Genomic DNA, 57,360 nt, shown 5'->3' on the forward strand with positions numbered 1-57,360 from the left:
TCCCGTCGGTGAGTCCGTGCTTCTTCCTGTGTGGCCATGGCCTCGCTCCTTCGCGTATTCATGCGCTCTTCCGGGTCAACGACAAGGAAAACGCTCGGAGTCGAAGGTCTCCACGGCATCGATGCGTCACTCTTGAGGCAGATCCGGGCGCAGGCGCGGGAGCGGCGAAGTCGTGGGAAGGAGGGGCGACATGGGACTGGCGAAACGGCGCCGGACCCTGGGCTACAGTCAGGAGAAGTTGGCCCAGTTGCTCGGTGTGGACCGCACAACGGTCGGGCGCTGGGAGTGCGGCAGGATCGATCCGCAGCCGGTGCAGCGGCGAGGCCTGGCCAGAGTCCTCGAAGTCAGTCTCGAAGAGTTGGACGCCCTCCTGGCGCCGTCGCGAGCCGAAGGCCGGGAGAGCGACGGGCACCTGCCCGGCGAGCCCTCGAAGGCGGGAGACCCCGACGAAATGATCCGCCGCGAATTCCTCCGCATACTGACCATCAGCGGGGCGTTGACCGTTCTCCCGGCCGAGGAGGCCGAGGCCCTTGTCGAGGGAGTCCACAGGGGAACGCCGGCCGACTTCGCACGCATGAACAGCCATCTCTGGCAGGTCTACCGACTGGCCCGCTCCAAGGGTTCCGTCCACCCGGTCGTCCGGGATCAGCTGACGACGCTCAATGACGCTCTGGCAGGTAACGGTGGCGGCCCCCGCCCTCTGCTGAACGCGGCGGCTGACCTCTTCCAGCTGGCCGGTGAGGTGGCCTTCGACGGCAGCCGGTACGCGGACGCCGCAGCTTCGTACTCGCTTGCCGCATCGGTCAGCAAGGACGCCGAGGCCTACGACCTGTGGGCCTGCGCCCTCGTTCGTCATGCCTACGTCGACATGTCCGAGCGACGCTACGGCCAGGCCACGCAGATGCTCGGAGCAGCCGCACGACTGGCCGACCGTGGCGACAGCGACCTCCCGACCCGGCAGTGGGTTGCCTCGGTCCGGGCCGAGGCGTACGCGGGCCTCGGTGACCTGGACGCGTGCGAACGCGCGATGGAGCAGGCGGAGTCCGTCCTCGGCCTCGACGGGGGCACCGCCAACGGTGGCTGGCTTCGGTTCGACGGGGCGCGTCTGACCGAGGAACGGGGATCTCGCTATGTGCAGCTCGGCCGCCTCGACCTGGCGGAGCGGGCTTTGCGAGGGGCGCTGGAGCAGTCGGCCCTGGCACCCGGGCAGTCCTACCGCCGACGCGGAGCTGTGCTCACCGACCTGGCGGCCATCGGCGCGAAGCGGCGGGACGCCGAGCAGGTCGTGTCGTACGGCCACGAGGCCATCGGCCTCGCCCGAGCCTCATCGTCCGGGTACGTCGCCCGTAGACTCCGAGCCCTGTGCGAGGAGTTCGGTCCCTTGAACCGCGACCACCGTGTGGCGGAGCTGAGGGCGGAGATCGCCACGCTGAGCACGCTCTGACGAGAGGGGCACGCATGCCGCGGACCGAAGGTGCACGACTCTTCCGGGAGACCTGGATCGCCGGAGTGCACAAGCACTTTCCAGGGGAGCCGAAGGCGGGGTACGTGACTCCGTGGGCCGACACGCCGCAGTGGGAGCGTGAGGCCGCAGGATCGGTCTACGACCAGGTGCGGCAGTTCGTCGAAGTCAGTGGCGGCGCTGCGTCGCGTCTTTCCCGCGAGCAGAAGAGCCGATTCGTCGCGACCTGCTGGACGGCCCAGATGTTCAAGCACTTCGGTGACCCGAAACCCGGGTACGTAGCGGACTGGCCCGACCTGCCTTCCTGGCAGCAGGAGACCGACGCCGACATCTTCGAGGCCATCGAGACGGCGCTCGCCTGACCCCGCCGGAGACCGGTGCTGCCGGTGCCGTGCGGGATACGTGTGAAGGGCTGACGGCCACCGCGACCGTCAGCCCTTTTCGCGTCCGGGCCCGCCCCCCGCTTGCGGAGCCCGCTGTTCCGCTGGACCGCACCTGTCCGATCACTGACAATGGTTGCCAGGGCAGCAGTGGGCGGGGGAACGGGGAGCCATGGCTGAGATATTCGTACTGTTCGGTGCACTGTTCACGGTGATCGTTTTTCTGATCGTGAAGCTGATGCTGAAGGAGCGGCGCCGCCCCACGGACAACTTCGACGGCCAGGAGATCGAGCGGCTGCACAGCGCCGAGGCGCGGCATACCCGAGCGGCCAACACGTCGGTCGCCGTGCACAACCGGTTCTTCGACGGCGGCAACGACTGGCGGCCCGGACGGCGCTGATCCGGCCCGCCCGGAGGGTCCGCATGAGCGGGTCCGCGCTGGGGTAGGGTGACGTGCCCCGCACGGGGACGTAGTGAGTTCCCTCTACGGGGACGTACCGAAATCCCCGCACGGGGACGCAGCAAAGGTTCCCGCACGGGGACGTACCGGAGGAGGTGGGACCCATCACCGCTGTATCAGGCTGGGTGCTCGCCCCTCGTCAACGCGTGGTCGACCGGACATAACCGGCCGCGGAGCACCCATCGGCGTTTTCCCGAAAGGCTCCGCTCCATGCCGGTCCCGCTGTCACCGCTCGACCTCTCCGCCGTCATCACCACACTCCGCACCGCCGGCTGCGTATTCGCCGAGGACGAGGCGGAGCTCATCGCCTCCACCGCCGGGGACCCCGCCGCGCTCGCCGCCATGGTGGAGCGCCGCGCCGCCGGTCTGCCCCTGGAACACGTCCTGGGCTGGGCCGAGTTCAGCGGGCTCCGGATCGCCGTGGACCCCGGGGTCTTCGTCCCCCGTCGCCGCACCGAGTTCCTGATCCGCCAGGCCGTGGAACTCGCCCCGAGACCCGCCGTCGTGGTCGACCTCTGCTGCGGCACGGGCGCGCTCGGCGCCGCGCTCGCCGCAGCTCTGGAGGACGTCGAACTCCACGCCTCCGACGTCGAACCCGCCGCCGTGCGCTGCGCCCGGCGCAACGTCGGCGAGCTGGGCCGGGTCTACGAGGGCGACCTCTTCGCACCGCTGCCCGGCTCGCTGCGCGGGCGCGTCGACGTACTGCTCGCCAACGTGCCGTACGTACCGAGCGGGGACGTCGCCCTGCTCCCCGCGGAGGCGCGCGTGCACGAGCCGCTGGTGGCGCTCGACGGCGGCGGCGACGGCCTCGACGTCATGCGGCGGGTGGCCGCCGAGGCGCCGAGGTGGCTGGCGCCCGGCGGCAGCCTGCTCGTCGAGGCGAGCGAACGGCAGGCCGCCCTCGCTGAGGAGACCCTCGGCGGCAGCGGGCTGATCCCGCGGGTGGTCAGCTGCGACGAGCTGTACGCCACCGTCGTGATCGGGACCATGCCCGCCCGACCCCGGTAGCAGAGCCCCCCGACGGCTCAGGCGAAACGCCACCGGGTCTGGCTGAACCGCTCGCCCTTGCCGAAGCCGAAGACCGTGCGCGGAGGGACCGCGAACACCTCGGCCCGGTTGCCCTGGGAGCCCACGAACATGCCGTCCGCGACATCGAAGTGCCAGAACTCCCCGTACTTCGCCTCCCAGGCCTGGGCGAGAGCGGTCAGCAGGGCCGTGTCCGTCACCCGGTCCGCCCTGCCCTCCACCACCACGTCGAAGCCCTCGGTCCAGGCGTTGTTGCCGGTCGTGAGGACCACTTCGGGGTTGGCCGCCAGATTGCGGCCCTTGCGTTCCTCGGCGCCGGTGGAGAAGTACAGCGCACCCTGCCACCAGACCCCGATCAGCGGTGTGACGTGCGGGCGGCCGTCGGGGCGGACCGTCGTCAGCCAGTACAGCTCGGCGCCGGACAGCAGCTCCCGCGCGTCGGCCCAGCGGGCGGGCTCGGCGCCGGAGCTGCTGTAGCGGGGATCCAGCTCGGCGTGCGGTTCGGCTGCGGACATGATCGGGCCTCCAGGAGAGCGCTGAACGGGACGTGCCGGTGAAGTACAGACTGTGCGACGGCCCCGTACTCATCGGTGCGGGACCAGGGCCCGTCAGGCGAATCATGGCCGGGGTCACGGTGTCTGGCACGGCACGGCACCTCGCCGCGTTGCCGAAACATCCGAATCGCTCCGCGATGAGGACATTTCGGCGCCTTGCGATGCACCGCACCAGACACCGCGCCCTTCCCGGCCCTGATCCGCCGGACAGGCCCTAGGCTCGTCATGCTGGAACGTGATCGGGCGGCGAGCAGGAGAGAGCGCGGAATGACGACGTTGCCGGGGCGCAGGAGCAGTACGTTCACCCGATTGCTGCGGCACGGATTCACCGACCCGTCCGCCGCCGAACGGCTGCTCGACCTGCCGGACCTCTCCTCCGTACGCTCCGACCCCGTCCTCCTCGAAGCGCTCGGCGCCACCGCCGACCCCGATCTCGCGCTGCGCGGCGTCGTACGGCTCGTGGAGGCCGAGGAGGAGGACGAGCGGCAGATCCTGCTGGACACCCTCGTCACCGCCAAGCCGCTGCGGGACCGGCTGCTCGGGGTGCTCGGGGCGTCCGAGGCGCTCGGTGACCACCTGGCCCGCCACCCGCGCGACTGGCAGGCACTCGTCACGTACGAGGCCACCGATCTGCATCCCGGGGTGGCCGAGTTCGAGCACGAGCTGGCCGGGGCCGACGACCAGGACGCCCTGCGTGTCGCCTACCGCCGGTGCCTGCTGTCGATAGCGGCCCGGGACGTGTGCGGTACGACGGACGTGGCCCAGACCGCCGCCGAGCTCGCCGACCTGGCCACGGCCACCCTGCGGGCCGCGCTCGCCATCGCCCGTACGGCGGCGCCCGAGGACGCCGCGCAGTGCCGCCTCGCCGTCATCGCGATGGGCAAGTGCGGCGGCCACGAACTGAACTACGTCTCCGACGTCGACGTCATCTTCGTGGCGGAACCCGCCGACGGCGCCGAGGAGAGCGCCGCGATCCCCGCCGCCACCCGGCTGGCCGCACACATGATGCGGATCTGCTCCGACACGACCGTCGAGGGCACCATCTGGCCCGTCGACGCCAACCTCCGCCCGGAGGGGCGCAACGGGCCCCTGGTGCGCACCCTGTCCTCGCACCTCGCCTACTACCAGCGCTGGGCCAAGACCTGGGAGTTCCAGGCGCTCCTCAAGGCCCGGCCGGTGGCCGGTGACCCCGCGCTGGGCGCCGAGTACGTCGAGGCCGTCTCGCCGCTCGTCTGGCAGGCCGCCGACCGCGAGAACTTCGTCCCCGACGTGCAGAAGATGCGCCGCCGCGTCATCGACACGATCCCCGTCGACCGGGTCGACCGCGAGATCAAGCTCGGGCCCGGCGGACTGCGGGACGTCGAGTTCGCCGTACAGCTGCTCCAGCTCGTGCACGGCCGCAACGACGCCGCCCTGCGCAGCGGCTCCACCCTGGAGGCCCTGGGCGCGCTCGCCCGGGGCGGCTATGTGGGCCGGGTGGACGCCGCACAGCTGGACGACGCCTACCGCTTCCTGCGCACGATGGAGCACCGCATCCAGCTCTACCGGCTGCGCCGCACCCACCTCGTGCCGGAGGACGAACCGGACCTGCGGCGCCTCGCCCGCTCCCTCGGCATGCGCACCGACCCCGTCACCGAGCTCAACCAGGCCTGGAAGCGGCACGCCTCCGTGGTGCGCCGACTGCACGAGAAGCTGTTCTACCGGCCGCTGCTCGACGCCGTCGCCCAGCTCGCCCCCGGCGAGTCCCGGCTCAGCACGAAGGCCGCCGCGCACCGGCTCGAAGCCCTCGGCTACGAGGACCCGGCGGCCGCGCTGCGGCATCTGGAGGCGCTGTCGTCCGGGGTCTCGCGCAAGGCCGCCATCCAGCGCACCCTGCTGCCGGTGCTGCTCGGCTGGTTCGCGGACTCCGCCGACCCGGACGCCGGACTGCTCGGGTTCCGCAAGGTGTCCGACGCGCTGGGCAAGACCCCGTGGTACCTGCGCCTCCTGCGCGACGAGGGCGCGGCGGCGGAGAACCTCGCCCGGGTCCTGTCGGCCGGCCGGCTCGCCCCGGACCTGCTGCTGCGCGCCCCGGAGGCGGTGGCGATCCTCGGCGACCCGCAGGGGCTCAAGCCACGCGGCAGGGACGCCCTGGAGCAGGAGGTGCTGGCCGCGGTCGGGCGCTCGGAGGGCGCCGAATCGGCGGTGGCGGTGGTGCGCGGCGTGCGGCGGCGCGAACTGTTCCGGACCACGTCCGCCGACCTCATCGGCTCCTACGGCACCGAGGACAGCCCTGCGGAAGAGGACCCGGGCGCGCTCGTCGACCGCGTCGGCACCGCGGTCACCGACCTCAACGCCGTCACCATCGCCGGAGCGCTGCGCGCCGCCGTACGCGCCGAGTGGGGCGACACGCTCCCCACCCGGTTCGCGGTCATCGGCATGGGCCGCTTCGGCGGACAGGAGCTCGCCTACGGCTCCGACGCGGACGTCCTGTTCGTCCACGCGCCGCGCGAGGGCGTCGACGAGCAGGAGGCGGCCCGTGCCGCGAACCGGGTGGTGGCCGAGATGCGCAGGCTGCTCCAGCTGCCGACCGCGGACCCGCCGCTGCTCATCGACGCCGATCTGCGCCCCGAGGGCAAGAGCGGGCCCCTGGTCCGCACCCTGAAGTCGTACGAGGCGTACTACCGGCGCTGGTCGCTGGTCTGGGAGAGCCAGGCACTGCTGCGCGCCCAGCCGATGGCCGGCGACGCGGACCTGGGCAGCGACTTCATCGAGCTGATCGATCCGCTGCGCTATCCGGCGGAGGGGCTGGGGGAGGACGCCGTCCGCGAGATCCGGCGGCTGAAGGCGCGCATGGAGTCCGAGCGGCTGCCGCGCGGGGCGGACCCGACGCTCCACACCAAGCTGGGCCGGGGCGGGCTGAGCGACGTCGAGTGGACGGTCCAGCTGATGCAGATGCAGCACGGCTGGGAGGTGCCGGGGCTGCGGACCACCCGGACCCGCGAGGCGCTGGCGGCGGCCTGTGCGGCGGAGCTGATCTCCGCCGAGGACGCCCAGACGCTGGACGAGGCGTGGGTGCTGGCCACCCGGGTCCGCAACGCGGTGATGCTGGTGCGGGGGAGGCCGGGCGACACCTTCCCGTCCGGGCCCCGGGAGCTGACGGCGGTGGGGCGGTACCTGGGGTACGAGCCAGGACACGTCGGCGACATGCTGGACGACTACCGGCGGATCACCCGGCGCGCGCGGGCGGTGGTGGACGAGCTGTTCTACGGGGCGGCGGTGTGAGGCGTGGCGCCGGTGCGGTGCCGGATGCCGTCGCGGCGGGGTTTCCGGGGCTCCGCGCCGGACCCCGCTTCTCAGTCGCGGCGGGGGCCTGACGTCGCCCCGGTCCGTCAGTTCCGGCCCACCGCGGCCTTCGCCCGGTGCACCGAGAGCGCGGACAGGCGTGGGCGCCGGGCCGTCTTCCGGGGGATCTGCCTCGGCAGATGGTGCGGGAGCGCTCCGTACCAGGCGTACGACACCGCGTAGCCGAAGGCCAGGCAGGCCATGCCGCCCACCGCGTCCAGCCAGAAGTGGTTCGCGGTCGACACGATCACGATCAGCGTGACCGCCGGGTAGAGCAGGCCCAGGATCTTCGCCCAGGGCGCGGAGGCCAGGGCGAAGACGGTCAGGCCGCACCACAGTGACCAGCCGATGTGCATCGACGGCATCGCCGCGTACTGGTTCGACATTTCCTTGAAGTTGCCCGAGGCCATCGAACCCCAGGTCTGGTGGACCATGACCGTGTCGATGAACTTGCTGCCGTTCATCAGGCGGGGTGGTGCCAGCGGGAAGAGGTAGTAGCCGGCCAGCGCGGCCGCCGTGGTCGCGAACAGGGTCAGACGGGCCGCCGCGTAGCGTCCTGGGTGGCGGCGGAACAGCCACACGAGCACACCGATGGTGACGACGAAGTGCAGTGTCGCGTAGTAGTAGTTCATCGACACGATCAGCCATGTCACGGAGTTGACCGCGTGGTTGACCGACTGTTCGACGGCGATGCCCATGAACCGCTCGACCGACCAGATCCAGTCGGCGTTGGCCAGGGCCGCCGCCTTCTGCTCGGGGACGGCGTTCCGTACCAGCGAGTACAGCCAGTAACTGACCGCGATCAGCAGGATTTCGAACCAGAGACGTGGCCGTCTGGGGGACCGCGGGGCACGCAGCCCTGCCAGGCTGCGGTCGCGCAGTCTGCGCAGCCGGTTCACGTTGCCGGCCTGCTTCGTGTTCGCCTCGGGAGCCGCCTCGTTCACGATGGGTGACGGGGTGGCCTCCGTGCGGCCTTCCTGTGGTTTCACGCTCAATTCACCCATAGGCACAGAGTCTGCCAGATTTGCCCCCTCCGCCTGATGATCCTCCGGTCGGAAGGTGCGTGCACGTCCTGCGGACGGCGCGAAGGGCTTGTGGGGCCCAGCCGCTCGCACGTCCTGCGGGCTGCGGGTGCGCGTGGGATTATTGGACGGTCGGGGCAGGTGCCGTGTCCGGGCCGGGGCCCGCGGCCGTCGAACCGCGCACGACGAGCTCGGGCATGAAGACGAACTCGCTGTGCGGGGCGGGAGTGCCGCCGATCTCCTCCAGGAGCGTGCGCACCGCGGCCTGGCCCATCGCCGTCACCGGCTGCCGGATCGTGGTCAGCGGCGGATCGGTGAACGCTATGAGCGGCGAGTCGTCGTAACCGACCACCGAAAGATCGCGCGGTACGTCCCTGGAGAGCCTGCGAGCAGCACGGATGGCACCCAGCGCCATCATGTCGCTCGCGCACACCACCGCCGTGCAACCCCGCTCCATCAGCGCCGAGGCGGCCGCCTGGCCGCCCTCCAGCGTGTACAGGGAGTGCTGGATCAGCTCCTCCACCTCGTCCGGGGTGAGGTTCAACTGCTCCCGCATCGTGGCGTGGAAGCCCTCGATCTTGCGGACCACGGGGACGAACCGCTTGGGGCCGACGGCCAGTCCGATCCGGGTATGGCCCAGCGACACCAGATGCGTCACCGCCAGCCGCATCGCGGCCCGGTCGTCCGGTGAGATGAACGGCGCCTGCACCTTGGGCGAGAAACCGTTAACCAGTACGAAGGGGACCCCCTGGGCGCGCAGTTGCTCGTAGCGCTGCATGTCGGCCGAGGTGTCGGCGTGCAGCCCGGAGACGAAGATGATCCCCGAGACGCCGCGGTCCACCAGCATCTCGGTCAGCTCGTCCTCGGTGGAGCCACCGGGCGTCTGGGTCGCCAGTACCGGGGTGTAGCCCTGCCGGGTCAGCGCCTGCCCGATGACCTGGGCGAGCGCCGGGAAGATGGGGTTCTCCAGCTCGGGCGTGATCAGACCGACCAGACCCGCGCTGCGCCTGCGCAGCCGTACGGGCCGTTCGTAGCCCAGGACGTCGAGCGCGGCGAGGACGGATTCGCGGGTGGCAGCGGCAACCCCGGGCTTGCCGTTCAGCACACGGCTGACCGTCGCTTCGCTGACCCCCGCCTGAGTTGCGATATCGGCAAGCCGTGCGGTCATGGGACTGGACTGTACCGGGAGCGGGTCGGATTGCCCACCATGCGCAGGAATCGGGCCCCGGCGGCTGCGGGGTCGGCCCGGGGCGCCTCCCGTTGCTCCGGCCGTGAAGGTCTTCCGGAGGTCTTCCGAAGGGCTTCGGCAATATCTTGCAAGACCTTGCGAAGCCGGTTCGCCGGCTGCGATCAGATCGTCGCACTGCGGAATCATGGGCGGTGGCCTGCCCCTGCCAGGGTTCAGGGGCCCGCGTCAAGGGGCTTGACGGCAACCTTGAGGACACGCGAATGTAACGATCACCGGAGCTTGCAGAAATCTTCCGCAAACTCTTTCGGCCTTCTTTCATCCTTGTTACGTTCACGTCGACCCGGCGCCGCGACGGAGCGGTACGGCAGTTGAAGGAGTTCAGATGCGACGTGGCATAACGGCCACCGCCCTGGTCGCGGCCCTGGCGCTCGCGGCGACCGCCTGCGGCAGCGATGACGACGATTCCAACGGCACCTCCAAGAGCTCGGGCGAGCTCTCGGGCACCGTGACGTGGTGGGACACCTCCACCGCGGGCAGCGAGGACAAGGTCTTCAAGAAGATCGCCGAGGGCTTCGAGAAGGAACACCCGAAGGTCGACGTCAAGTACGTCAACGTGCCCTTCGGTGACGCGCAGAACAAGTTCAAGAACGCCGCGCAGTCCGGCTCCGGTGCCCCCGACGTGATCCGCTCCGAGGTCGCCTGGACGCCCGAGTTCGCCGACCTCGGCTATCTCGCCCCGCTGGACGGCACCCCCGCCCTCCAGAAGGCGGACGACTTTCTGAAGCAGGCCGCCGCGTCCACCAAGTACAAGGACAAGACGTACGCGGTGCCGCAGGTCATCGACTCCATGGGCATCTTCTACAACAAGAAGATCTTCAAGGACGCCGGCGTCGAGGTCCCCAAGACCGTCGACGAGCTGAAGACCGTATCCAAGAAGATCAAGGACAAGACCGGCAAGACCGGTCTCTACCTGCGCGGCGACGACGCGTACTGGTTCCTGTCCTTCCTGTACGGCGAGGGCGGCGACATGGTCGACGCCTCCAGCAAGTCCGTCACCATCGACAACCCGGCCGGCGTCAAGGCGATGAAGGTCGTCAAGGACCTCGTCGACTCCGGCGCCGCCAAGACCGACGCGACGGACGGCTGGGAGAACATGCAGTCGTCCTTCAAGGACGGCAAGGTCGCGATGATGATCAACGGCCCGTGGGCCGTCGCCGACACCTACACCGGCAAGGAGTTCAAGGACAAGGCCAACCTGGGCGTCGCCCCGGTCCCGGCCGGCTCCGCCGCACAGGGCGCCCCGCAGGGCGGCCACAACCTCGCCGTCTACGCCGGTTCCAAGAACCTCGACGCCTCCTACGCCTTCGTCGACTACATGACCTCCGTCAAGACCCAGGCCCAGGTCACCAAGGAGCTCAACCTGCTGCCGACCCGCACCTCGGCCTACGCGCAGGAGAGCGTCGTCGACAACGAGATCGTCGGCTTCTTCAAGCCCGTCGTCGAGAGCGCCGTCGAGCGCCCGTGGATCCCGGAGACCGGCAGCCTCTTCGCTCCGCTCGTCACCGAGTACACGAAGGTCCTCACCGGACAGACCTCCCCGGAGAAGGCCGTCAAGACGACCGGCGACTCCTACCGCAAGCTCCTCAAGGGCTGGAAGTAACCCAGGAAGGCAGGCCGGCTGATGGCTGTCCACACCAGCCAGTCGGTGGCGAAGGCCGCGGGCGACGAAACCGTCGCCCGCGGCCGGAGCCGCGGTACTGGCAACCCCACGCCCCCGGGCCGGATCCGGCGGGCGCTGTCGACCCACTGGTACGCCTGGACCATGGTCGCCCCGGTCGTCGCCGTGATCGGCGTGATCATCGGGTATCCGCTGGTCCGCGGCATCTACCTGTCGCTGACCGACGCCAACGAGCGCAACGTCGAACGGTCCATCGGTGTCAACCACCTGCCCGCCACGTACAAGTTCGTGGGCCTGGACAACTACACCGAGGCGCTCACCGGCGATCAGTTCCTCGGCACGCTCGGCTGGACCCTGGTGTGGACGGTCTCCTGCGTGGCCATCACCTTCTCCCTGGGGATGGCGCTCGCCAACATCCTCAACCGGCGGATCGCGGGGCGCTCCGCCTACCGGATGGCGTTGATCCTGCCCTGGGCCATCCCGGGCTTCGTCTCCGTCTTCGCCTGGCGCTTCCTCTACAACGAGGACCGCGGGCTGCTCAACAAGATCCTTTCCGGGGCCGGCTTCGACGGCATACCGTGGCTGAACGACCCGACCTGGGCGAAGGTCGCCGTCATCGCCGTCAACGTCTGGCTCGGTGTGCCGTTCATGATGGTCGCCCTGCTCGGCGGCCTGCAGTCCATCCCCAGCGAGCACTACGAGGCCGCCGAGATGGACGGCGCCACCGCCTGGCAGCGCTTCCGGCACATCACGCTGCCGGGACTGCGTCCCGTCTCCACGACGGTGATCCTGCTCTCCACGATCTGGACCTTCAACATGTTCCCGGTCATCTACCTGCTGACCCGGGGCGGACCCGGTGACGCCACCCAGATCCTGGTGACGCAGGCGTACAAGTTCTCCTTTGAGATCAGCCCGCGCGACTTCGCGCAGTCCTCCACATGGGGTGTGCTGATCCTCGTACTCCTGCTGATCTTCGCCGCCATCTACCGGCGAGTCCTGCGCACCCAGGGAGACGACTGGTGACCACCATCCCCACCCCCACCGCGCGGCACTCCGCGCCCAAGGTCCGGCTGCGCGGCGAGCGTTCACCGCTGGCCTCCACCGCCCTGCACCTGACGCTCGTCGTCGCCTCGGTGATCGCCGTGTTCCCCGTGCTGTGGGTGCTGCTCACCTCGCTGAAGCCCGCCCAGTTCGCGACGACGACGGACTTCTTCAGAGAGACGACCTTCGAGAACTACTCGAACCTGATCCAGAACACGAAGTTCCTCACGTGGTTCGGCAACTCGGTGCTCGTCGCCGGGTTCACCACACTCCTCGGCGTGATCGTCTCCGCCTCGACCGGCTACGCCGTCAGCCGCTTCCGCTTCCCCGGCAAGCGCGGACTGATGTGGACGCTGCTCGTCACCCAGATGTTCCCGGTCGCGGTCCTCATCGTGCCGATCTACAACATCATGGCGGGCATGGGGCTGCTCAATAAGCCCGCCGGTCTCGTCATCACCTACCTCACCATCTCGGTGCCCTTCTGCGCCTGGATGATGAAGGGCTTCTTCGACACCATCCCGCGCGAGATCGACGAGTCGGGGCAGGTCGACGGCCTCACCCCGTTCGGCACGTTCTGGCGGCTCATCCTGCCGCTGGCCAAGCCCGGCCTCGCCGTCACCGCCTTCTACTCCTTCATCACCGCCTGGGGCGAGGTGGCCTACGCCTCCGCCTTCATGGTCGGCGAGGACAACCTCACCCTCGCGGGCGGCCTCCAGCTGTTCGTCAACCAGTACGGGGCCCAGTGGGGTCCGATGACGGCCGCGTCCGTGCTGATCGCGATACCCGCGGCCCTGGTCTTCCTGTTCGCGCAGAAGCACCTCGTCACCGGCATGTCCGCCGGAGCCGTCAAGGGCTGAGCGTCCCCAACGGCAGCAGCACGACCCGCACGCACCAAGTCACGGTGGCGCCGGCATCCCGACCCGGTTCCGGCGCCGCCCCCCACCCAGACACCCCAGGGACGACATGACCCAGCACCTCGCTGCCCCCTCCACCGGCACGTCCACCGACGCCCCGGGCCACCGCACCGGCTGGTGGCAGGACGCGGTGATCTACCAGGTCTATCCGCGCAGTTTCGCCGACGGCAACGGCGACGGCATGGGCGATCTCGCAGGCGTCACCGCCCGGCTCCCGTACCTCAAGGACCTCGGCGTCGACGCGGTGTGGCTCAGCCCCTTCTACGCCTCCCCGCAGGCCGACGCGGGTTACGACGTCGCCGACTACCGGGCCATCGACCCGATGTTCGGCACCCTGCTGGACGCCGACGCGCTGATCCGGGACGCCCACGACCTGGGCCTGCGGATCATCGTCGACCTGGTGCCCAACCACTCGTCCGACCAGCACGAGTGGTTCAAGCGCGCGCTCGCCGATGGCCCCGGCTCCGCCCTGCGCGACCGCTACCACTTCCGCCCCGGAAAGGGCACGGACGGCGAACTCCCGCCCAACGACTGGGAGTCCATCTTCGGCGGACCGGCCTGGACCCGGACCACCGACCCGGACGGCACGCCCGGCGACTGGTACCTCCACCTCTTCGCGCCCGAACAGCCCGACTTCAACTGGGAGCACCCGGCCGTCGCGGACGAGTTCCGCTCGATCCTGCGCTTCTGGCTCGACATGGGCGTCGACGGCTTCCGGGTCGACGTGGCGCACGGCCTCGTCAAGGCCGAGGGGCTGCCCGACCTGGGCACGCACGACCAGCTGAAGCTGCTCGGAAACGATGTCATGCCCTTCTTCGACCAGGACGGCGTACACGAGGTCTACCGCAGCTGGCGCACCATCCTCGACGAGTACCCCGATGCAATGGGGCCCGAAGGGCCTTCGTCAGAGGGGCGGCGGCGGGCGACGGGCGGGCGGATCCTGGTGGCCGAGGCCTGGACCCCGACCGTCGAGCGCACCGCCAACTACGTGCGCCCCGACGAGATGCACCAGGCCTTCAACTTCCAGTACCTGGCCACCGCCTGGGACGCCGCCGAGCTGCGCGCCGTCATCGACACCTCGCTGAACGCGATGCGCCCGGTCGGCGCCCCCACCACCTGGGTGCTCTCCAACCACGACGTCACCCGGCACGCCACCCGGTTCGCCAACCCGCCGGGGCTCGGCACCCAGATCCGTACCGCGGGCGACCGCGAGCTGGGCCTGCGCCGGGCCCGCGCGGCCAGCCTGCTGATGCTGGCGCTGCCCGGCTCCGCCTACGTCTACCAGGGCGAGGAGCTCGGCCTGCCCGACGTCACCGACCTCCCCGACGAGGCCCGCCAGGACCCCTCGTTCTTCCGGGCAGAGGGCCAGGACGGCTTCCGCGACGGCTGCCGGGTGCCGATCCCGTGGACCCGCGAGGGCAGCTCGTGCGGCTTCGGCGACGGCGGCAGCTGGCTCCCGCAGCCCACCGGCTGGGGCGAGCTGAGCATCGAGGCCCAGGCCGGCGCGGCCGGCTCCACCCTGGAGCTGTACCGGGCCGCGATCGCCGCCCGCCGGGTGCACCCGGGGCTCGGTGCCGGAACGGCGGTGGAGTGGCTGGAGGCCCCCGAGGGCCTGCTGATCTTCGCCCGCCCCGGCTTCGTCTGCACCGTCAACACCACGGACGCCCCGGTCCGCATCCCCGTACGCGGAACCGTCCTGCTGTCCAGCGCCCCGGTCACCACCGACGGCGCCGAGATCGAGCTCCCGGCCGACACCACGGTGTGGTGGACGGTGTGACGGTCCCCCCGCCCAGGGCCGGCAGCGCGCTGAGGCTCTCCGACATCGCCGGACAGGCCTCGGTCAGCGAGGCGACCGTCAGCCGGGTGCTCAACGGCAAGCCGGGCGTCGCGGACACCACGCGTCAGCGGGTGCTCGCGGCGCTCGACATCCTCGGCTACGAGCGCCCGGTACGGCTGCGGCAGCGCAGCGCCGGACTGATCGGGCTGGTGACGCCCGAACTCACCAACCCGATCTTCCCGGCGTTCGCGCAGTCCGTGGAACAGGTCCTGGCGGGCCACGGCTACACGCCGGTCCTCTGCACCCAGCTGCCCGGCGGCGCCACCGAGGACGAACTCGTCGAGCAGCTCGTCGAACGCGGCGTCGGCGGCATCGTGTTCCTCTCCGGGCTGCACGCCGACACCTCGGCCGACCCGGCGCGCTACGCCGCGCTCACCGACCGGGGCGTGCCGTTCGTCCTGATCAACGGCTACAACGAACGGATCAGCGCCCCCTTCGTATCGCCCGACGACACCGCCGCCGTCCGGATGGCCGTGGGCCACCTCGCCGAACTCGGCCACCGCAAGGTCGGCCTGGCGATCGGCCCGCAGCGCTACGTCCCCTCCCGCCGCAAACGCGACGGCTTCGTGGACGCGGCGGTGTCGCTGCTGGGGATGGACCGCTCCGAGGCCGAACTCATGGTGTGCTCGACGCTGTTCAGCGTCGAGGGCGGCCAGGTGGCGGCGGGCGCCCTGCTCGACCGGGGCTGCACGGGCATCGTCTGCGGCAGCGACCTGATGGCCCTGGGCGTGGTCCGCGCCGCCCGGGACCGGGGCCTCGCGGTGCCGCGCGAGGTGTCCGTGGTCGGCTTCGACGATTCCCAGCTCATCGCGTTCACCGACCCGCCGCTGACCACGGTCCGCCAGCCCGTCCAGGCGATGGCTGCGGCGGCGGTCGGCGCCCTGCTGGAGGAGATAGCCGGCAGCCCCGTCCAGCGCACGGAGTACGTGTTCCAGCCGGAACTGGTGGTACGGGGATCGACGGCGGCGGTGCGGGGCGTCTGAGGACGTGTGTGCACGGGGCCGGGTCCGGAGGGGGACCCGGCCCCGTCGCGTGCCCACGAGGGCTGTCGGGGTCTCGCAGAGAAGTGCACCCTTCGATGCCCTCGGAAGCCGGGCCCGTCCCGTCCCTGAGGGCTGAGCCGTGATCCCTGGCGGGCACACGAGGACGGCTACCCTTTCCCGGGTGCGGAGTTGCCGTCCGGTGGTCAGGGGACAAGGATCCCGGTGCCGCGTCAGGTCAGCAGTGCGCGGGCGTGCTCACGTGCCTCGCGCAGCCAGGACGCACGGGTCTCGTCGGAGGAGTCGGCGACCGTCCGGAAGACGACCCGGCGTACGTCGGTGACTCCCACGTACGGCAGGACGCAGGCCGACCAAATGCTGTGGAGCGGATCCCCGAACTCGCTCGCCTCCCGTTCGGCGGGAGTGTCGGAGGTATTCAGGACCAGGGCCCGGCCGGCCTTCAGCAGCCCCAGCGGCTCCCCGTCCGAGGTGCCCAGCTTGTAGGCGACGCCGGGCACCATCACGCGCTGAACCCACCCCGTGAGGACGGCGGGCGGCATGCCCCACCAATTGGGGTGGATGAACACCATGGCGTCGAGGGTGGCCACTTCCGCCCGGTGGGCCGCCAGTTGTGCGTCCGGGGTGTCCGCGGCGAACCGCACCGTCTCCGTCTCGTCGGCGGTCAGCCCGGCTGCGAATCCCTCCGCGCAGAGATCGTGCGCCAGTACTTCGGAACCGCGGTCGCGGAGCTCCTGCGCCACGGCGTCGAACACCGCGTGGTTGAAACTCCCGGGCCGCGGATGTGCGAGGTAGACCCCGGTGCGCACCATGACATTCCCCCAAAGACGTCGAACGCGGTCATCGGCCGGGGTGTGAAGCAGCCCCGCCCGGCGCCCATCATGGCCGGTGATGTGCCGCTGGGAGAAGCCGGCGACCGCAGTCGGCCCCCGCGTGCAGGAGGGGCACCCGGAGTCGGCCCGGGGTGGGCCGGCGGGGAGTGTGACTCCGGGTGCCCCTCTTGTCCGTGACCGGCCCGGCCGGACGGGCGCGTGGGGCCCGGGGTAACGGGACCCCCGGCCGACCGGACCGGAGTCGGGAGAAACGTAACAGGGCTGCAATGTCTTGCGTAAGAGCTTGCAGAAAGAATTCTGCGGCATTTCGTGGGTGTGAGCAGGATGTGAGCAGGTCGTGTCCAAAGGGTTGACCGGGACCTGGCGGGCTCGTACGGTCTCCCCGCAGCAAGGTTTGCATTCTTGCAGCAAGAACCTTCAGGGGCCTTGAGGGCAGGGTGCGTTGCCGTATGAGGCCGAGACAACCCGACAGCCGTCACTCGCATTTCCCCCACCGCAGGAGGAATGACATGGCACGCAGACCCCTGTCTGCAGCGCTCGCCCTGATGGCGGGCGCCGCCGCTCTCGTGGTCCCCGGCACGAGCGCCCAGGCCGCCGCGCCGGGCACCAAGGACGTCACCGCAGTTCTCTTCGAGTGGAAGTTCGACTCCGTAGCCAAGGCGTGCACGGAGTCCCTCGGCCCGGCCGGTTACGGGTACGTGCAGGTCTCGCCGCCCCAGGAGCACATCCAGGGCGGGCAGTGGTGGACCTCCTACCAGCCGGTGAGCTACAGGATCGCCGGACGGCTCGGCGACCGGACCTCGTTCGCCAACATGGTCGCCACCTGCCACGGCGCGGGCGTCAAGGTCGTCGCGGACTCCGTCATCAACCACATGTCGGCGGGCTCCGGCACCGGTACCGGCGGGTCCTCGTACACGAAGTACAACTACCCCGGGCTGTACTCCGCGCCCGACATGGACGACTGCACCGCGCAGATCAGCAACTACCAGGACCGCTACAACGTCCAGCACTGCGAACTCGTCGGCCTGGCCGATCTGGACACCGGTGAGGAGTACGTACGCGGCCGCGTCGCCGGATACCTCAACGACCTGCTCTCGCTCGGCGTCGACGGATTCCGCATCGACGGGGCGAAGCACATCCCCGAGGACGACCTGGCCGACATCAAGTCCCGGCTGAGCAACCCCGGCGCGTACTGGAAGCAGGAGGCGATCTACGGAGCCGGTGAGGCCGTCTCGCCCGACGAATACGCCGGCACCGGGGACGTCCAGGAATTCCGGTACGCCCGCAGCCTCAAGCAGGTCTTCAACAACGAGAACCTCGCCAACCTGAAGAACTTCGGCGAGGGCTGGGGCTTCATGGCCTCCTCGAAGGCCGCGGTCTTCGTGGACAACCACGACACCGAGCGCGGCGGCGACACGCTGAGCTACAAGGACGGTGCCACCTACATGCTTGCCAGCGTGTTCATGCTGGCCTGGCCCTACGGTTCGCCCGACGTCCACTCCGGCTACGAGTGGTCCGACAGGGACGCCGGCCCGCCCAACGGCGGTACGGTCAACGCCTGCTACAGCGACGGCTGGAAGTGCCAGCACGCCTGGCGCGAGATCGCCTCCATGGTCGGCTTCCGCAACACCGCCCGCGGCGAGGCCGTCACGAACTGGTGGGACAACGGCGGCGATCAGATCGCCTTCGGCCGGGGCTCCAAGGCGTACGTCGCGATCAACCACGAGGGCTCCTCGCTGTCCCGCACGTTCCAGACCTCGCTGCCCGCCGGCGCCTACTGCGACATCCAGTCGGGCAAGGGCGTCACCGTGGACGGCTCGGGCCGGTTCACCGCCACCCTCGGCGCCAACACCGCCCTCGCCCTCCAGGCGAACGCCCGCACCTGCGCCGGTGGCCCCACCGACCCGACGGACCCGACCGGCCCGGGGACCGGTACCTCCGGCGCCTCGTTCGGGGTCAACGCCACCACTCAGCCCGGCCAGAACATCTACGTCACCGGCAACCAGTCCGCCCTCGGCAACTGGAACCCCGGCGCCGCACCGAAGCTGGACCCGGCCACGTACCCCGTCTGGAAGCTCGACGTGAGTCTGCCCGCCGGTACGTCGTTCGAGTACAAGTACGTCCGCAAGGACGCGAGCGGCAACGTCACCTGGGAGAACGGTGCCAACCGCACGGCCACCGTGCCCTCCTCCGGCAAGGTCGCGCTGACCGGTGACGTCTGGCGGAGCTGACCTCCCCGGCCGGCCCCGCCCGCCGGACGGGCCCGGCCTGCCCGTCCGGCCCGTACCCGTACAACCCCTTCGAGGAGAACCCGAGTGATACGTCCGTACCCGCGCGTGCCCGCGCGAAGAGCGGCGCCCGCCGCCGTCGTCGCGGCCGCCCTGTGCGCGGCCCTCGTGCCCGCGCTGCCCGCCGCCGCGGCCAGGCCGCCCGCCGCGCCCTCGGACGCGAAGCTGGCCGCCGAGCCTGCCCGGCACGACCTGACCCGTGAACAGTTCTACTTCGTGATGCCCGACCGGTTCGCCAACGGCGACACCCGCAACGACAAGGGCGGGCTGACCGGTTCGCGCCTGGAGACCGGGTACGACCCCACCGACAAGGGCTTCTACCAGGGCGGCGACCTCAAGGGGCTGACCAGCAGGCTCGACTACATCAAGGGGCTCGGCACCACCGCCATCTGGCTCGCCCCGATCTTCAGGAACCGGCCCGTCCAGGGCACCGGCAAGGACGCCTCGGCCGGGTACCACGGCTACTGGATCACCGACTTCACCCAGGTCGACCCGCACTTCGGCACCAACGCCGACCTGACGAAGCTGATCGACAAGGCCCACGGCAAGGGCATGAAGGTCTTCTTCGACGTCATCACCAACCACACCGCCGACACCGTCGACTACGCCGAGAAGACCTACGGCTACAAGCCCAAGGGCGCCTACCCCTACCTCGACCGCGACGGCCGCCCCTTCGACGACGCCTCGGGCATGGCGAAGGTGGACGCCGACTCCTTCCCGTACAAGCCGGTCACCACCGGCGGCAAGACGCCGGCCTGGCTCAACGACCCGACGATGTACCACAACCGCGGCGACTCGACCTATGCCGGCGAGTCCACCACGTACGGCGACTTCTCCGGGCTCGACGACCTGTGGAGCGAGCGGCCCGAGGTCGTCTCCGGGATGGAGAAGATCTACGAGAAGTGGGTCCGCGACTTCGATATCGACGGCTTCCGGATCGATACCGTCAAACACGTCGACCTGGACTTCTGGACCCAGTGGGCGACCGCGCTCGACACCTACGCGGCCAGGCACGGGCGCAAGGACTTCTTCATGTTCGGCGAGGTCTACTCCGCCGACACCGCGATCACCTCGCCCTACGTCACGCAGGGACGGCTCGACGCGACGCTCGACTTCCCGTTCCAGGAAGCGGCCCGCCAGTACGCCTCGCAGGGCGCCCCGGCCTCGAAGCTCGCCGCCGTCTTCGGCGACGACTACCTGTACACCACCGACAAGGCCAACGCCTACGAGCAGGTGACCTTCCTCGGCAACCACGACATGGGCCGCATCGGGACGTTCCTGAAGCAGGACAACCCGCAGGCCGATGACGCGGAACTGGTGAAGCGGGCCCGGCTGGCCAACGAGGTGATGTTCCTCAGCCGCGGCAACCCCGTCGTGTACTACGGCGACGAGCAGGGCTTCACCGGCGCCGGTGGCGACAAGGACGCCCGCCAGACCATGTTCGCCTCGAAGACCGCCGACTACCTCGACGACGACGAGCTGGGCACCGACCGCACGCACGCCTCCGACGCCTACGACCCGGGCCACCCGCTCTACCGGTCGATCGCCGCCCTGTCCGAGCTGACCGCCCGGAACCCGGCGCTGCGCGACGGCGTGCAGAGCGAGCGGTACGCCGAGGGCTCCGTCTACGCCTTCTCCCGTACGGAACCGGCGCGCGGCGACGAGTACGTCGTCGCCACCAACAACGGCACGGCCGCGAAGACCGTCGAGCTGCCGACCGAGTCCGCGCGGATGGACTTCCGTACCCTGTACGGCGGTTCCGGTACCGTCCGCAGCGGCTCCGACAAGAAGATCACCGTCACCGTCCCGGCGCTGTCCAGCATTGTGCTGCGCGCCGCGAAGCCCCTGGCCGCCCCTGCCGCCAAGCCCTCGGTCACGCTGAAGGCACCGGCCGCCGGAGCCACCGGCACCGTCGAGCTCACCGCCGATGTGAACGGCGGCTCCCTCGACCGGGTCGTCTTCGCCGCCCAGACCGGCAACGGCAAGTGGACCACCCTCGGCACCGCCGACCACGCCCCGTACAAGGTCACCCAGACCATCGGCGCACACACGGCCGCCGGAACGCCCCTGCGCTACAAGGCCGTTGTCGTCGACCGCGCCGGGCGCACCGCGAGCGCGCTCGCCGCGTCCACCGCCGGACAGGCGCCCGCCCCGGCCAAGCCCGTCGCCGTGGAGCGCGACTACGCCGTCGTCCACTACAAGCGCGCGGACGGCGACTACGAGGGCCGGCGGATCCGGTCCGGCGACACCACCGCCGCGTTCACCGGGCGGGACGCCTACGGCGCCTTCGCCTGGATCAAGGTGCCGGAGGGCGCCTCCTCGGTCCCGTACACCGTCGAGAAGGACGGTGTCGCGGACGGGCCCGAGCGCACCGTCGACCTCGCGAGGACCGGGCAGGTGTGGATCGCGCAGGGCGAGGACGGCCAGGCCGACACCGCCCCCGAAGGCGCCTACCCGCCGCAGGACACCGGCAAGGCCGTCCTGCACTACTACCGGGCCGACGGCGACTACGACGGCTGGGGGCTGCACACCTGGACCGGCGCCAAGGAACCCACCGACTGGGCCAAGCCGCTGCAGCCGGTGAAGAAGGACGCCTCGGGCCTCACCTTCGAGGTCCCGCTTACCGACGGGGCCACCTCGCTCAGCTACATCCTGCACCGAGGCGACGAGAAGGACCTGACCGGCGACCAGTCGCTCGATATCGCGAGCTACGGCCACGAGGTCTGGATGCTCGGCGGCAGCGCCGGCTACCTGCTCCCGCAGACCGGCGGTGTGCCCGCCCCCGACCTCACCAAGGCCGAGGCGCAGTGGATCGACGCCGACACCGTCGTCTGGAAGGTGAAGGCCACCGACGCCACCAGCCAGCAGCTCGTCTACGCACCGGGCGGCGGGATCTCCGTCGTCGACGGCGCGCTCTCCGACGAGGGCCAGTGGCTGCGGCTCGGCCCGGCCGCGCTGACCGACGCCCAGAAGGCGAAGTACCCGCACCTCAAGGACTACCCGGCGTTCACCGTGGACGCCCGCGACCGCGACCGGGTCCGCGAGGCCCTGCGCGGCCAGCTGATCGCCACCCAGCGCGCGGCCAACGGCGCCCTGCTCGCCGCCACCGGGGTGCAGAGCGCCGGAGTGCTCGACGACCTCTACGGGAAGCGGGCGAGTGGCGCCTCGCTCGGCCCGGTCTTCCACCGGGGCACACCCACCCTGTCCGTCTGGGCGCCCACCGCCCGTACCGTCTCCCTCGAACTCGACGGCAGGCCCGTGCCGATGCGGCGCGACGACCGCACCGGCGTCTGGTCGGTCACCGGGAAGAAGAGCTGGAACGGCAAGCCCTACCGGTACGTGGTGAAGGTCTGGGCACCCACCGTCCAAAAGCTCGTCACCAACAAGGTCACCGACCCCTACTCCACCGCCCTGACCACCGACTCCGCCCGCAGCCTCGTCGTCGACCTCGACGACGGAAAGCTCGCTCCCAAGGGCTGGAGCGGGCTGCGCAAGCCCGCCGCCGTGCCGCTGCGCGACGCACAGATCCAGGAACTCCAGATCCGCGACTTCTCGATCGCGGACCCCACCTCCAGGCACCCCGGCCAGTACCTCGCCTTCACCGACACCCGCTCCGACGGGATGAAGCACCTCAAGCAGCTCGCCGACTCCGGCACCGGCTACGTCCACCTGCTGCCCGCCTTCGACATCGGCACCGTCCCCGAGAAGAAGAGGGACCAGCACAAGCCCGCCTGCGACCTGTCCGTCTACGCCCCCGACTCCGCCGAGCAGCAGGCCTGCGTGGCGAAGACCGCCGCGAAGGACGCCTTCAACTGGGGCTACGACCCGCTGCACTACACCGTCCCGGAGGGCAGCTACGCCTCCGACCCCGACGGCACGCAGCGCACCGTCGAGTTCCGGCAGATGGTGCAGGGCCTCAACGGTGCCGGTCTGCGGACCGTCATGGACGTCGTCTACAACCACACGGTCGCCTCCGGCCAGGACGACAAGTCCGTCCTCGACCGGATCGTGCCGGGCTACTACCAGCGGCTGCTGGAGGACGGCACCGTCGCCACGTCCACCTGCTGCGCCAACACCGCGCCCGAGAACACCATGATGGGCAAGCTCGTCGTCGACTCGGTCGTCACCTGGGCCAGGGAGTACAAGGTCGACGGCTTCCGCTTCGACCTCATGGGCCACCACCCCAAGGCCAACATCCTGGCCGTCCGCAAGGCCCTGGACGCGCTGACCGTCGCCAGGGACGGCGTCGACGGCAAGAAGATCATCCTGTACGGGGAGGGCTGGAACTTCGGTGAGATCGCCGACGACGCCCGCTTCGTCCAGGCCACCCAGAAGAACATGGCCGGCACCGGCATCGCCACCTTCTCCGACCGGGCCCGCGACGCCGTGCGCGGCGGCTCACCGTTCGACGAGGACCCCGGCGTGCAGGGCTTCGCCACCGGCCTCTACACCGACCCCAACACCTCCACCCACAACGGAACGAAGGCCGAGCAGAAGGCCCGGCTGCTCCACTACCAGGACCTGATCAAGGTCGGGCTCACCGGCAGCCTCGCCGGGTACACCTTCACCGACAGCTCCGGCAGCACGGTCAAGGGCTCGGACATCGACTACAACGGGGCCCCGGCCGGATACGCCGACGCCCCCGGCGACGCCCTCGCCTACGCCGACGCCCACGACAACGAGACGCTCTACGACACCCTCGCCTTCAAGCTTCCGGCACACACCCCGGCGGCCGACCGGGCCCGCATGCAGGTCCTGGCCATGGCGACCGCCACCCTCTCGCAAGGGCCCTCGCTCTCCCAGGCGGGCACCGACCTGCTGCGCTCCAAGTCCCTGGACCGCAACTCCTTCGACAGCGGCGACTGGTTCAACGCCCTGCACTGGGACTGCCGCGCGGGCAACGGCTTCGGCCGAGGCCTTCCGCCCGCCGCCGACAACGAGGCCAAGTGGCCCTACGCCAGGCCACTGTTGGCCAATCCGGCGATCAGCCCCGGCTGCGCACAGATCAACGGCGCCTCAGCCGCGTACCGGGACCTGCTCACCGTCCGGGCCACCGAGAAGGACTTCGGCCTCGCCACCGCCGGGCAGGTGCAGTCCGCCCTGTCCTTCCCGCTCTCCGGCAAGGACGAGACCCCCGGAGTGATCACCATGCGGCTCGGGAAGCTGGTGGTCGTCCTCAACGCCACCCCGGACACCACCACCCAGAAGGTCGCCGCCCTGGCGGGCCGGAACTACACCCTGCACCCCGTCCAGGCGGCGGGCGCGGATAGTACCGTCAAGAGGTCTGTCTACGGACGGAGTTCGGGAAGTTTCACCGTTCCGGGACGCACAGTGGCGGTGTTCTCAGCACGCTGACCGCAACAGGTCTACCGTGAGGCCAGCCGCCGGGGAGAGCCGCAGCAACACACTCCCGGGCGCGCCCTCCCCACTCCACCCGGCCGGTCCCGGCCCCGATCCCCGTACGCACCGCCAGCCGCGCCGTCGGCCCGCCGGTGCCGTACCGGGCGCGGGGTCCGGGGCCCGGCCGCTCCACCTGTTCAGCGACGGTGACGATGGTGAGCTACATCCCCGAGGAGACCACGAGCTTCGTCGGTCGGAAGACGGAGCTGGGCCGGATCGAACATGCCCTTGCCACCCGTCGGCTGACCACGCTCACCGGCTCCGGCGGGGTCGGCAAGACCCGCCTCGCGGTCCGCGCGGCCGGCCGCGCGGAGCCCCGATACCGCGACGGTGTCTGGTGGGCCGACCTCGCCCCGCTGCACGACGACGGTCTCCTCCTCGCCACCGTCTCCGACGCGGTCGGGCTCAGCGACCACACCCTGCGGATGCCCATGGACGTGCTCTGCGAGTGGCTCGCCGACAAGGAGCTGCTCCTCGTCCTGGACTCCTGCGAACACCTGCGCCCCGCCTGCGCCCACCTCCTCGGGGAGATCCTCACCACCTCCCCCGGACTCACCGTCCTCGCCACCAGCAGGCAGCCCCTCGGCATCAAGGGCGAACAGCTGGTCGAGGTGGAGCCGCTGCCCGTCGACGGGGCGGCCGACGCCCTCGCCCTCTTCCGGGCCCGGGTCGCGACGGCCGCACCCGGCACCCTGTTCGACGAACCGGGCACCGCGGAGGCCGCCGCCGAGATCGTCCGGCGGCTGGAGGGCATCCCGCTCGCCATCGAACTCGCCGCCGCGGGCACCGGCCGGCAGACCGTCGAGCAGATCGCCCAGCGGATCGGCTCCCGCCTCGACCTGCTCGCCGACGAGTCCATCCGCCCGCAGCGCCACCGCACGCTGCGCACCACCATCGGCTGGAGCCACGAGCTGTGCACCCCGCTGGAACGGCTGCTCTGGGCCAGGGTGACCGTGCTGCGCGGCGACTTCGACGAGGCCACCGCCCGCGAGGTCTGCGCCGGAGGACCGCTCACCGGGGACGGAGTGGGCACCGCGCTGCGCGGCCTGGTGGCCAAATCGGTCGTCGTGCGCGACGGAGCGCGCCACCGGATGCTGGACACCATCCGCGATTACGGCCGGATGTGGCTGGCCGAGCTCGGGGAGGAACGGGCCGCGGCCGACCGGCACGCCGCCTGCTTCCTCCAGCTGGCCCGCAGCGCCCACGCGGGCTGGACCGGCGACGACCAGATCAGCTGGTACCACCGCATCGCCGACACACACGCCGACCTGTGCGCGGCCCTGGACCACCTGCTCACCCACGACACCGCCGCCGCCCAGGAGATGGCCGGCCGGATCGGCTTCTTCTGGTGCTGCTGCGGCCACCTGCCGCAGACCCGCGGCTACGCACAGCGCGCCCTGGACGTCGGCCCGGCACAGGGCCCCCACCGCACCCGCGCCCTGTGGGTGCTCGGCATCTGCGTGATGCTCCAGGGCGACTACCCGGCCGCCGAGCGGATCGGGGAGGAGTGCGTGAAGGCGGCCGCCGAGGACGGGGCCGACGAGGGCGTCCTCGCCGCCGCGTACCTGCGCGGCTTCACTCACCTGATGGTCGGCCGGCCGGAGCTGAGCCTGCGCGAGGTGGACCGCGTGCTGCGGAGCACCGAGGCCGGCACCCCGCTCGAATCGACCTACCGGCTGCGCTGCCACCTGATCACCGTCTTCGCCCTGACCGGCCTCGGCCGGCTGGACGAGGCGGCCGAGGCAGCGGCCGTCCTGCGCGCGGCCTGCGAGGCCATGGACGAGTGCTGGACCCGCAGTTACGTCGACTACCAGCTCGCCCTGATCGCCCTGCTCCAGGGCCGCGCCGACGCGGCCGCCACCCATGCCCGGTCCATGCTCACCGGCAAGCACCGGCTCCGCGACAGCTTCGGTATCGCGCTCGGCCTGGACATCCTGGCCGCCGCCGTCGCCGCCCAGGGCGAGGGCGCCCACGCCGCCCGGGTGTACGGCACCGGGCAGCTCTACTGGCGGATGGTCGGCCACCCGCAGCGCGGCACCCCGGAGCTGGGCCCGCTGCGCGAGGCCTGCGAGCGCCAGGCCCGCGAGTCCGTGGGGGACGCCGCCTACCAGCGGGCCTTCGACCGGGGCCGCGCGGACAGCGCCGAGGCGGGCCTGGCACTCGCACTCCACGGGGAACTGCTCACCTGAAGCGTGTTGCAGAAGGCTGTGGGGCCCTGGCGAACCGCTCACATAGTGATTCCCGCTTGTGCGCGTTCCCCGGAGCGGGAAAGGGTGGGGGCCCACCGTCCCGCCCGCCCCGCCCAGGAGCCCCGCCATGCCGCAGATCACCGTCGACTACTCCGCCGAGCTCGACGACACCTTCGACCGCGCCGGCTTCACCCGCGCACTGCACCCGCTGGTCGCCGAGACGGTGACCACGAAGATCGCCGCCTGCAAGACCCGCTTCCGCCGGGTCGAGGAGGTCGTGGTGGCGGACGCGCCCGGCGGCGACGCGCTCGTGCACATCGACATCTCGCTGCTCGCCGGCCGCACCCCCGAGATCAAGGCCCGGCTCACCGAGTCCGTACGGGAGCTGCTGGCCGCCCACATCGGGCCGGCCGCCGGGCTGACGCTGCACCTCTCGGTCGAGGCCCGTGACCTCGACGCGTCCTACCGCAGCGCCTGAGGCCCTACGGAAGCCGCTGCGGCGGCACGGCCGGCACGGCGGGGGCCAGCGCGGAGAGCCGCACCAGCAGGTCGCCGAACGGCCCGTCCGCCGGCTCCTGCGCGAGGACCCGCAGCACGATGCCCGCCATCTCCCCGTTGTACGCGGCGCTCACGGCGATCAGCGCCGCGAAGTCGTGCACGAGCTGCAACTCCAGCTCGGCACGCGGGATGTGCCGTCCGTCCAGCCAGATCAGGGCCGTCGACTCGGCGAGCGACACCCAGGACCGGACGACCAACTCCAGCCGGGCCGGGGGCTTTTCGACCCCGAGGTGGGCCAGGATCTGCTCGCACGCCGCCTGCCGCACCCCGTCGATCATCGCGTTGGCCGTCGACGAGCCCACGGCCGGGCCGCCCCGCATCAGTGCGGCGAAGCCCGGTCCGTGCTGGTCGACGAAGTCGAAGAACCGCCCCATCACCCGTAACAGCCTTGCGCCCAGGGGGCCTTCGTGCGGCTCCAGGAACCGGGTCGCCAGCTCGTCGGCCGCCCGCCGCAGCGCCGCCTCGTACAGGCTCTGCTTACCCGGGAAGTAGTGGTAGACCAGCGGCCGCGAGATCCCGGCGGCGGCGGCGATCTCGTCGATCGAGACCTCGTCGGGGGAGCGGTGGCTGAACAACTCCAGTGCGACACCGATCAGCTGCTGCCTGCGCTCCTCGACGCCCATCCTGCGCCGCACCCCGGTCGTCATGGTGAACAGCGTACCGACCTGCGGGCCCGACGCACGGCCCCCGGGCCCGTCACAGATCCAGCACCAGCCGTTCGCCCCGGCACCGGGACACGCAGAGCAGCATCGAGTCCGCCCGCTCCGCGTCGTCGAGCAGATCGTCGCGGTGGTCCACCTCGCCCTCCAGGACGCGCTGCTGGCACGTGCCGCAGAAGCCCTGTTCGCAGGAGTACGCGACGTGCGGAAGCTCCGCCCGCACCGCGGCCAGCGCCGACTGGCCCGCCGCCACCCGGACCGTGCGGCCCGAGCGGCGCAGTTCCATCTCGAACGGGGCGGAGCCGGTGGCGTCCTGGGCCGCCGCGGTGAAGCGTTCCAGGTGCAGGGTGCAGCCGGGCGGGAGCGCGGCGGCGACCGCGTCCATCAGGGGCTGCGGGCCGCAGCAGTGCACCGCCGTGCCGGGCGCCGCGTCCGCCAGCGCTGCGGCGACGTCCGGGTGGCCCGCCTCGTCCTGCGGTACGACGGTGACCCGGCCGCCGTCCGCGTCCAGCTCCGCGAGCTCCGCCAGGAACGGCATCGTCGCCCGGCTGCGCCCTGCGTACAGCAGCCGCCAGTCCGCCCCGGCGGCGGCGAGCCGGCGCAGCATCGGCAGCACCGGCGTGATCCCGATGCCGCCCGCGACCAGCACGTACGCGGGGGCGTCCGCCAGCGGGAAGCGGTTGCGCGGGCCGCGGACCTCGACCTCGTCGCCCACGCGGAGCCGCTCGTGCACCTCCCGGGAGCCGCCCCGGCCGTCCTCGGCGAGCCGGGTCGCGACGGTGTAGGTGTCGGGGTCGGCCGGGTCGCCGCACAGCGAGTACTGGCGGATGAGCCCGGACGGCAGCACCAGGTCGAGGTGGGCGCCGGGCTGCCAGCGCGGCAGGCCGGAGCCCTTCAGCCGGAGCAGCACGACCCCGTCCGCAGGGGTGGACCGCTCGGTGACCGTCAGCAGCCTGCCGGTGGTCGAACGGCGCCGCGAGTGACCGGACACGGGCTCGTCGAGCGCCGGCAGCGGCCACAGCGGGGACTTCTCTATGCGCCGGCGCATCGCCCGCTTGGCGAGCAGTGCGGCGGCGGCCAGCGCGAGGACGGTGCGCGGCCGGGGGAGGAGCTGGGGCATGGTCAGCCGGCTTCCGTCGTACGGGCCTCGGCCGCGACCGCGGCGGGCGAGCGGTTGAGGTAGTCCACGGCCTGGGCCGTACTGCCCTCCTGCGAGGGGTGGTAGCCGCGGCTCAGGTAGCGCGGTATGGACCGCAGCATCGAGGGTGTGCTGGGCAGGGTGCCGCGCCTGCCGCTGCGGTAGAACTGCCCGAACGAGGCCTTGCCGTCCAGCAGGCTGGGGTCGTTCTCCATGAAGAAGCGGGCGCCGCGCTGCCAGAGGAAGGCCAGTGCGGAGAACGCCGTCGCCCAGGTCCGCACCCGCCGCCGGTATCCGCCGTCGACATGCATGAACACGTCGAAGGCGACCGACCGGTGTTCGACCTCCTCCGCGCCGTGCCAGCGCAGCAGGTCCAGCATGGTGGGGTCGGCACCGCGCCGGTCCAGCTCCTCGGCGTTCAGGACCCAGTCACCGAGGAAGGCGGTGTAGTGCTCGATGGCGGCTATCGTCGCCACCCGTTCCATCAGCCACCACTTGCGCGCCCGGCCCGGCGGCAGCGTGCGGTCCCCGAGCAGCTTCTCGAAGAGCCAGTCGACCTGGGCCGTGTACGGGGTCGGGTCGAGGCCCAGCTCCCTCAGGTGCGGGAGTACGTCGTCATGGGCCTGGGAGTGCATCGCCTCCTGGCCGATGAACCCGATGACGTCCTCGCGCAGCCGCTCGTCGTGTATGTACGGCAGCACCTGGCGGTAGACGTGGATGAACCAGCGTTCCCCGGCCGGTAGCAGCAGATGGAGGACGTTGATGGTGTGCGTGGTGAACGGATCGCCCGGTACCCAGTGCAGGGGCGTCCGGTCCCAGGCGAAGGAGACCCGGCGGGCCTTGAGTGCGATCCGCTCGGACGCGACCGCCGCTGGCTGCGTGTTAGACATGTTGTCAATGTACTGAGGGGTAGGCCCGGGGAACAGGGGCCTGCGGCGAATTCCTGAGCACGCTCCCGGCCGGGTGTCACCGCAGGGCCCCGACCCGACTGCCGTCTCTCAGCCGCCCGTTCAGCCGCGCCCGGTCGCCCGCGCCGGCGGGTACCGCGAGCAGCCGCCCCCGCGAGCTCCCCGTCACCCCGCCCGACGTGGTGAGTGAGGCGAACTGCTCGCTGCCCGCCGCGAGCACGTACCAATGGCCGTCGCGCGACTTCCACAGCACGCCCGCCAGTACCTGCGGGTCGCTCGCCCCGCAGGCGGGCGAGTCCTCGGAGCGCGCCGCGACGGCCCCCGGCGGACGGCTCCCCGGCGGCCGCGCGGACGGTGCCTGGAACTGGGCGAGCACCCGGCTCCCGGCGCCCCGCCAGGTCTCCGCCCTGGTGCACAGCCACCGGGCCGAGCCGCCGCCCTCGGGCAGCGGCTGCGTCGCGTACGCCCAGGAGTTCACCGAGCGCACCCCGTGCGAACGCACCGCAGGCAGCAGACACGCCGTCCGCGCCCAGCTCTCCAGCTCCGTGCGCCCCGCCACGTCGTGCGGCTCCGCGGGCGGGCCCGAGGTCAGCCGGGCCGGGGCGAGTTCACCGAGATCCGTCACCAGCCGGTCGGCCGTGCCGTCGGACAGCCCGACCGCGTCCCAGGTCCGGCAGCCACCCTCGGACCCGGTACCGCTCAGCGCGTCGGTCACCCCGTCCGGGGCGCGGTGCAGCGGGCGCGGCGCCCGGTCCGGGGCGAGCAGGTCCCGCACCGACGCGCTCCGCACCCAGGGCGCCGTCAGATAGCGGACCCGGCCCCCGGCCCGCTCCACCACCAGGGCGCCCGCCGAGGCCGCGTCCGCCCCGTCGACCCGGGCGAAGTCGAGCGCGGCGCCCTCGGACGGGTCGGCGTTACGGGGCTCCGCGTACCGCACGACGCGCAGTCCGTCGTAGAACAGCACCACCGCCGACGCGCCCACCTCGCCCGCGTACAGCAGCTGCGGGGCTCCCATCGGGGGGCCCATGGGCGTGCGGGGCGTCGCCGACGTCCGTACCCCGCCGCCCGGCCGCGCCCACACCGTCAGCGCCCGCCGCAGCAGCCGGGTGTCCTCGGTGCGGTCGCCCCGGGTGGGCCACGCGGTGAAGTCGGTACGCGGCGAGCGGCGCCAGAACGTGGCCGGCACCATCCGCAGCGCTCCCGGGTCCAGGGCCTCCTCGGCGGCCGGGTTGCGCGCGTACGGGGGCGCGGCCGGCCCTTCGCGCCCCCAGCCGCCGCCCGGCAGCCCCAGCAGCGTCCCGCACACCGCGGCCGCCGCGGCGGCGGCCAGCGCGGCGCGCGCGTATCTGCGGCGGCGCGGCAGGTCCGGCGGCCTGGCCTGCAGGGAGCACGGATCGAACTCCGGCGAGGCCAGCAGCGCGTGGGGCGCCGCCACCCCGTCCGCCTCCCGCAGGGCCGCGTGCGGATCGGCCACCCCCGCGGCGGCCAGCTCGCGGCGGACCTCGCAGTCCGTGAGCGACTCCAGGCCGCGCAGGACGAACGCGGCGCGCGCCGGTCCGCCGGCCGCCGAGAGCCGCTGCTCCAGGGCGAGTTCGTCCGCGCCGCCGGAGTGCGGGAACAGCCGCAGCCCCCAGACCAGCGGCAGGGCGGACGGCAGCCGCACCCGGCCCGGCCACCACCGCCGCCGCAGCGGCAGCCCCGCCGTCAGGGCGCCGCGCAGCACCTGGCGCCTGACGTACGCGTATCCGGGGCCTCCCGCCGCCGCACGGCCGGGGCGGCGCGGCAGCGGGAGGCCCGGACCGTCCGCCGGACAGGCCCGGCGCGCGGCCTGCAGCGAGCGCTGGGCCAGGGCGTGCGAGGCCAGCACGCGCCGGGAGCGGCTCAGTGTGGGCGGCAGGACGAGATAGCCGAGCCGGACCAGTCGCGGGTAGTGCTCGACGAGCGAGGCCTCGGCCTGCTCCGCGTCGACCGGGGCGGCGGCTGGCGGTACCTCTGGCAGTGGGCGCACATTCAGCTGAACGAGCGAATCGTGCGATGGTCACCCCGGGCCGTGTGTCCCCGGGATGCCGTGCCGGGCCCAAGGCTCAGGCGAAACGGGCCAGTTGGGGATCGATCGGGGCCGCCGTCATCCGGTTGGCCAGAGTCGACATCGTGTAGGCGCCGATCCCCAGGACCACTTCCAGCGCGTTGCGCGCGGTGTAGCCGCGGTCCAGGAACGACTGGAGCGTGGCGTCGTCCACCGCGCCGCTCGCCTCGATCACGGCGATGGTGAACCGCCTCATGGCCTCCAGTCGTTCGTCGGGGAGCGGCAGGGGGCTCTCGCCGCGCAGGGCGGCGATGAGTCCGCCGTCCGCCGCGAGGGCGGTGAGCTTCGCGGTGTGCATCGCCACGCAGAGGTGACAGCCGTTGCGGGAGGCCATGGTCATGATCAGGACCTCCCGGGAGAGCTGGTCCAGGGTGGTGGACTCGAAGAGCGCGCTCGTCCTCAGGAAGCCGTTGAGCAGCTCGGGCGACGAGGCGAGCCGGGCGACGGCGGCGGGCAGGTGGCCCTGCTTCGCCGTCACCGCCGCCATCGCGGCGCGGGAGGCGGCGGGAGCGGATTCGGGCGAGTGGTCGGGGAAGTGGCAGGCGATGTGCCCGGGGGACGGGGACAGGGGTGTGGACATGGCGGACCTCTCGTCTCAGCGTGAACGCGACGACGTAAACTCGACAACGTGATTGACGAAAAGGTAAATCAGGTTGTCGAGTTTCGCAATGGCTGAGCGGGCGGGGGATGCCGCTTCGAGCGGTGGTGGCGCGGGATTCGAGCTGCCGCTGCTGCTGTTCGCCGGCTTCCGGTCGATCATCGACGAGATGCACCGCGAGCTCGCCGTGCAGGGCCACCCCGAGGTGCGGCCCGCGTACGGGTACGCGCTCCAGGCGGTGGGCCTCGACGGGGCGACCGCGAGTGAGCTCGGCCGGCGGCTCGGGGTCTCCAAGCAGGCCGCGGGCAAGACCGTCGAGCGGCTCGAAGGGCTCGGCTACGTCGAGCGCGCCGACGATCCGCAGGACGGCCGCCGCAAACTGGTCCGGCTCTCCCCGCGCGGGATCGACGTACTGGCACGCTCGGCGGCGGGCTTCGACCGGGTGCGCGCGCAGTGGGTCCGGGTGCTCGGCGCCGAACGGGTCGCGGCCCTGGAGTCCGACCTGCGCACCATGGCCGCGGCGGACGCCTTCCGGCTCGACGCGTCGAGCTGGTTCAACGGCTGACGGGGCCGAGGGCGGCGGCGTGGAGGTGGGTCCGGACTTGGACTTTGCACACGAGAGATAGGACGTATCTGGTGGGCACCCTTCCCGCAGGCCACTCCGTGCGGCAGCATGCACGCGTCGGTACCCAAGAGATCCGACCACTCGTGGTCGGGAATGGGAGGGAACCATGGCACGACGCACCCATGTGCTCAGCGCGCTCGCACTGGCGGCCGCCGCCGCGCTCATCCCCGTGACTGCCACGGCGCAGCAGCCCGCGCACCCCGCCAAGCCCTGCGGCGCACCCGTTCGGCCCGCGTCGCAGATGACGGTCGAGGCATGCGACAGCCCCGCCCGGATCATCGAGAAGGCGGCGAACACCGTCCCCACTCCGGGCCAGCTGGCCTGGCAGCAGCGAGAGGTCACCGCCTTCACGCACTTCGGGATGAACACCTTCACCGGCCGTGAATGGGGCTCCGGCACCGAGGACGAGAAGCTGTTCGCGCCCAGGAGCATCGACGCCGACCAGTGGATGCGGGCCTACAAGGCCGCCGGCGCCGAACAGGTCATGCTCACCGTCAAGCACCACGACGGCTTCGTCCTCTACCCGAGCCGCTACACCGACCACTCGGTCGCCCTCAGCCCCGGCAGCCCCGACGTCGTCGCCCGCTACGTGAAGGCCGCCCGCAAGGCCGGCCTGAAGGTCGGCCTCTACCTCTCGCCCTCCGACGGCGCGGAACTCCCGCACGCCTGGCACGCCGAGTGGGTCGAGAAGATCCGGGCCAAGCAGGCCGACGGCGAAGCGCTCAGCCTGCCCGAGAAGATGGCCCTGGAGGACGGCGACCGCGCCCCCGCCGGACAGGGCCGCTTCGGCAACGGCAGCGCCGTCACCGAGCGCACCATCCCCACCCTCGTCCCCGGCGACGACCGGGCGGCCCGGGTGAAGAGCGGCAAGCTGCCCACCTTCAGGGTGAAGGCCGACGACTACGACGCGTACTACCTCAACCAGCTCTACGAGATCTTCACCCAGTACGGCCCGGTCGAGGAACTCTGGCTGGACGGCGCCAACCCCTGGTCCGGCTCCGGGATCACCCAGAAGTACGACGTCAGGCAGTGGTTCGACATGGTCAGGGCACTGTCGCCGAACACCGTCGTCTTCCAGGGCCCGCAGGGCGTCCGCTGGGTCGGCAACGAGTCCGGCGTCGCCCGCGAGACCGAGTGGAGCGTCACCCCGCACACCACCGACCCGTGGACGGGTCTCGGTAGCCTCCCCAACGACTCCACCGACCCCGACATCGGTTCCAGGGACCGCCTCCTGGCGCCCGGGGTCAACTACCTCCAGTGGTACCCGGCCGAGGCCGACGTCTCCAACCGCCCCGGCTGGTTCTACCACCCCGACGAAAAGCCCAAGAGCCCGGCGCAGTTGATGGACCTGTACGAGAAGAGCGTCGGCCGCAACGCCTCGCTGCTGCTCAACGTCCCGCCCGCGCCGGACGGCCGGATCGCCGACGCGGACGTCGCGTCCCTGACCGCCTACGGCGCCGACGTGCGCCGGATCTACGGCACCGACGTACGCGAGCAGGGACCCGGCCCGTACACCTTCGACCGGGTTGCCGTCCGGGAGGACATCCGGCACGGGCAGCGGGTGGAGAAGTTCGCCGTGGAGGCCCGGATCGACGGCGCGTGGCAGCGGATCGCGCAGGGCACCACCATCGGCCACGAGCGGATCCTGCCGCTGCCCTCGGCCGTCACCGCGTCCGCCGTCCGGGTCGAGGTGCTGGAGTCCAGGGCGAAGCCGCACCTGGGCGCCACGACCCTGCACCTCGCAGCCGCGCGCTAGGGTCTTTCGTTTTGGATCAGGCCGGACACCGCGAGTCCGGCATGATCCGAACGAGAGGCCCTAACCGCGGTCCAGATAGGCCAGTACCGCCAGAACGCGGCGGTTGTCGTCGTCGGAGGGCGGCAGGCCGAGCTTCCCGAAGATGTTCGAGGTGTGCTTGGCCACCGCCCGCTCCGTGATCACCATGTGCGCGGCGATCGCCGCGTTCGAACGGCCCTGCGCCATCTGCTCCATGACCTCCTTCTCGCGCGGTGTCAGCCCGCCCATCGGCTTGTCCTGCGAGCGCCGCGACAGCAGCTGCGAGATCACCTGCGGGTCCATCGCGGTGCCGCCCGAGGCGACCCGGCGGACCGCGTCGATGAACTGTTCGGCGTCGAAGACCCGGTCCTTGAGCAGATAGCCGATGGCGCCGTTGCCGTCCGCCAGCAGTTCACGCGCGTACAACTGCTCGACGTGCTGGGAGAGTACGAGCACCGGCAGCCCGGGTCTGGCCCGCCGGGCGGCAAGCGCGCACTGCAGCCCCTCGTCCGTGTGGGACGGCGGAAGCCGGACGTCGACCACGGCGACGTCCGGCTTCAACTCGGCAAGGGCTCTGGTCAGTTCGGGCCCCGTCTCGACGGCGGCCGCGATCTCGAAGTCGTACGCCTCCAGCATGCGCACCAGGCCGTCGCGCAGCAGGAAGAGATCTTCGGCTAGGACAACTCGCAAGGGATCTCCATGGTCACCATGGTGGGACCGCCCGCGGGGCTGCTGACGGCCATGATGCCGTCGAATGTACCGAGTCGGCGTTCGACTCCGCTCAGGCCCGAGCCCGAACCGGCGCTCGCACCGCCCTTGCCGTTGTCCGTCACGGAGATCCGCAGCATGTGGTCGCCATGGTGCAGGTCCACCCAGATCCGGTCCGCGCCCGAGTGCTTCGCCGCGTTCGTCAGGATCTCGCTGACCGCGAAGTACGCGGCCGACTCGACCGGCGCCTCGGCCCGGCCGCTCAGCTCCACCTCGACCTCGGTCCCGATCGGCATCCGCAGGGCCAGTGCCTTGACCGCGTCCCCCAGCCCGCGCTCGGCCAGCACCGGCGGGTGGATGCCACGCACCAGGTCGCGCAGCTCCGTGAGCGCCTCCGCGGACGACGCGCGGGCCATCGCCAGGAGCTTCTTCGCCTGCGCCGGGTCCTTCTCGACGAGCGCCTCGATGGTGCCCAGGTTCATGCCCATGGCGACCAGCCGGGCCTGCGCACCGTCGTGCAGATCCCGCTCGATGCGCCGCAGCTCCGTGGCGGCGGTGTCGACCGCCTCGTGCCGGGTCTCGGTCAGCCGGTCGATGCGCAGCGCCAGCTCCTGCTCATGGGTGGGGGCCAGCACCGAGCGCGCGATCACGAAGTGCGCGTGCAGGAGCCGCTCGCTCAGCAGCACCCCGGCCGCGAAGAGGACCACCCCGAGCGCGGCGGCGGCCAGCGCCGTGGCCTGGCTGTCGACCGGGACGAACCCGTACCAGTACCGGTCGTCCGTGAAGACCCGCCACAGCCCCGCCGCCAGGACGAACCCCTCCAGCGGGTAGATCATCAGCGCCGCCGCCATGATCGACACCACGTAGCCGGCCGTCATGTCGACCAGCATCCACTGCATGTCCCGCCAGGTGGCCGGGTCCTTCAGCATCAGCGTGGTCCGCTCCACCTGCCCGGTGAACCCGCTGCGGACGTCCTTCGGGAGCGGCCGGTAGGGGACCGGGATCCGGACGTCGGACCAGGTGATCGCCAGCAGCCGTCGCTGGTTGGCGTGCTTGCGGACCGCCGTCAGTACGTAGGGGGTGGTCACCAGGCCGATGCCCAGCGGGATGAGAGCGATCGAGACCACCGCCAGCACGAACAGCGTGACCGACCCCACGATTGACGCGAACGAGAGCACCAGCCCGCGCCCAGCGGCCAGCAGTGCGGCTCTCGTCCGTCCGTGCGGCGTGTTCATATCGGTCCCTCTTCCCTCGCCGGCACCCGTGGCAGCCCCGGTCCGCACACAGTCTGACGCCTCGGCCGGCCGCGACGTCAGCCGTCTCGACACCCGGCGGGGGTGTACCCAGCATCACCCCCGCGACCTCGCCCTACGTCACGGGGAGTGGGTGTTCCAGCGGCTGGGGCGGCGGGCGGCGGATTCGTAGATTCGAGGTGTCTTGACCGAGGTTCTACCAACGAAGATTTCAGGGGGCGAAGACGCCATGAGGCGCAATCTCGCGGCACGTATCGGTGTGTGGAGCGCACACCACCGAAAGACGGCCATTCTCGGCTGGCTGCTCTTCGTCGTGCTCGCCGCGGGCATCGGCGGTGCGTCGGGCATGGTCGAGATGACCAACGCGGAGAACGGTGCGGGCGACTCGGCACGGGCCGAGCAGATCCTCTCGGACGCCGGTCTCAGCCACCGGGCGGGCGAGATGGTCATGGTGTCGTCGGCCGAACCCGACGGCTGGCGGACCGCGGCGCGGGAGCTGGCCACCGCCCTCGGGAAGACCGGTGAGGTGACGGGCCTCCAGGCTCCGGTCGCCGCCGGGAACGGCAAGGACGCGCTGGTCACCTTCGAGATGAAGGGGGACGCCGCCACCGCGTCCGACCGGGTGCAGCCCGTCCTGGACGCCGTCGAGGAGGTCCAGAAGGGGCAGCCGGGCGTCACGGTCCACCAGTTCGGCGACGCCAGCGCCGGGAAGTGGCTCGGTGACCTGCTCTCCGACGACTTCAAGAAGGCCGAGTTCACCGCCGTACCGCTGGCCCTCGGCATCCTGCTGGTCGCCTTCGGCGCCGTCGTCGCGGCCCTGCTGCCCGTCGGCCTCGCCCTGACCGCCTGCCTGGCCGCCTTCGGTCTGCTGTCGCTCGCCAGCCACCAGCTGCACCTCTTCCAGACCACGTACTCCGTGATGTTCCTGATGGGCTTCGCCGTCGGCGTCGACTACTGCCTCTTCTACCTGCGGCGCGAGCGGGACGAGCGGGCGGCGGGGCGTGACGCCGAGACGGCGCTGCGGATCGCGGCGGCGACCAGCGGCCGGTCCGTCCTGGTCTCCGGGCTGACCGTCATGGTCGCCATGGCCGGCATGTTCCTGTCCGGACTGCTCCTCTTCAAGGGCTTCGCCGTCGCCACGATCATCGTGGTCTTCATCGCCATGATGGGCTCCGTGACGGTGCTGCCGGCCCTGCTGTCCTGGCTGGGTGACCGGATCGACGCCGGACGCGTGCCGCTGCTCAACCGGCGCGGCAAGCGGGGCGCGAAGAAGCAGAGCGGCCGGTTCGCCGGAAAGCTGCTGCGGCCCGTGCTGGCCAGGCCGAAGTTCTTCGCCGCCCTCTCGGTCGTCGTACTGCTCGTGCTCGCCGCGCCCGCCCTCGGCATGAAGACCGAGGAGCTCGGTCTGGAGAAACAGTTCGGCTCCCAGTCCGAACTGGCCATCGCCTACCGCGACATCAGCGCGTCCTTCCCCGGCGGCCCCGCCCCGGCCCAGGTGGTCGTCGAGGCCGACGACATCGAGGCCCCCGCCGTACGCAAGGCGCTCGGCGACTTCGACAAGGTGACCGTCCACCGGGCGCAGAACGTCGCGGAGATCGAGATCCCGATGCCGCACGGGAAGGCCGATCTGAGCGAACTGCGCGAGCACCGGCTGCCGGCCGCGTTCGACGGGACGGGCGCCCGCGCCTATGTGACGGGCGAGACGGCCGGGTCCGTGGACTTCACCGCCCAGCTGAAGAGCGGCATCGTGCCCGTCTTCCTCTTCATCGCCGCGGTGACCTTCCTGGTGATGCTGTTCTGCTTCCGCAGCTATGTCATCGCCGTGACCGCGATCCTGCTCAACCTGCTCTCGGTGGCCGCCGCCTACGGAGTGATGGTCGCCGTCTTCCAGCACGGCTGGGGCGCCTCGCTGATCGGATCGGAGGGCGTGGGCGCCATCGAGTCCTGGATGCCGCTCTTCGTGCTGGTCGTCCTGTTCGGGCTCTCGATGGACTACCACGTCTTCGTGGTCTCCCGGATCCGTGAGGCCCACGGCCGAGGCCTGTCCACCCCGGCCGCGATCGACGAGGGCATCCGCCGGACGGCGGGCGCGGTGACCGGCGCGGCCGTGATCATGGTGGCGGTGTTCGCGGTCTTCGGGACGCTGTCCATGCAGGACATGCAGCAGATGGGCGTCGGCCTGGCCGTCGCGGTCCTGCTGGACGCGACGATCGTCCGGATGGTGCTGCTGCCCTCCGTGATGGCGCTGCTCGGTGAACGCAACTGGCGGACCCCGCGCGGACTGTCCCGGCTGCCCGCCCTGGACCACAGCGAGCCGGAGCCGGAGCACGGCCCGGCGGTCGGCCCGGTGGCGACGGGACAGCGCGGCTGACCCCCGGCACATGCCGCGGCACGCGGCGGGCCCCGGCTCCGGTACGTACCGGAGCCGGGGCCCGCCGCGTCGTTCAGGGACGCACCGGGGTGGGGCGGTCGGCGGTCAGGGCCAGCTGCCCCTTGAGCATCCGCCCGCCGTCACCGGTCAGCCGCAGGTAGTAGTCCGCGGAACAGGAGGTTCCGTCCTCGTCGAGAGCGAGGATCCCGGACCCGGCGGGCACGTCGGCGGCCGTCTCCGCCGTCTTGGCGATCTGGTGCGCCTCGTTGTACTCGTCGAACATCGATATGTAGATGCCCTGGGCGCCCAGGCGGACCATGTTGTAGAACTGCCGCCACATGAAGTCGCCGTGCGCGCGCTGCCCGGCCTGGAGATCACCCGGCAGGACACACGGCTGGTAGTCGATGCCGTGCGCGGCGCAGTCCGCCAGGTCGGGGGTGTTGACGTTGGTGTAGAAGGAGTCCGACTCACCGGAGCTGCCGATCCGGCCCACCATCCAGGGCGAGAGCATGTCGAAGGCGTGGTAGACGTCCCGGAAGCCGGGACGGGAGTCCTCGTTCCCCGTCCGCCAGTGCGTGGGCACGCCTCCGATGACGTAACAGCCCTGCTGCTTGAACCAGTTGACGACGTCCAGGCACTCGGGCGCGTCGAAGGGCCGGGCGTCGTCGCTGAAGCCGAAGCCCCAGACACACACCACCGGCTTGCCGTTCTGGCGGGCGTAGGCGGCGGACGAGGTGTGCGCGGACATCTTCTGCGACCAGTCCTGCTTGATCTCGGTCGCCATCGACGTCCAGTTGGTCACGTCGTACATGACGTAGAACTTGCGGCCGTTGCTCTCGGCGGCGCCGCGCACCTTCTGGGCCATGCCGTCACGGGTGGGGCCCTCGGAGCCGAAGGGGTTGAAGCGCTGCAGGGCGGCGGTGTCGATGCCGTTCTCCCGCATCCAGCGGAAGTGGGTGTCGACGGTCTGCTGGTCCCAGGAGGAGAACAGCGCCGCGGCCCCTCCGCCGTTCAGGTCGGGCATGGCCGTCGGGTACGTACGGTCGTAATCGCTCACGTCGGGCCAGGACTTGGCACTGGACGCACCGGGGCGGGGGGCCTGCGACATGTCCGGGCTCCAGTGCCACCAGCCGTTGATCGGGGCGCCGTCGCCCGGCGCCGCGAACCAGCCCTGATAGCCGACGGTGACCTTGCCGACCACGTCTCCGGCGGGGCTCGCCGCGCCGGAGACCGAGGCGCTCGGTGCGTGGGCCCCGGCGGGCGTGGAGGACAGAGCGGTGGCCGTGACACCGGCCGTCGCCGCCAGCAGGAACGTGCGTCGCGATGTGGTCATGTGGGGGGCCTCTCATGGTGAGGACGGGGAACGGGGGCGGTGCGTGATCCACGGACGGGTTCCGGAGTCGTGCGGTCCGCGATCAGTCCGGGGGAGCGGCGGTGGCGCCGCTGGTCCGCCAGCCGTGGCGGGCGGTGAAGCCGAGCAGTGCGCGGGAGCGGCCGGTGGCGAACAGGGAGCCGTGTTCGGCGATGTCGTCCACGACCGTCGCGGTGGGGTGGTGGGCGGCCAGCAGCTCACGGGTCGGTACCCGGCAGGAGCTGTCGGGAGCGGCGATGTTGATGACGTGGTGGCCGGTGAGCGGGGCGGTGAGCGCGGCGCGTACCGCCCCGGCGGCGTCCTGTGTGTGCACCCACCCCCACAGCTCGCGGCGGTTGGCGGCGGGATCGGCCGCCACCTCGGCCAGCCGGCCGGCCAGGCGTTCGCCCTCACCGATGAAGGGGAAGCGCAGCATGACGGTGGTGGTGTGCCATCGCCGGGTGGTGAAGGCGGCCGCGCTCTCGCTCATCACCTTCGACAGCCCGTAGGAGTCGACCGTCAGATCCGGGTGCTCCTCGTCGACCGGAACGTACTGGGGAGACTGGTCCCGGTCCGCCCAGGCCAGTCCGACGGCGGCGGCGCTGGAGGCGCCGACCACGCGGGCGACTCCCCGGCGGCCGGCTTCCTGGAAGACGGTGTAGGCGGTCATGACGTTGGAGCGCAGCGTCTCGTACTCGTCCACGATGCCGGGTGCGGGGATCGCGGCGAGGTGGACCACGGCCGCCGGAGCCTCCCCGTCCTGCCCGGCCGCCGCGTCGAAGGCGGCGCGTACGACGGCCGGGTCGTTCAGGTCGCCGGTGACGAAGGCGGCGAGGCGGGCGGAGGCGTCCGGGCCGGCGGGGGCGGTCCGGTCGGCGCCGACGACCCGGTAGCCCGCGCGGGCCAGGTCCGCGGTCACCGCGGTGCCCAGGCCGCCGCAGGCGCCGGTGACCAGCACCGTGCCGGAGTGGCGGCGTGCGTTCTCGTGCGGGGTCATCCCTTGACCGCTCCCATCAGACCGTTGACGAAGTAGCGCTGGGCGCAGAGGAACAGGATGATCACGGGGACCACCATGATCAGCGCGGCGGCCATCAGCGAGTTGTACTGGACGACGCTCTCCGACTGCATCGCCTGGAGGGCGATCGGCAGGGTGTAGGTGTGCGGGTCGTTGAGCGAGATCCGGGTGAGCTGGTACTCGTTCCAGGTCGGGATCGCCGTGAGCAGCGCGATGGTGACCAGCGCCGGACGGGCCAGCGGAAGGTAGATACGGGCGAAGATGCGCAGCTCGCCCGCCCCGTCCATCCGGGCCGCCTCGCGCAGTTCGACGGGGACGGTGTTGAAGGCGTTGGTGAGCATCAGCACGGCCAGCGGGGCGCTGCCGTTGACGAAGGGGAGGATGAGTCCCCAGTGGGTGCCCAGGATGTCGAGCCGGCTCTCCAGCAGCACGATCGGCAGCAGGGTCACCACCCCCGGCACGAACAGCAGGGCCAGGAAGAGGCGGTAGAAGAGGCGCCGGCCGGGGAAGCGGAGAACCGCGAAGGCGTAGGAGGCCGCCGCGTACACGACGACCACCAGGACGGTGGTCAGCACCGTCACCTTCAGGCTGTTGGTGAAGTACTCGAAGAAGTCGAGCTTGTTCCACGTGTCGGACAGCGTCTGCAGGGTGGGGTGGTGCGGGATGAGATGGCCGCCGGAGACGACCTCGCTGTTGGTCTTGAAGGCGGCCGAGACCATCCACAGGAAGGGGTAGAGGCTGACCACGGCGTAGGCGGCCAGCGCCACCGTCACCGCGGTCCGGGCGCTGATCCCGCCGAGCGACCGCGGGGTGCGGCGGGGCGGAAGCGCCCGGGGAGTGAGCTGGGCGGTCGTGGTCATTGCGTCCTCCGCGTGGCGCGCTGGTTGAGGAACGCGACCACCAGGGCCGCGACGAACAGCAGCCAGCCCAGTGCGCTGGCCAGGCCCAGGGTGGGCGACAGCTCGGAGAGGAAGGCCAGCCGGTAGGTCTCCAGTCCGAGGACCGAGGTCGAGTCGCCCGGACCGCCGTTGGTCATGATCAGGAACATCTGGAAGCCCTGGAGCGCGTCGCGCAGGTTGAGCAGCGTGATGACGAGGGTCATGGGGCGCATCAGCGGCCAGATGATGTGGAGCGCGGTGCGCACCCGGCCGGCGCCGTCGAGCTGGGCGGCCTCCAGGAGCGATCCGTCCAGCGACTGCAGGCCGGTGAGGTAGAGCAGCATCGAGACCGGAACGGCCGACCAGACCATCACCATGATCAGGGTGGGCAGCGCGGTGTCCGGATTGCCCAGCCAGCCCTGGGGCTGGGAGAGGGACCCCAGGCCGACCGACTGCAGCAGCAGGTTGATCGCGCCCTCGGGCTCCAGGATGTACTGCCAGGCGAAGTAGACCGCGATGCCGGTGGTGACGTAGGGCAGGAAGTACACCGAGCGCAGGACGCCCTGGAAGCGCCGGATCGAGTTGAGCACCAGCGCCAGCGGGAAGCTGATCAGCACGGTGAGCACGGGGACGGCGATCATGACGTAGAGCGTGTTGAGCGCCGCGGTCCTGACGATCGGGGCGTAGGTGGGGCTGCCGCCGAGCAGGTCGGTGTAGTTGCGCAGTCCGCGCCAGTGCCACTGCGGCCAGAAGCCGTTCCACTGGGCGAAGCTCAGCGAGAAGCCGTACACGATGGTGTAGACGCCCATGACGGCGAACAGGGCGAGCGCGGGGGCCATGAAGGTGTAGCCCCAGAGCGCTTCCCGTAGCCGGGCGGTACGGCGGGGCCTGCCCGCGGGCGATGTACGGCCCTTTCCGGTGGCGCGGGCCGTACCCGCGCTGCCGGGGCCGGGGGTGCCGGCGTCGGTGCCGGCGGTGAGATTGGCTGCCATGGCTACTGCTCCGCCCAGTAAGACTTGATCATGGAGCTGATGTGATTGCCGGTCTGCCGCGCGCCCGTCGACTTCAGCGGGGTGTAGCCGGCCAGTACCGCGCCGACCTTGCCCGGGTCGTAGAGGCTGGGGCGGTAGGTGGTGTCGCCCGCGTTGTAGGCGTTCTCGCCGGTGCCGAACGAGTCGAGCATGGTGGTGAGCAGCGGGCCGACCGCCTTGCGGTCCGCGCCGGTGAGCAGGTTGGGCGGCACGTCGAGCGCCGCGCGGCCGAAGTCGGCGGCCACATCGGGCTGCGAGAGGAACCGCAGCCAGGCCATCGCCTCGTCCTTCCGCCGCGATGTGCGGGTCACCGAGAGCCCGGTCAGTGCGAAGGGGGACAGCTGCATGCCGGGGATGGCGGCCCTGGCCGGGGGCGGCACCGGGAACGTCATGATGTTGGCCGGGTCGGCGCCGTTGGCCGCCAGGAAGGCCAGGGTGAAGGTCCCGCCGACCAGGAACGCCGACTTGCCCTGGGCGAAGGAGAGGTCCGCGTCGTCGATGCTCTTGGCGGCGGTGCCCGGCATCCAGTACGGCGTGACCCTGCCGTACTCCGTCAGGACCCGCTGGCCGTCGGCCGAGGCGAAGCCCTTGGAGGGGTCGGAGCCGAAGAGGGCCTGGAAGCGTTCCTTGCCGAGCATCCCGAACGCCATGGGCTGCATGAGCCACTCCAGCGCGGTGGACGGCTGCTGGACCCCGATGGTGATGCCGCCCCGCTTGGGGTCGGTCCGGTGGACCGCGGCGAGGGCGTCGATGAACTGTTCCCACGTGGCGGGCGGTTCGGTGACACCGGCCGAGGCGAGGCGGCGGCGGTCCGCGTAGACGATGCCGAAGGTGCCGACGGTGAGGGGGACGCTGAACCGCTGCCCCTCCTTCACCCCCATCGTCTTGGACCCCTCGGTGAGGGAGTCCCGGTACTGGGCGGCGGTGACGGCGCCGTCCTTGCGCACCTGGGGCAGGTACTTGTCCAGCCAGCTCCTGCCGACCGTGCCGGCGAGGTCCTCCAGGAGGCCGGCGCCCCCGAAGGACAGGTCGTCGCCGTTGGCGTGGACCTCGATCACATCGGGGAGATCGTTGGTGCGAGCGGCGGCCTGCACCTTGGTCAGGAAGGCGTCGTCGGGCGTGATGGCCTGGATCGCGACCTTGGTGCCGGTCTGCGCCGTGAACGCGGCGGCGGCCGCGTCGAGGGCCTTGACGTGTGACTGCTTGAAGGTCCACATCGTCAGACGATCACGTCCGGCGCCTGCGGACCGGCCGCAGCCTGCGGCCAGCAGGGCCATGGCCGGTGCGGCGGCGAGCAGACGGCGGCGTCCTTGCCGGAACGCGGGGCTGTGTTCCATGCAAGCGGCCCCCTTTCCTCTGTGGCGTCCATGGCCTGATTCCGCACGGCGTCCCGGGCCCGCGGATACAGGTGTCTCGCCTGCTGGGTGATGAAGTGGGTGCTGAGGGCCGCGTGTTGAAGCGGGTACGGGCCGGAGCCAGCACCGGTATCTAAATCGACTTGATGTACGGTGTCAACGGTCGTAACACTCGAGAAACCCTGCGCGTCTTCTCCCGTACGGAGCCCACCATGACTGAACAGGACATCGCGGACCCGGCCGCTCCCGGCACCGCCCGCGCCGCCGCACCCGTACTCGCCGCCGCCCCCTGGAGCGGGTCGGGCGACGGAACCCGCATCACAGCCGTCCGGACCTTCCTGTGCGCGCCCCAGGGCTGCCCGTACGTGATCGTGCGGGTGGAGACCAACCAGCCGGGCCTCTACGGCCTCGGCTGCGCCAGCGACCCCCAGCGCACGACGGCGATCCGGGCCGTCGTCGACGACTACCTCGGACCGCTCCTGGTCGGCCGGGACCCGGCCGACGTGGAGGACCTGCACCGGCTCCTGCTGAACAGCGGCTACTGGCGCGGCGGGTCCATCGGGCACAACGCGCTGGCCGGTGTGGACGTCGCCCTGTGGGACATCAAGGGCAAGTCGGCGGGCCTGCCGCTGTTCTCCCTGCTCGGCGGGCGCGTCCGGGAGTCGGCCGAGGCGTACACCCACGTCGACGGAGCCGACGCCGCGCAGATCGCCGAAGCCGTGCTGGCCGCCGCCGATGGCGGCTACCGGCATGTGCGCGTCCAGGTCGCCGTACCCGGCACCGACGCCTACGGCACCGCACCCCGGGACGCCGAGGAGGCCGAGCGCCGCACCCGCCGCGCCGGGAGCTGGGACTCCCTGGGCTACCTGCGCCACGTGCCGCCCGTCCTGCGCGAGGTGCGCGAACGGGTCGGCCCCGGCGTGGAGCTGCTGCACGACGTGCACGAGCGCCTCACGCCCTCGCAGGCGCGCGAACTGGTGCGCGCGGTGCAGGACGCGGACCTGTTCTTCCTGGAGGACGCGCTGGCGCCCGAGGACGCCGCGCACTTCGCGCAGCTCCGCGCGGCCGGTACGGTTCCGCTCGCGGTGGGGGAGCTCTACGCCGAGCCGCAGGCGTACCTGCCGCTCCTGGAGCAGCGGGTCATCGACTTCGCGCGCATCCGCATCCCCACCCTCGGCGGGCTCACGCCCACCCGGAAACTGGTGGCCGCCTGCGAGCTGTTCGGCGTGCGCACCGCCCCGCACGGGCCGGGGGACGTCAGCCCGGTCGGCATGGCCGCCAACCTCGCGCTGGACATCAGCTCACCGGCGTTCGGCGTGCAGGAGGCGGCCTCCTTCACCGAGGCGACCCGCGAGGTCTTCCCCGGGGCCCCCGTACCGCGCTCCGGCCGTCTCTTCCCCTCCGAGGCACCGGGTCTTGGCGTCGACTTCGACGAGGCGGCCGCCCGGCGCCACCCCGCCCCCGCACCGCTCCAGCACGACCGGTGGGCCCTGCTCCGGGCGGCGGACGGCAGCGCGCACCGGCCCTGACGCGGGGCCCCGGCGACGGAAGAGGCGCGGCTGTGCGGGGGCGGGGAGGGGCATCTCCCTCCGGCCCCCGCACAGCCGCGCTCTCAGTGCAGCAGCAGGCTTCCCGGCTGCGCGGACAGCGTCTGGTCCAGGACCAGACAGGCGGCGCCCACAGCGGCGACGTGCTCGCCGATGCGGGTCGAGGTCACCCGGGTGGGGTGGACCGCCTTCACGTACGGGGACGCCGCGACCATCGGTTCGATCACGCTGAGGAACGGTTCGGACATCTGCGGCCAGAGCGGTCCGCCGAAGACGATGGTGTCCGAGTCGAGCAGGGTGGCCGCCGCGCACACCCCCCTGCCGATGCGGATCGCCCAGCGCTCCACGACACCCGCCGCGGGCTGCACGCCCGCTCGGGCCAGCCGGGCGAGCTCGTCCAGACTGCGCCGGGCGTCCTGGGGGCCGGTGGGCGTGAACTCGTGCCCCAGGGCCCCCATCTGGATCGCCTCGTCGACCAGCGCCCGGGTGGAGCAGGCGGCCCCCAGCCCGCCGACCTCACCGGCGTTCCCGGAGGCGCCGCGCAGGACCGTGTCGTCCACGACGAGCCCCATGCCCGAGCCGGTGCCCAGGTAGAAGAACAGGAAGTTGCGGGTCTCCGTGGCGGCCCCCATCCAGCGCTCGGCCACCGCCGCGGCGATGACGTCCTTGTCGAGCAGCGTGGGCAGCCCCGTTCCGGCGGCGAGCCTGGCACGCAGCGGAACGCTTCCCCAGCCCGGCAGTTCGGGCGGATCGACGACCATTCCGTGCCCGGCGTCCAGCGGCCCGGGGGCCGCGATGCCCAGGCCGAGAACCCGTTCGGGCTCGACGCCCGAATCATCGATCAGGGCCCGCACCGCGCTCACCATCTCGGCGGTGACCGCGTGGGTGTCGGTGCCCAGAGGGGTGGATTCGCTGCGCCGGGCGACGGTGGTGCCCAGCAGATCGAGCAGTACGTAGGTGATGACGGCCGGGTCCAGATGCACCCCGACCGCGTACCGCGCTCCCGCCACGACGCGCAGCAGCGTACGGGGCTTGCCGCCACCGCCGGACGACTGCTTGCCCGACTCCTGGGTCAGCCCCTGGTCCAGGAGCCGGCGGCAGATGTTGGAGACCGTCTGTGCGGAGAGCCCGGTGGCATGGGCGAGTTCCACCCGGCTCAGGCCCTTGGGGTGGCGCCGGATGGCGTCCAGGACGACCGACTCGTTGAAGTCGCCCATGCGTGGCAGGTTGGTACCCCGCCTGATCGATGTGTTGCTCATACTCACGATAGTTCTCCTGCTGCGGCGTCCACGGGGCGCATCACGGCGATCGGCCGGCGGGTTGACCGGCCGGATCCGAATGAAACACGCCCTAGGGGACTTGACGTACCAGCGTGATCGACCACGGCTGCAGTGGTGCCTCGTGTACGAGCACACCCGCCGCGTCCGCCCGCAGGGTCTCCAGCCTGGTCGCCCGCGCCCGCCGGTCCAGGTGGGCCAGCTGCTCACGGGTCGGTGCGCCCGGTTCGCCCAGCTCCTGCCAGGCCCCGATCGCGTCCCCGTGGCCCGGCTCCAGGCTCTCCACCTCGAAACAGGCGCCCGGGGCCAGCCCCGTCAGCCGCAGCCGGAGCTCGCGCGGTTCGCCCTTGGCCTGGGTGGACCTGGCCGTCGAGCGGTCGTCGAAGGAGGCCGGTACCGACTTGGGCTCCTGCGCCGGGTAGTGGTGCACCAGGATGCCGACGCGTCCGGTGGCGGAGTCCCGCGTGGCGGTGAAGTCCTCGCCCTGTCCGATCAGCTCGTCCCCGAGCGCGTTCAGCATCCGGTAGGCGTGGTACGTCGGCTTGGGGATCCCCGGCAGGGTGAGCATGCCGAAGCCGCCGTGGAACAGCTCGTCGCCGGCGCCGCCCTCCTCGAAGACGTCGGTGAAGGTCCAGTAGGCCAGCGAGTCGACGGTCCCGAGGGAGTGCAGTACGGAGCGGACCACGTACGTCGCCGCGGGCAGGGTGTCGTGGGTGTGGTCGCGCGGCGAGGAGGACGAGGACCATTCGGTGAGGTGGATCTCCGCCTCGGGGAACGGGCTGCCGGCGACCATGTCGCGCAGCAGCGCCAGGTCCTGGGGGGTCGCGTCCTTCGACCGGGTGAGCTTCTCGCCCCGGCCGTGCTCGTCCAGCGCCCAGTCCGTGGGGTAGGGGTGCGTGGAGACGAAGTCGACGGGGAGTGCCTCGCGCTCGCAGAACTCCAGGAACGCCTCCAGCCACACGGGCCGCCAGCGGAGGGTGTCGATGTCGTCGCGGCCTGCGGTGATCCGCAGGGCGACGTCCTCCACGTCCTTGCTGAACCGCTCGTCCGGCACGAAGTTGGAGGTGGCGGGGCCGCCCACGCGCAGCGAACCGTCCACGGCCTTCACCGCCCCGGCCGTGACCCGGTACAGCTCGAAGTACTCGGAGCGGGTCCCCTTGAAGAACCCGTCGAGGTTGGCCTCGTTCCACACCTCGAAGTACCAGCGGCGCACCTCGTCCGCCCCGTAGCGCCCGATCCAGTGGCGCACCGTCGCCTCGATGAGCGCGGCCCACTTGTCCAGGTCGACGGGCGGCGCACCGTGCGCGCCCCACCAGAAGACGGTGCTGGTCTCCCGGGCGAGCGCGCGCGGGCTGAAGCCGAACTCGACGAACGGCCGCACGCCCGTGTCCAGCAGGAAGTCGAACAGGGCGTCCACGTACTGGAAGTTGAACACCGGGGCGCCGTCCTCGCGCTCGGTGTAGACGAACATGTCGTCGTGGAACAGCCCGTGAAAGCGGACGTACTCGAAGCCGCAGTCCCGCCGGGCCGCTACGAGCTGGCGCTGCCAGTCGGCCCGGAGCCCCTCATTGGCCCGTCCCGCACCTACCACGCGGCGCCAGAACGGCTGGAGCGCGGTGCCCTCGGCCGACGCGGAGAGATCGATGCTCACCGCTGAGCTCGTGCCGCCCGCACGGCTGCCTGGTTCCAGGTCACGAGTCATGGGTGTCTCCCTGTCACAAGCTAAATCAATTTGATTGATGTTACTTTAACAGGGCACCGCAGATCGGGAAGCAGGCGTGGGTACGGCCGGTGAGCAGGTTTGCTGAGCAGCTCCGCCCTCCGGCCGTGCGGGAGTTCGCGGGTCCGGCCCGGCACCGGGCAGGACCCGCCCACGACGAGGCCGGGCAGGAGCCGGTGCGGCTCCTGCCCGGCCTCGTCGCGGCTCAGGGCGTGTACTTGTATCCGACGCGCCGCACCGTCTGGATCGACCGGCGGTGCTCGGCGCCCAGCTTGCGGCGCAGCCGGGCGACATGGACATCGACGGTGCGCCCGTCGCCCACGTGCCCGTAGCCCCAGACCGTGGTCACCAGCTGGTCGCGGGTGTGCACCCGGTTGGGGTGCGCCACCAGATGGGCGAGGAGCTCGAACTCCAGGTAGGTGAGGTCGAGCCGGTCGCCGTTCACCGATGCGGTGCGCTGGACGGGGTCGATGCGCACCGGTCCGGCCCCCGGCGCCTCCAGGATCTCCGGCACCACGTACTGGCCGGCCCGGACCGCCGCGGCCGGCGGCTGCTGGTCGGCGGGGACGAGCACCAGGTAGCCGACCATCGGCGGCCGGCCCGGCAGCGCCGGCAGGGTGTGCTGCGGTGCGGGCAGCCAGGTGGCACCCGGCGCCAGGAACGCGGCCACATCGGCCGGCTGGAAGACCTCGTCCGGCGCGACGGCCCGCAGCCGGTGCCGGTTGGGGTTGGGGGAGAGGGGACGGGCGGTGGTGGCCGCAGCGGTCGCCGGCTGGGCTGCGGTGGCAGCGGAAGCGGCGGAGATGGTACGAGTGTTCGCCATGAGGTCAGCTCTTTCGCGCGAGGAGTCGTCTGTGGACGGACTTGCTGCGCGCGGGCCGAAGGCCGGGGTGATCGGCTTTAGAGGGCCGGCGCGTTCAACGCGCGGCAACACACCCGGTCGAAGTCGTGATGCTGACGGGAAGGCCAGAAGGGCTCGAGGTCGCTGCGACCCGACGAGGTGTGCTGAATGCTGGCCATGCCCCCATTGAACCAGAGAAAACGGTGCCGCAGCAGGTCCCTCCCACCCGTCGATACGGACCCTTTGCGTTACCTTCCTCACTCGGGACCGTGAACCCGGAATCCGGGTCCGGCCCGTCCGCGGTGTCCGGGCACGCCGGAGGGGGCGCCCACCGGACAACCGGTGCACGCCCCCCTCGTACGGGTGTTGCGCGGGATCAGGCCTGGCCGGCCTTCTCCAGCGCGGCGCAGCAGGTGTCGACGATCAGCCGCGTGACGACGTACGGGTCGACGTTGGCGTTCGGGCGGCGGTCCTCGATGTAGCCCTTGCGGTCCTGCTCGACCTGCCACGGGATGCGGACCGAGGCGCCGCGGTCGGAGACGCCGTAGCTGTACTCGTTCCACGGGGCGGTCTCGTGCAGACCGGTCAGCCGCTCGTCGATGCCCGCGCCGTAGTGCTTGACGTGGTCCATCGGCTTCGAGCCCTCACCCAGCGACTCGCACGCGGTGATGATCGGGTCGTAGCCCTCGCGCATCGCCCGGGTGGAGAAGTTGGTGTGCGCGCCGGCGCCGTTCCAGTCGCCCTTGACCGGCTTCGGGTCCAGGGTCGCGGAGACACCGAAGTCCTCGGCGGTCCGGTAGAGCAGCCAGCGGGCGATCCACAGCTGGTCGGAGACCTCCAGCGGGGACAGCGGGCCGACCTGGAACTCCCACTGGCCCGGCATCACCTCGGCGTTGATGCCGGATATGCCCAGGCCCGCCTTCAGGCAGTTGTCGAGGTGCTTCTCGACGATGTCGCGGCCGAAGATCTCGTCCGCGCCGACTCCGCAGTAGTAGCCGCCCTGCGCTGCCGGGAAGCCGCCCTCGGGGAAGCCGAGCGGCCGGTGGCCGTCGAAGAAGGTGTACTCCTGCTCGATGCCGAAGATCGGCTCCTGACCCGCGAACTGCTCGGCGACCGGGCGCAGTCCGGCACGCGTGTTGGACTCGTGCGGGGTCATGTCGATGTGGAAGACCTCGCACAGGACCAGGACGTCGTCACCGCCGCGGATCGGGTCCGGGCAGGTGAAGACCGGCTTCAGCACCCGGTCGGAGGCGTGGCCCTCGGCCTGGTTGGTGCTCGATCCGTCGAAGCCCCAGATGGGCAGCCCGGCCGCGTCGGACGACGGGGAACCGGGCATGATCTTCGTCTTGGAGCGGAGCTTGGCGGTCGGCTCGGTGCCGTCGATCCAGATGTACTCAGCCTTGAACGTCACGGAAGCCATCCTTCGGGGGTGCTGCGGTCTATGCAGCGCAGCTTCGCAAGACGCGATTTCCCGTCCGTTGCTCTCGTGTGAACCCCGTGTTACCGGGGTTTCCCGCACGGGAGCGGGCCTGTGGCGCCGTATACAGGGCTCGTACGGACCACCGGGGCACGTACGGCCGGGGCCGGTTCATCGCGGTGTCCCCGAGCGGCTCGGGGGATCCGGGTCCATGGCCGCACCGGGCACACTTGTGCCATGACGACATCCGTGAACCCCCTGCGTATCGGCCTGGCCGGGACCGGTCCCTGGGCCCGCAACACCCAGGCCCCCGCCCTCGCCGCACACCCCGGCGCCGTGCTGAGCGGGGTGTGGGGCCGCCGGGCCGAGGCCGCCCAGGAGGTGGCCGACGCCCACGGTGCCAAGGCGTACACCGGGGATGCGGGGCTCGACGAGCTGTTCGCCGTGAGCGACGCCGTCGCGTTCGCCCTGCCGCCGGACGTACAGGCGCCGCTGGCCGCCCGTGCCGCGGCGGCCGGCTGCCATCTGCTGATGGACAAGCCGGTGGCCACGAGCGTCGCGGCGGCGCGCACGGTGGCGGAGGCGGCGGAGCGCGCCCGGGTCGCCTCGGTCGTCTTCTGCACCCTGCGGTTCGCCCCGGAGACCGCGGCCTGGATCGAGGAACAGCACGCGGCGGGCGGCTGGTTCACCGCGCACGCGCACTGGATCGGCGCCCTGTGGGCACCCGGCGCGGACAGCGAGTACGCCGCGTCCCCCTGGCGCCACGAGAAGGGCGGCCTCTGGGACGTCGGCCCGCACGCGCTCTCCGTCCTCATTCCGGTGCTGGGCGAGGTGACCCGGCTGACCGCCGCCCGCGGCCCCGCCGACACCCACCACCTGATCCTCCGCCACGCCTCCGGAGCCTCCAGCACGGTGACGCTCACCCTGGCCGCCCCCCAGGCGGCGACCGGCGTCGAGGTGCAGCTCAGGGGCGAGCACGGCACCGTCGGGCTGCCCCGGTGGGACGGCGCGGTCGGCGCCTACACGGCGGCGGTGGACGCGCTCATCGAATCGGTGCGCACGGGAGTGGCGCACCCCTGCGACGCACGGTTCGGGCTCCGGCTGACCGAACTCCTCGCGGAGGCCGAGGCGCAGGCGGGGGAGTAGCGGCCCCGACGCAGAAGCTCCGGGCGCACTCCTGGCGCCCGGACCCGCTGCTCAGCGCCCCATCGCCTCCCGCACCGCCTCGTCCGTGCGCGCGACCACGGCCGTGCCGTCCTCGGCCGTGATGATCGGCCGCTGGATCAGCTTCGGGTGCCCGGCGAGCGCCGTGATCCACCGGTCCCGGGCGGCCGCGTCGCGCGGCCAGTCCTTGAGCCCCAGCTCCTTCGCGTCCGCCTCCTGTGTCCGCGTGATCTCCCAAGGCTCCAGCCCCAGCCGGTCGAGGACGGCCCGGATCTCCTCCGGTGACGGCACGTCCTCCAGGTAGCGGCGGACGGTGTACTCGGCGCCCTCCTCGTCGAGCAGGTGCAGCGCGCCCCGGCACTTGGAACAGGCGGGATTGATCCAGATCTCCATGGGGCCAACGGTACGGGATGGGCCCGCGAAAACCCCTCTGGCCAGGGGCGATTGTCAGTGCCGGGCAGTAAAATGGAGGTAGTTCGTGAGGGTTCCACCACCCCGCCAGGAGGTTGCCAATGGCCGTTGCCGCAGTCACGACCGAGCCGCTCCACACACCCCTGAAGAAGAAGCCGCTCCCCGCCGGCCGCCCCCGTCAGTGGTACGTCACGCACAACCGCCGGCTGAAGGCGATGCGGCTGGCGATCGCCCTGCTCGACACGGGAGTTCACCAGCCGTCCAGCGCGAGCAACGCCCGGATACGCACCACCGCCGGGCACCTCGGCATCCACCCGCCGTCCGACACCACCTGCCGCATGGTCCGCGCGCTCATCCGCTACGGCCGCTGACCGCCGGCCCCCTCCGCCCGCCGCGCCCCCGGGAGATCCCGGGGGCGCGGCCCTCGCTCAGTACCCGTCGCAGGTGGCGGTGGCGAAGGCCCCCGAAGCCCGGTCCGTCCGCCGGGTGATGTCGTCCACCTTCACGGAGCACGCGACGTCGCCGCCGGACCTGCCGAGGCTGACGACGAACGAGCCGCTGTTCATGAACCCCCTGGTCTCCAGCTCCCCGGCCCACGGCAGGGTGCGCAGGGTCAGCCGCCCCGTCGACAGGGCCTCGCCCTGCCAGGTGCTGTAGGTGAGCGTCACGTCCTTGGCGGTGCCGGTGACCTCGTACCTGACCCGCAGCCGCTGCGAGCTCTGCTCGGACAGCCCCCGGGCCAGCACCGCGGAGACCCCGCCCGCGGCCAGGGCCAGGAGGACGACGACCATCAGCACCACCCACGGCCACAACCGCCGCCGGGAGGGCCGCGGCCCGTCCGGCCCGTCACCGGCCTCCTGCTCGCTCATGCCACCACCCTCCACGCTCCGGCCCCGCCCCGCGACCCCGCCGCCCCCTCACCCGTCCGGCCCCCACCGCATGCGCCCCCGCCGGCCGCCGCCTTGACTGGGGACGGTGGACGAGTGCTGGGAGGCGCGATGACCGGGCGAGGTGTACGGGGTGCGGGTGCCGTGCTGGTGGCGGCCGTCCTGGCGGCGACGGCGACAGCCTGTTCGGACGACGGGGACAGCGCGTCCAGCACGGCGTCCAAGGCAGCGTCGGCAGCCTCCTCCCTGGCGTCCAGGGGCGCCGACGCGGTCGCCTCGGCGACGGCCGCCGCCCAGGACAAGCTGAACAGCTTCAAGGACGGCGTGAACGCGAGCGGCGACGTCAAGGCCGGTGCGACGGCCACCGACAAGGAGGGTCACGCCACCTCGAAGGTCACCGTCCACAACGGCGGCGACTCGAAACAGTCCTACGGCGTACAGATCAACTTCCGTGACGGACACGGCAATCTGCTCGACGCGGTCGTGGTGACGGTCGATGACGTCGCCGCCGGGGCCACCAAGGACGCCACCGCCCGCAGCAACCGCAAGCTCGACGGCCACGTCAAGGCCGAGGTGGGCAAGGCACTGCGGCACTGACGGCGACGGGCGCCCGCCTGGGGTCACGGGCCTGCCCTCAGGCCGCCACCGACGCCGGATATGCGTGTATCGAGTGCCGCGCGTGCCGTCCCGGCGTCGGCCGGGTACCGGCGCCCGTGTGACCGGGTGATGAGCAACTGATCATTGCCAGCGCATAGTTGGCCGTGAGACGGTGCTTTCGAACTACTCCGCATGGTCGTCGCGGGGCCCCTCATCGGCCGTCAGAACGGGAAACCGTCTCTATGAGTCCTCCGAACGACCCGGGTCCATCGGCGAGAGTGGAGCCCGGCCGGCTTCTCGCGGTCAGTGACCTGCACGTAGGCATGGCCGAGAACCGGCCGATCGTCGAGTCGCTACGCCCGTCCGGTGACCACGACTGGCTGATAGTCGCGGGTGACGTCGCCGAGCGGATGGATGACGTGCAATGGGCGCTCGAGCTGCTCTCGGAGCGGTTCGCCCACGTCATCTGGACCCCCGGCAACCACGAGCTGTGGACGACGCAGAAGGACCCGGTCCGGCTGACCGGGCAGGCGCGCTACGAGAGCCTCGTCGAGCTGTGCGGAAAGCTCGGCGTGAGCACGCCGGAGGACCCGTTTCCGCTGTGGCGAGGCCCCGGGGGACCGGTGGCCGTCGCGCCGATGTTCCTCCTGTACGACTACACCTTCCGGGTCCCGGGCGCGGCGACCAAGGCGGAATCCCTTGCCCGCGCCCAAGAGGCCGGCGTCGTCTGCACGGACGAGTACATGCTGCACCACGACCCGTATCCGGCACGGGAGGACTGGTGCAGGGCCCGGGTGGCCCGGACCGAGCAGCGGCTCGCCGCTCATGACCCGGACATCCCACTGGTACTCGTGGGGCACTGGCCGCTGATACGGAAACCCACCTCGGTGCTGTGGCACCCGGAGTTCGCCCAGTGGTGCGGAACGGAACTCACGGCGGACTGGCACCGCCGCTTCAACGTCGCGGCAGTGGTGTACGGGCACCTCCACATACCCCGCACCACGTGGTACGACGGAGTGCGCTTCGAGGAGGTCTCGATCGGCTATCCGCGGGAGTGGCGCAAGCGGGGTCACCCCCACGGACTGCTGCGTCGGATCCTGCCGTACGAACAAGGGCCGCAGGAGCCGGCGGGCCGCGAGGATACGGCAGGGACGCGGCAGGGGACGGCATCGTGATAGAGCGCCTTGTCCCCGCCTCGGTCTCCTGCGCCCACTCCCGCGAGGACCACCCGTCCGCCGACACGCTCTTCCCCGAGGAGACGGCCCAGGTGGCCCGGAGCACGCTTGCCCGCAGAGCCGAGTTCGCCTCCGTCCGCGGCTGCGCCCGGCGGGCCATGGCCCGCCTCGGTCTCGCGCCCGTACCCATCCTGCGCGGCCCGCGGGGCGCCCCGCTGTGGCCCGCCGGGTTCGTCGGGAGCATGACGCACTGCCAGGGCTACCGGGGGGCGGCTCTGGCCAGCGCGCGCGAGATCCGCTCGCTGGGCATCGACGCCGAACCGCATGTGCAACTACCTTCTGACATACGCAAGTTGGTCGCGTCTGCCGAGGAGGACCGGTGGATGTCCGCCCAGCAGCCGGCCGGCGCCATCCACTGGGACCGGCTGCTCTTCAGTGCCAAGGAAAGCGTCTTCAAGGCCTGGTATCCGCTGACCCGGCTCGAACTCGACTTCAACCAGGCGGAGATCATTTTCCGCCGCCCGGAACAGGGTGTGGCCGAAGGCACCTTCACCGCGCAACTGCTGTGCCGTGCATCCGGTATGCCCGACTCCTTCGAAGGCCGCTGGCTGGTCATGGAGGGCATCGCGGCCACCGCGGTCGTCCTTCCGGCCGAGTGACGAAATCTTGGGAAAAGTAGTGCCCGACTCGATCGAGTGAATATATGCTCGTCGGGAATTCTTCGTGAGGGGGAGAAGCGGTGTCAGGTGAGAATGGTGCGGTGCTCGAGGACGCGAGTGCCAATAACTCGCCGATCTTCACGTTATTCGATTCGGAAACGGTTGATGAACTCACCCGGGATCATATCCTCCGGCTGGCGGTCGGAGTGCTCGGCGCCGTTCGGATCAGAGGATTCTCCTCACTGGTGGACTGTGAAGACGTGATGAGCAGTCTCGCTACCTGCGAGTTGGGTGGATACGACGAGTCGCTGATATTCCCGCGGATCGCGAAGCTGGGTCCCGCGGCGTACGACTTCTACGGAGACTACGGTCTCGGCGAGCGCTATTGGGAGCATGCGGAGCAGTCTGTCGGGACCCGGGCCACCTTGCTCCGCGGCGGTGATCCCATGGATGTCGCGAAGCAGCGGCTCCGTGCGGCCTGGGGGGATGAGCTGATTCCCGCGACGTCGGGCGGCCGGGAGCTCTTTGCCGGCATGATTCGCGAAATAGCGAGCGGTGCGAAGATCCATTTCGATGAGATCGTCCGGGAATTCCCCGGCGTTCTCGATGAGCCGCCCGCCAGTTTCCTCACGTTCAACTGGTATCTCTCGATGCCGAAGGCCGGCGGTGAAACCTTTGTGTACCGCCACGGGTGGCGGCCGTCGGACGAACAGTACAGGGATGGATACGGGTACACGGATGAGGCCGTACGGGGCGAACCCG

46 protein-coding genes (1 of these 46 cut by a window edge) are annotated in these 57,360 nt (G+C 71.3%); 24 read left to right on the forward strand and 22 right to left on the reverse strand.

From position 1 onward, the window contains the following. Positions 1-190: 190 nt before the first annotated feature. The 4 genes from EDD93_RS19820 to EDD93_RS19835 all read left to right on the forward strand — a co-directional run bounded on the left by EDD93_RS19820 (position 191) and on the right by EDD93_RS19835 (position 3,310). A complete protein-coding gene (locus tag EDD93_RS19820; protein WP_123526408.1) occupies positions 191-1,444 on the forward strand; it encodes a helix-turn-helix transcriptional regulator in 1,254 nt (417 codons plus the stop codon). A gap of 14 nt (positions 1,445-1,458) precedes the next feature. Beyond that, positions 1,459-1,824 carry a hypothetical protein gene (locus EDD93_RS19825; protein ID WP_123526409.1) on the forward strand — a complete coding sequence of 122 codons (366 nt, stop codon included), beginning with the start codon at positions 1,459-1,461 and terminating at the stop codon, positions 1,822-1,824. Between the two features lie 190 nt (positions 1,825-2,014). Continuing rightward, complete coding sequence (locus EDD93_RS19830; RefSeq protein WP_123526410.1) at positions 2,015-2,242, forward strand: hypothetical protein; 228 nt, start codon at positions 2,015-2,017, stop codon at positions 2,240-2,242. A 270-nt stretch (positions 2,243-2,512) separates the two neighbouring features. Beyond that, positions 2,513-3,310, forward strand: coding sequence for a putative protein N(5)-glutamine methyltransferase (locus EDD93_RS19835; protein WP_123526411.1), 798 nt, complete (start codon positions 2,513-2,515; stop codon positions 3,308-3,310). A 17-nt stretch (positions 3,311-3,327) separates the two neighbouring features. On the opposite strand, the gene EDD93_RS19840 is transcribed toward EDD93_RS19835, so the two are convergent. Then, positions 3,328-3,843, reverse strand: a complete 516-nt coding sequence (locus EDD93_RS19840; protein WP_123526412.1) for a pyridoxamine 5'-phosphate oxidase family protein — start codon at positions 3,841-3,843, stop codon at positions 3,328-3,330. A 306-nt stretch (positions 3,844-4,149) separates the two neighbouring features. On the opposite strand from EDD93_RS19840, the gene EDD93_RS19850 reads away from it, so the two are divergent. Next, on the forward strand, positions 4,150-7,146 hold the full coding sequence (locus EDD93_RS19850) for a bifunctional [glutamine synthetase] adenylyltransferase/[glutamine synthetase]-adenylyl-L-tyrosine phosphorylase (protein ID WP_123526414.1): 2,997 nt from the start codon (positions 4,150-4,152) through the stop codon (positions 7,144-7,146). Between the two features lie 107 nt (positions 7,147-7,253). Here EDD93_RS19850 and EDD93_RS19855 read toward each other — a convergent pair whose 3' ends face one another. Both EDD93_RS19855 and EDD93_RS19860 read right to left on the reverse strand, forming a co-directional pair. Beyond that, a complete protein-coding gene (locus tag EDD93_RS19855; protein ID WP_123526415.1) occupies positions 7,254-8,150 on the reverse strand; it encodes a phosphatase PAP2 family protein in 897 nt (298 codons plus the stop codon). Positions 8,151-8,349: 199 nt separating this feature from the next. Then, a complete protein-coding gene (locus tag EDD93_RS19860; protein WP_123526416.1) occupies positions 8,350-9,396 on the reverse strand; it encodes a LacI family DNA-binding transcriptional regulator in 1,047 nt (348 codons plus the stop codon). A gap of 403 nt (positions 9,397-9,799) precedes the next feature. Between EDD93_RS19860 and EDD93_RS19865 the strand changes: the two genes are divergently transcribed. The 5 genes from EDD93_RS19865 (at position 9,800) to EDD93_RS19885 (ending at position 15,870) form a co-directional block, all read left to right on the forward strand. Beyond that, on the forward strand, positions 9,800-11,077 hold the full coding sequence (locus EDD93_RS19865; RefSeq protein ID WP_123526417.1) for an extracellular solute-binding protein: 1,278 nt from the start codon (positions 9,800-9,802) through the stop codon (positions 11,075-11,077). 21 nt (positions 11,078-11,098) lie between these two features. Continuing rightward, the gene (locus tag EDD93_RS19870; RefSeq protein WP_123526418.1) at positions 11,099-12,118 is read left to right on the forward strand and encodes a carbohydrate ABC transporter permease; all 1,020 of its coding nucleotides are present in this window, start codon (positions 11,099-11,101) and stop codon (positions 12,116-12,118) included. Further along, complete coding sequence (locus EDD93_RS19875) at positions 12,115-12,993, forward strand: sugar ABC transporter permease (RefSeq protein WP_123526419.1); 879 nt, start codon at positions 12,115-12,117, stop codon at positions 12,991-12,993. The genes EDD93_RS19870 and EDD93_RS19875 overlap by 4 nt, the downstream gene beginning before the upstream one ends. 106 nt (positions 12,994-13,099) lie before the next feature. Next, complete coding sequence (locus EDD93_RS19880; RefSeq protein WP_123526420.1) at positions 13,100-14,827, forward strand: glycoside hydrolase family 13 protein; 1,728 nt, start codon at positions 13,100-13,102, stop codon at positions 14,825-14,827. After that, positions 14,812-15,870, forward strand: a complete 1,059-nt coding sequence (locus EDD93_RS19885) for a LacI family DNA-binding transcriptional regulator (RefSeq protein ID WP_123526421.1) — start codon at positions 14,812-14,814, stop codon at positions 15,868-15,870. Before EDD93_RS19880 ends, EDD93_RS19885 begins: the two co-directional genes overlap by 16 nt. A gap of 230 nt (positions 15,871-16,100) precedes the next feature. Here the strand turns inward: EDD93_RS19885 and EDD93_RS19890 are convergent, their stop codons facing one another. Next, positions 16,101-16,697: an NAD(P)H-dependent oxidoreductase gene (locus tag EDD93_RS19890; RefSeq protein WP_260255788.1), complete on the reverse strand. Its 597-nt coding sequence runs from the start codon at positions 16,695-16,697 to the stop codon at positions 16,101-16,103. Between the two features lie 530 nt (positions 16,698-17,227). Here EDD93_RS19890 and EDD93_RS19895 point away from each other — a divergent pair. The 4 genes from EDD93_RS19895 (at position 17,228) to EDD93_RS19910 (ending at position 27,073) form a co-directional block, all read left to right on the forward strand. Then, positions 17,228-18,949, forward strand: a complete 1,722-nt coding sequence (locus EDD93_RS19895; protein WP_123526422.1) for a carbohydrate-binding module family 20 domain-containing protein — start codon at positions 17,228-17,230, stop codon at positions 18,947-18,949. A gap of 84 nt (positions 18,950-19,033) precedes the next feature. Then, positions 19,034-24,361 (forward strand): pullulanase-type alpha-1,6-glucosidase, encoded by a 5,328-nt coding sequence (pulA, locus tag EDD93_RS19900; protein ID WP_123526423.1) that lies wholly within the window; start codon positions 19,034-19,036, stop codon positions 24,359-24,361. Between the two features lie 197 nt (positions 24,362-24,558). Next, positions 24,559-26,595 carry an NB-ARC domain-containing protein gene (locus EDD93_RS19905; protein ID WP_123526424.1) on the forward strand — a complete coding sequence of 679 codons (2,037 nt, stop codon included), beginning with the start codon at positions 24,559-24,561 and terminating at the stop codon, positions 26,593-26,595. Between the two features lie 127 nt (positions 26,596-26,722). Then, positions 26,723-27,073: a 5-carboxymethyl-2-hydroxymuconate Delta-isomerase gene (locus tag EDD93_RS19910; RefSeq protein WP_123526425.1), complete on the forward strand. Its 351-nt coding sequence runs from the start codon at positions 26,723-26,725 to the stop codon at positions 27,071-27,073. 4 nt (positions 27,074-27,077) lie between these two features. On the opposite strand, the gene EDD93_RS19915 is transcribed toward EDD93_RS19910, so the two are convergent. The 5 genes from EDD93_RS19915 to EDD93_RS19935 form a co-directional block, all read right to left on the reverse strand. Then, positions 27,078-27,800, reverse strand: coding sequence for a TetR/AcrR family transcriptional regulator (locus tag EDD93_RS19915; RefSeq protein ID WP_123526426.1), 723 nt, complete (start codon positions 27,798-27,800; stop codon positions 27,078-27,080). A gap of 49 nt (positions 27,801-27,849) precedes the next feature. After that, positions 27,850-28,932, reverse strand: coding sequence for a PDR/VanB family oxidoreductase (locus tag EDD93_RS19920; protein ID WP_123526427.1), 1,083 nt, complete (start codon positions 28,930-28,932; stop codon positions 27,850-27,852). A 2-nt stretch (positions 28,933-28,934) separates the two neighbouring features. Beyond that, on the reverse strand, positions 28,935-29,840 hold the full coding sequence (locus EDD93_RS19925) for a metal-dependent hydrolase (RefSeq protein ID WP_123526428.1): 906 nt from the start codon (positions 29,838-29,840) through the stop codon (positions 28,935-28,937). Between the two features lie 76 nt (positions 29,841-29,916). Further along, positions 29,917-31,866 (reverse strand): hypothetical protein, encoded by a 1,950-nt coding sequence (locus EDD93_RS19930; RefSeq protein ID WP_123526429.1) that lies wholly within the window; start codon positions 31,864-31,866, stop codon positions 29,917-29,919. A 76-nt stretch (positions 31,867-31,942) separates the two neighbouring features. After that, complete coding sequence (locus EDD93_RS19935) at positions 31,943-32,524, reverse strand: carboxymuconolactone decarboxylase family protein (RefSeq protein WP_123526430.1); 582 nt, start codon at positions 32,522-32,524, stop codon at positions 31,943-31,945. Between the two features lie 88 nt (positions 32,525-32,612). On the opposite strand from EDD93_RS19935, the gene EDD93_RS19940 reads away from it, so the two are divergent. Both EDD93_RS19940 and EDD93_RS19945 read left to right on the forward strand, forming a co-directional pair. Then, complete coding sequence (locus EDD93_RS19940) at positions 32,613-33,107, forward strand: MarR family winged helix-turn-helix transcriptional regulator (RefSeq protein WP_123526431.1); 495 nt, start codon at positions 32,613-32,615, stop codon at positions 33,105-33,107. A gap of 166 nt (positions 33,108-33,273) precedes the next feature. Further along, on the forward strand, positions 33,274-34,923 hold the full coding sequence (locus EDD93_RS19945; protein ID WP_185092384.1) for an alpha-L-fucosidase: 1,650 nt from the start codon (positions 33,274-33,276) through the stop codon (positions 34,921-34,923). A 60-nt stretch (positions 34,924-34,983) separates the two neighbouring features. Here the strand turns inward: EDD93_RS19945 and EDD93_RS19950 are convergent, their stop codons facing one another. Together EDD93_RS19950 and EDD93_RS19955 are read right to left on the reverse strand one after the other, a co-directional pair. After that, positions 34,984-35,631: a response regulator transcription factor gene (locus EDD93_RS19950; protein WP_123526433.1), complete on the reverse strand. Its 648-nt coding sequence runs from the start codon at positions 35,629-35,631 to the stop codon at positions 34,984-34,986. Then, positions 35,616-36,884, reverse strand: a complete 1,269-nt coding sequence (locus EDD93_RS19955) for a sensor histidine kinase (RefSeq protein ID WP_123526434.1) — start codon at positions 36,882-36,884, stop codon at positions 35,616-35,618. Before EDD93_RS19955 ends, EDD93_RS19950 begins: the two co-directional genes overlap by 16 nt. A 247-nt stretch (positions 36,885-37,131) precedes the next feature. Between EDD93_RS19955 and EDD93_RS19960 the strand changes: the two genes are divergently transcribed. Next, positions 37,132-39,273: an MMPL family transporter gene (locus EDD93_RS19960; RefSeq protein WP_185092385.1), complete on the forward strand. Its 2,142-nt coding sequence runs from the start codon at positions 37,132-37,134 to the stop codon at positions 39,271-39,273. 73 nt (positions 39,274-39,346) lie between these two features. On the opposite strand, the gene EDD93_RS19965 is transcribed toward EDD93_RS19960, so the two are convergent. The 5 genes from EDD93_RS19965 to EDD93_RS19985 form a co-directional block, all read right to left on the reverse strand. Continuing rightward, entirely contained in the window at positions 39,347-40,606 is a 1,260-nt protein-coding gene (locus tag EDD93_RS19965; protein WP_123526435.1) for a glycoside hydrolase family 71/99-like protein, read from the reverse strand. An 82-nt stretch (positions 40,607-40,688) separates the two neighbouring features. After that, positions 40,689-41,621: an NAD(P)-dependent oxidoreductase gene (locus EDD93_RS19970; RefSeq protein ID WP_123526436.1), complete on the reverse strand. Its 933-nt coding sequence runs from the start codon at positions 41,619-41,621 to the stop codon at positions 40,689-40,691. Further along, the gene (locus EDD93_RS19975; protein WP_123526437.1) at positions 41,618-42,499 is read right to left on the reverse strand and encodes a carbohydrate ABC transporter permease; all 882 of its coding nucleotides are present in this window, start codon (positions 42,497-42,499) and stop codon (positions 41,618-41,620) included. The genes EDD93_RS19970 and EDD93_RS19975 overlap by 4 nt, the downstream gene beginning before the upstream one ends. Further along, on the reverse strand, positions 42,496-43,509 hold the full coding sequence (locus EDD93_RS19980) for a carbohydrate ABC transporter permease (protein ID WP_123526438.1): 1,014 nt from the start codon (positions 43,507-43,509) through the stop codon (positions 42,496-42,498). Before EDD93_RS19980 ends, EDD93_RS19975 begins: the two co-directional genes overlap by 4 nt. Before the next feature lie 2 nt (positions 43,510-43,511). Then, positions 43,512-44,885: an ABC transporter substrate-binding protein gene (locus EDD93_RS19985; protein WP_260255791.1), complete on the reverse strand. Its 1,374-nt coding sequence runs from the start codon at positions 44,883-44,885 to the stop codon at positions 43,512-43,514. 230 nt (positions 44,886-45,115) lie between these two features. On the opposite strand from EDD93_RS19985, the gene EDD93_RS19990 reads away from it, so the two are divergent. Next, the gene (locus EDD93_RS19990; RefSeq protein ID WP_123526439.1) at positions 45,116-46,432 is read left to right on the forward strand and encodes an enolase C-terminal domain-like protein; all 1,317 of its coding nucleotides are present in this window, start codon (positions 45,116-45,118) and stop codon (positions 46,430-46,432) included. A gap of 83 nt (positions 46,433-46,515) precedes the next feature. Here EDD93_RS19990 and EDD93_RS19995 read toward each other — a convergent pair whose 3' ends face one another. From EDD93_RS19995 to glnII, 4 genes are all read right to left on the reverse strand, one after another. Next, the gene (locus tag EDD93_RS19995) at positions 46,516-47,709 is read right to left on the reverse strand and encodes an ROK family transcriptional regulator (RefSeq protein WP_260255792.1); all 1,194 of its coding nucleotides are present in this window, start codon (positions 47,707-47,709) and stop codon (positions 46,516-46,518) included. A gap of 91 nt (positions 47,710-47,800) precedes the next feature. After that, positions 47,801-49,429 (reverse strand): GH39 family glycosyl hydrolase, encoded by a 1,629-nt coding sequence (locus EDD93_RS20000; RefSeq protein WP_123526440.1) that lies wholly within the window; start codon positions 49,427-49,429, stop codon positions 47,801-47,803. Between the two features lie 223 nt (positions 49,430-49,652). Further along, positions 49,653-50,270 carry a winged helix-turn-helix domain-containing protein gene (locus EDD93_RS20005; RefSeq protein ID WP_123526441.1) on the reverse strand — a complete coding sequence of 206 codons (618 nt, stop codon included), beginning with the start codon at positions 50,268-50,270 and terminating at the stop codon, positions 49,653-49,655. Positions 50,271-50,664: 394 nt separating this feature from the next. After that, positions 50,665-51,699: a glutamine synthetase gene (gene glnII, locus EDD93_RS20010; protein WP_123526442.1), complete on the reverse strand. Its 1,035-nt coding sequence runs from the start codon at positions 51,697-51,699 to the stop codon at positions 50,665-50,667. A 243-nt stretch (positions 51,700-51,942) separates the two neighbouring features. Here glnII and EDD93_RS20015 point away from each other — a divergent pair, with 243 nt between their 5' ends. After that, positions 51,943-52,851 carry a Gfo/Idh/MocA family protein gene (locus EDD93_RS20015; RefSeq protein WP_123526443.1) on the forward strand — a complete coding sequence of 303 codons (909 nt, stop codon included), beginning with the start codon at positions 51,943-51,945 and terminating at the stop codon, positions 52,849-52,851. A gap of 51 nt (positions 52,852-52,902) precedes the next feature. On the opposite strand, the gene EDD93_RS20020 is transcribed toward EDD93_RS20015, so the two are convergent. Continuing rightward, positions 52,903-53,262 carry an arsenate reductase family protein gene (locus EDD93_RS20020; RefSeq protein ID WP_123526444.1) on the reverse strand — a complete coding sequence of 120 codons (360 nt, stop codon included), beginning with the start codon at positions 53,260-53,262 and terminating at the stop codon, positions 52,903-52,905. Positions 53,263-53,381: 119 nt separating this feature from the next. Between EDD93_RS20020 and EDD93_RS20025 the strand changes: the two genes are divergently transcribed. Continuing rightward, positions 53,382-53,651, forward strand: a complete 270-nt coding sequence (locus EDD93_RS20025) for a hypothetical protein (protein ID WP_123526445.1) — start codon at positions 53,382-53,384, stop codon at positions 53,649-53,651. A gap of 57 nt (positions 53,652-53,708) precedes the next feature. On the opposite strand, the gene EDD93_RS20030 is transcribed toward EDD93_RS20025, so the two are convergent. Next, entirely contained in the window at positions 53,709-54,149 is a 441-nt protein-coding gene (locus EDD93_RS20030) for a hypothetical protein (protein WP_123526446.1), read from the reverse strand. 129 nt (positions 54,150-54,278) lie between these two features. Between EDD93_RS20030 and EDD93_RS20035 the strand changes: the two genes are divergently transcribed. From EDD93_RS20035 to EDD93_RS20050, 4 genes are all read left to right on the forward strand, one after another. Further along, positions 54,279-54,764 carry a hypothetical protein gene (locus tag EDD93_RS20035; protein WP_123526447.1) on the forward strand — a complete coding sequence of 162 codons (486 nt, stop codon included), beginning with the start codon at positions 54,279-54,281 and terminating at the stop codon, positions 54,762-54,764. A 242-nt stretch (positions 54,765-55,006) separates the two neighbouring features. Further along, positions 55,007-55,939, forward strand: coding sequence for a metallophosphoesterase (locus EDD93_RS20040; protein ID WP_123526448.1), 933 nt, complete (start codon positions 55,007-55,009; stop codon positions 55,937-55,939). Further along, on the forward strand, positions 55,936-56,598 hold the full coding sequence (locus EDD93_RS20045) for a 4'-phosphopantetheinyl transferase (RefSeq protein ID WP_123526449.1): 663 nt from the start codon (positions 55,936-55,938) through the stop codon (positions 56,596-56,598). Before EDD93_RS20040 ends, EDD93_RS20045 begins: the two co-directional genes overlap by 4 nt. Positions 56,599-56,699: 101 nt before the next feature. Next, positions 56,700-57,360: the 5' portion of a putative 2OG-Fe(II) oxygenase gene (locus tag EDD93_RS20050; protein WP_123526450.1), read on the forward strand. It continues 152 nt past the right edge of the window; only the first 661 of its 813 coding nucleotides appear in the window; the start codon lies at positions 56,700-56,702; the stop codon falls past the right edge of the window.

Source organism: Streptomyces sp. 840.1 (assembly GCF_003751445.1).
Lineage (GTDB): Bacteria > Actinomycetota > Actinomycetes > Streptomycetales > Streptomycetaceae > Streptomyces.

Bases quoted from the DNA above. Each gene is read 5' to 3' on its own strand.
- EDD93_RS19820 (WP_123526408.1), top strand. From the start codon at position 191: ATGGGACTGGCGAAACGGCGCCGGACCCTGGGCTACAGTCAGGAGAAG.
- EDD93_RS19825 (WP_123526409.1), top strand. From the start codon at position 1,459: ATGCCGCGGACCGAAGGTGCACGACTCTTCCGGGAGACCTGGATCGCC.
- EDD93_RS19830 (WP_123526410.1), top strand. From the start codon at position 2,015: ATGGCTGAGATATTCGTACTGTTCGGTGCACTGTTCACGGTGATCGTT.
- EDD93_RS19835 (WP_123526411.1), top strand. From the start codon at position 2,513: ATGCCGGTCCCGCTGTCACCGCTCGACCTCTCCGCCGTCATCACCACA.
- EDD93_RS19840 (WP_123526412.1), bottom strand. From the start codon at position 3,843: ATGTCCGCAGCCGAACCGCACGCCGAGCTGGATCCCCGCTACAGCAGC.
- EDD93_RS19850 (WP_123526414.1), top strand. From the start codon at position 4,150: ATGACGACGTTGCCGGGGCGCAGGAGCAGTACGTTCACCCGATTGCTG.
- EDD93_RS19860 (WP_123526416.1), bottom strand. From the start codon at position 9,396: ATGACCGCACGGCTTGCCGATATCGCAACTCAGGCGGGGGTCAGCGAA.
- EDD93_RS19865 (WP_123526417.1), top strand. From the start codon at position 9,800: ATGCGACGTGGCATAACGGCCACCGCCCTGGTCGCGGCCCTGGCGCTC.
- EDD93_RS19870 (WP_123526418.1), top strand. From the start codon at position 11,099: ATGGCTGTCCACACCAGCCAGTCGGTGGCGAAGGCCGCGGGCGACGAA.
- EDD93_RS19880 (WP_123526420.1), top strand. From the start codon at position 13,100: ATGACCCAGCACCTCGCTGCCCCCTCCACCGGCACGTCCACCGACGCC.
- EDD93_RS19890 (WP_260255788.1), bottom strand. From the start codon at position 16,697: ATGGTGCGCACCGGGGTCTACCTCGCACATCCGCGGCCCGGGAGTTTC.
- EDD93_RS19895 (WP_123526422.1), top strand. From the start codon at position 17,228: ATGGCACGCAGACCCCTGTCTGCAGCGCTCGCCCTGATGGCGGGCGCC.
- EDD93_RS19905 (WP_123526424.1), top strand. From the start codon at position 24,559: ATGGTGAGCTACATCCCCGAGGAGACCACGAGCTTCGTCGGTCGGAAG.
- EDD93_RS19910 (WP_123526425.1), top strand. From the start codon at position 26,723: ATGCCGCAGATCACCGTCGACTACTCCGCCGAGCTCGACGACACCTTC.
- EDD93_RS19915 (WP_123526426.1), bottom strand. From the start codon at position 27,800: ATGACGACCGGGGTGCGGCGCAGGATGGGCGTCGAGGAGCGCAGGCAG.
- EDD93_RS19920 (WP_123526427.1), bottom strand. From the start codon at position 28,932: ATGCCCCAGCTCCTCCCCCGGCCGCGCACCGTCCTCGCGCTGGCCGCC.
- EDD93_RS19925 (WP_123526428.1), bottom strand. From the start codon at position 29,840: ATGTCTAACACGCAGCCAGCGGCGGTCGCGTCCGAGCGGATCGCACTC.
- EDD93_RS19935 (WP_123526430.1), bottom strand. From the start codon at position 32,524: ATGTCCACACCCCTGTCCCCGTCCCCCGGGCACATCGCCTGCCACTTC.
- EDD93_RS19940 (WP_123526431.1), top strand. From the start codon at position 32,613: ATGGCTGAGCGGGCGGGGGATGCCGCTTCGAGCGGTGGTGGCGCGGGA.
- EDD93_RS19945 (WP_185092384.1), top strand. From the start codon at position 33,274: ATGGCACGACGCACCCATGTGCTCAGCGCGCTCGCACTGGCGGCCGCC.
- EDD93_RS19955 (WP_123526434.1), bottom strand. From the start codon at position 36,884: ATGAACACGCCGCACGGACGGACGAGAGCCGCACTGCTGGCCGCTGGG.
- EDD93_RS19960 (WP_185092385.1), top strand. From the start codon at position 37,132: ATGAGGCGCAATCTCGCGGCACGTATCGGTGTGTGGAGCGCACACCAC.
- EDD93_RS19965 (WP_123526435.1), bottom strand. From the start codon at position 40,606: ATGACCACATCGCGACGCACGTTCCTGCTGGCGGCGACGGCCGGTGTC.
- EDD93_RS19970 (WP_123526436.1), bottom strand. From the start codon at position 41,621: ATGACCCCGCACGAGAACGCACGCCGCCACTCCGGCACGGTGCTGGTC.
- EDD93_RS19975 (WP_123526437.1), bottom strand. From the start codon at position 42,499: ATGACCACGACCGCCCAGCTCACTCCCCGGGCGCTTCCGCCCCGCCGC.
- EDD93_RS19980 (WP_123526438.1), bottom strand. From the start codon at position 43,509: ATGGCAGCCAATCTCACCGCCGGCACCGACGCCGGCACCCCCGGCCCC.
- EDD93_RS19985 (WP_260255791.1), bottom strand. From the start codon at position 44,885: ATGGAACACAGCCCCGCGTTCCGGCAAGGACGCCGCCGTCTGCTCGCC.
- EDD93_RS19990 (WP_123526439.1), top strand. From the start codon at position 45,116: ATGACTGAACAGGACATCGCGGACCCGGCCGCTCCCGGCACCGCCCGC.
- EDD93_RS19995 (WP_260255792.1), bottom strand. From the start codon at position 47,709: ATGAGCAACACATCGATCAGGCGGGGTACCAACCTGCCACGCATGGGC.
- EDD93_RS20000 (WP_123526440.1), bottom strand. From the start codon at position 49,429: ATGACTCGTGACCTGGAACCAGGCAGCCGTGCGGGCGGCACGAGCTCA.
- EDD93_RS20005 (WP_123526441.1), bottom strand. From the start codon at position 50,270: ATGGCGAACACTCGTACCATCTCCGCCGCTTCCGCTGCCACCGCAGCC.
- EDD93_RS20015 (WP_123526443.1), top strand. From the start codon at position 51,943: ATGACGACATCCGTGAACCCCCTGCGTATCGGCCTGGCCGGGACCGGT.
- EDD93_RS20020 (WP_123526444.1), bottom strand. From the start codon at position 53,262: ATGGAGATCTGGATCAATCCCGCCTGTTCCAAGTGCCGGGGCGCGCTG.
- EDD93_RS20025 (WP_123526445.1), top strand. From the start codon at position 53,382: ATGGCCGTTGCCGCAGTCACGACCGAGCCGCTCCACACACCCCTGAAG.
- EDD93_RS20030 (WP_123526446.1), bottom strand. From the start codon at position 54,149: ATGAGCGAGCAGGAGGCCGGTGACGGGCCGGACGGGCCGCGGCCCTCC.
- EDD93_RS20035 (WP_123526447.1), top strand. From the start codon at position 54,279: ATGACCGGGCGAGGTGTACGGGGTGCGGGTGCCGTGCTGGTGGCGGCC.
- EDD93_RS20040 (WP_123526448.1), top strand. From the start codon at position 55,007: ATGAGTCCTCCGAACGACCCGGGTCCATCGGCGAGAGTGGAGCCCGGC.